The sequence below is a fragment of the Streptomyces sp. NPDC005574 genome, assembly GCF_040605435.1.
Lineage (GTDB): Bacteria > Actinomycetota > Actinomycetes > Streptomycetales > Streptomycetaceae > Streptomyces.
The window spans coordinates 1-54225 of record NZ_JBEXCW010000015.1; the positions used below are offsets into that span (position 1 = coordinate 1).

Here is a 54225-nt window from a genome sequence, read left to right on the forward strand (position 1 = left end):
TCGTCTGGCTGCTGGGCTTCGTCATGCGCTCGGCGGACACCGGCGGCCGCAAGGGCCGCTGGTATCGCTGGTAACCCAGCGACCAGCGCACCTCACACTGCGGGCCCCGGAAGACATCCGGGGCCCGCAGCCATGCCCGCCACCAGAACATCCCCTGCGGCGAAAAAGGGTGTAACCGACACCTTTCCGGGCACCCGGACCCCTGGCCGGGGCCCGGTGAAGCAGCGGAACCCGCACCTCCACCCACCGGCCCCCGGACCCTCCTCGGCCCGCGGCTGAAAGGGTGCGCGCGGGGGTGTCACTCGATACGTGACAGTGGCGGCAACGGCAGGGGCAGACCCGGTAGCCCGTCGATGCTCGTCGCGATGTGTTCCTTCTTCTGGAAGTACGCGTCGAGCGTGTCGTCACTCTCGCGCGCGAAGCGCGACGCGTGCAGCGGCCGGTCCTCGTCGTAGGTCATGAACGGGACGGCGTAGCCGCAGGTGTCGCGGATCTTCTCCGCGCTCACCACGATGATCGCGCGCAGTCCGTGGAGGGCGGGGTCGATGCCCGGGAAGTGCGCCATCAGGTCGCGCCAGCGGGCGTCGTCGCGGAAGACGGGCTCTCCGCGGCCGTGCACCCGCACGATGTTGGGCGGACCGTCGAAGGCGCACCACATCAGGGTGATACGGCCGTTCTCGCGCAGATGGGCGATGGTCTCGGCGTTGCTGCCCGCGAAGTCGAGGTAGGCGACGGTGAGTTCGTCGAGTACGGCGAACGATCCGTTGAGGCCCTTGGGTGAAAGGTTGATGGTGCCGTCGCCGTCCAGCGGCGCCGTGGCGGTGAAGAAGATGTGCTGCGCCTCGATGAAGTCACGCAGTCTGCCGTCTATCCGCTCGTAGCTCTTTCCCATGGTCCGATTATGGCGGGACGGGTGCCTGACCCACGGATTCCTCGGTCTCCGGGTGACGGGGTCGGGTCAGCTCTGCCGTGCGCGGGCGAGGGCGTCGAAGACCCAGTCGTGGAAGACGAGCCGGGGGAAGAGCCGGCCCGTGACGTCGAAGGTGAGCGAGAAGGCAGGGGGCATGCGCAGGTCGCGGTGGACGACGCGGACCATGATGTGTGTGTCGGGAAGGTGCCAGCCCGAGCCGTAGGGGCCGATCCGGTTGATCCTGGCGTGGATACGGTCGCCGAACACCACGGCGGCGCAGCCGTGTTCCCTGGCCAGGGCCGCCGGGACGCCGCTGATCCAGCGGCTGAACTCGTCGAGATACCCGTGCTCGGAGAGCTCCCGCAGAGTGGTCCGCTCCATCCGCGCGTCCCGCGGGCCGTCGAGGTGCACCATGAGCTGCGGTACGCCCGTGCGGCGCCGCCAGTGGGCGGGCAGGTCCCGGACGACGCACTCCAGGACGCGAAGGACGTCCGCGCGCGGGGCGGAATCCAGAGCCTGGAGTTCTCGCAGCACGAATGCGCTGTGCTCGTTCACCCCGCAAGCATCCACGGGAGACTCCGCCGGCTCAACAACGCTGTCGCTCACGCCGTACGCCGACCCGCGCGCAACCGTGTCGCAACGTTCCGTCTGATGCCCTGGTCACGGGCCGGCACACGGCCGGTGACCAGGTTCCGGCGACTGGAGGGGGACGGACGGCATGCAGGCGGAATCCCCGCGCACCGACGGCGACGAGGACGTCCCATGGGTGCAACTCACCCCCGGCGCAGCCCTGCTGGTGCGCCGGCTCAGCGAGACGCACGGCCCCCTGATGTTCCACCAGTCCGGCGGCTGCTGCGACGGCAGCGCCCCCATGTGCTACCCGGAGGGCGAGTTCCGCACCGGCGACTCGGACGTCCTGCTCGCGGAGCTCGACGTCGAGGGGGTGCCGGAGCCGGTGGGGTTCTGGATGTCCAGGAGCCAGTACGAGGTGTGGAGCCACACCCGGCTGATCGTCGACGTCGTCGCGGGCCGGGGCAGCGGCTTCTCCCTCGAAGCACCCGAGGGGGTGCGTTTCCTCACCCGTTCGCGGGTCGTCGACGGCTAGCCACCCCGCCGGACCCCGCCGTCTGGTGCACTTCCCCTGAGTCCTGGAACAGTTGACGAGACATCAGGGGGACATGTGACGCGTCGTCAGAGGCGGGCGAAGCACACCAGATCGGTCCTGACCTTGCTCGCGGCGTTCGGCACGCTGGCCGGTGCGGGCCTCGTGGGCGCGACACCGGCCGCCGCCGCGCGGGGAGCGGTCAGGGTCGCGCCGGGTGTCGACTACCGGCAGTTCGACCTGCGGGCGGCCAAGGGCCCCACGCACGTCCACGTGCTGAGCGTCGACCTGCGCGAGAGGCGCGTGCGCCTCGGTCTGCTGTATCCGGGGGCGGTCGCCGCGCGGGCCGCGGTCTCCCGACTCGCCGACGCGCAGGGCGCGGTGGCCGGGGTCAACGGCGACTTCTTCGACATCACCGAGACCCAGCACCCGGGCGTCGAGGCGACCGGTGCGACCGTGGGACCGGCGATCGCGAACGGACACGTACTCAAGGCGGCGGTGCCGGACGGCCAGCGTTTCGGCCCCGCCCTGCCGCCCGGTACGAACACCAGGAACGTGATCGGCGTGGGCGCCGACGGCCGGGCACGGCTGGACAGCCTGACCCTCGCCGGCACCGTCGGCACCTCCGCCGGGCGGCTGCCGCTCGCCGGAGTGAACCAGTACGCGCTGCCGGTCGGATCGGTCGGCGCCTTCACCTCCCGCTGGGGCGCCGCCTCCCGGGTCCGCGCGACCTGCGGCACGGACACGGACCGGGCCGCGCCCTGCAGTACGGACACCTACGAGGTGACCGTCCGCGGCGGCCGGGTCGTGTCCACCGCCGGCACACCGGGCAGCGGTCCCGTCGCCGCCGGCACGACGGTGCTCGTCGGCCGGGAGGCGGGAGCGCGACGCCTGCGCGGGTTCTCCACCGGCCAGGCCGTCAAGGTCCGCTACCGCCTGGTGCCGTCCGCGTCACGCGTGCCGTACCGCTTCGCGCTCGGCGGCTACCCGGTGCTCAGAGGAGGACGGCCACTGCCCGGTCTGGACGGCGCGGTCTCGGCCGTGCGCACCGCCGTGGGCGTCGCGGACGGCGGACGGCGTCTGCTCCTGCTCGCCGTGGACGGCGCCCCCGCCTACCGGAGCGGCCTGACGATCGCCGAAGTGGCGGCCGTCATGCGGACGTTGGGCTCGGTCGACGCGTTCAGCCTGGACGGCGGCGGATCGACGACGCTGGTCGCCCGCGCGCCCGGCGCGAGCGCCGTGTCGGTGCGCAACCATCCCAGCGGCGGCGCGGAACGCCCCGTCCCGAACGGCATCGGGGTGTTCTCCACGCCGTGAGGCCGCCCGCACTCACGGTCTCAGACCGCTGACGATGTCCGCGGTCGTCGAGACGCCGCTGTGAATGGTGGGGGCGATGCTCGAACTCGCCAGGTAGAAACCGAGCAGCCCGCACACCAGGGCGTGGGAGACCTTCAGTCCGCCGCTGCGCAGGAAGATCACCGCCAGGATCAGGAGCAGCAGCACCACAGAGATGGAAATGGCCATCGTCAACCTCCTCCGCCACGTCCACTTCGCGGCGTTCGGCCGTAAGTGTGGCGTAGCGGAGGGTTCGTCCGGGCGGCTGACCTGTCCTCCGAACGTGTGGTGTCTGTGCGTTACCGGTGCGTGTCCAGGAACGTCTCGAGTCCGGCGAGGTCGTCGGTGTTGAGGTGGTCGACTCCGGCGGCGAGCAGCTCGGCCCAGACCGCGTCCCGGGCCGGGCCCGCGAGGTCGGGGGTGGCCCACAGGCGAACGCGCTGTCCGCGCCGGTGCGCGGCCTGGACGATGCCGCGCAGCTTGTGCCGCTCGGCGTCGGGAAACGCGCCCTCCCCCTGCCAGGTGAAGTTGAGCGTCCAGTTGTCGGAGATGAGCGGGACGAAGGAGGCGGGCGCGGAGCTGCCGAGGTCGGCGAGGCGGCCGTCGAAGAAGGCCCGGCGCACGGTCTGGGCCTCCATGGGGACACGGGCGGCACGGTCGCCGGAGATGACGGCGGTGACCGGTCCGGGGCGGACGCGGCCGTGGGCGTAGGTGGTGAACAGGTGCCGGTGGCGACGGAGGTGGCGGTCGAGTTCGAGGTAGGTCGAGGAGCCCTCGGTCTTGATGTCGATGAGCAGTTGCAGGGGCTCGTGGTAACCCCGGTAGACGCAACCGCCGTTGGCCCGGACGCGGGCGGCAAGGGGGTCGAGGTACAGGGATTCGAGAGTGCGGGACGGGTCGAGGTCGACCGGGTCGTGGGCGACGAGGAGCTGGTCGCCGACGAGGTGGATGTCGGCCTCGACGCTGCCGAAGCGGTGGCCGAGGGCGTCGAGCAGGGGGTGCGGGTGCTCGTAGTCGTTGTGCGCGTGGGCGCGCCACAACGGCTGTGTGCCGCGGGGGTGTTCGTCCGCCGCCGCGCGTGCGGCGGGCAGGGCGACCGTGCCCGCGAGGGCTGCGCCGAGGGTGCTGAGGGCTCTGCGACGGGTGGTGAGTGCCATGCTCTGCCTCCCTGGTGGGGTCGTGGGGAACCTCAGCGAGTATGCGATCCGCGGGGGCCCGGGAAGGGGCGTCTTTCGGGGAGTTGTCCGGTCCGCCGTCACGAGTTCACTTCGTCCGGGCGGGGCACACGAGAAAGCCCGCCCCAGGTGGGGCGGGCTTCTCGCGGGCGTTGCCCAGGTGTACGTCAGGGGGCGGGGAGGTCGATCAGGTCGGCCAGTTCGGCGCGGTGGGCGCCCGCCGTGCCGTAGGCGATCGAGTCGGCCTTGGCCCGCTTCAGGTACAGGTGGGCCGGGTGCTCCCAGGTCATGCCGAGGCCGCCGTGCAACTGGACGGCCTCCTCGGCGGCGTGGACGGCGACGGACGCCGCGTAGGCCTGCGCCACGGCGACCGCCACGTCGGCGTCCTCGTCGCGGGCGAGCGCGTCGGCGGCGTTGCGGGCAGCCGCGCGCAGGTTGACGACCTCCAGCCACAGCTGCGCGAGCCGGTGCTTCAGCGCCTGGAAGCCACCGACCGGCCGGTTGAACTGCTTGCGTTCCTTGAGGTAGCGGACGGTTTCCGTCAACGTCCAGTCGGCGACGCCCAGTTGCTCGGCGGCGAGCAGTCCGGCGCCGGCCCGCAGGGCGCGTCGTACTGCGGGTTCTGCCGCGCCCAGCCGGCGGGCCGGCGCCCCGTCCAGGGTGAGCGTCGCGAGCGGCCGGGTCAGGTCGAGGGAGACCTGCGGGGTGAGCGTCACGGCGTCCGCGCCGACCGCGTACAGCCCACCGTCCTCGGCCGGCACCAGCAGCACGTCGGCGGCGAGAGCGTCGGCGATCCCCGTCAACCGCCCGTGCAGCACGCCGTCTTCGTGGCGTACGGTCCGGTAGGCACCACCCGGGGCGACGTGCAGCGCCACGGCGAGGGCGCCGATCGTCCGGCCGGAGGCCAGCTCGGCGAGGAGGTCGTCGGCCCCGCAGGCGAGCAGGGCCTCGGTGGCCACGACCGCGCTCGTCAGATACGGCACCGGGGCGACGGCGCGGCCCAGCTCCTCCAGAACGACGGCGGCCTCGCGGTGCGTGGCACCCTGCCCGCCGAGCGCCTCGGGCACCAACAGGCCGGCCAGGCCCATGGATTCGGCGAGCGCCTTCCACAGCGACAGGTCGTGCGGGGTGTCGGACTCGGTGCGGGCGATCACGCCGGGGGCGTCGCAGTGGTCGGTGAGCAGGTCGCGGACGGCGGCGCGGAGGGCCTCTTCCTCCTCGGAGTACAGCAGGTCGGGCGGTGTGCTCATCGGGCGAGGTCCTTCCAGGCGACGTCCTTGTCGGTGCGCGGCTCGGCGGGCAGGCCCAGGACGCGTTCGGCGACGATGTTCAGCAGGACCTCGCTGGTCCCGCCCTCGATGCTGTTGCCCTTGGAGCGGAGGTAGCGGTAGCCGGCGTCCCGGCCGGTGAAGTCCACGAGTTCGGGCCGGCGCATGGTCCAGTCGTCGTACAGCAGGCCCTCCTCTCCGCCCAGTTCGACCTCCAGGCCGCTGATCTCCTGGTTGAGGCGGGCGAACGCGAGCTTCATGCCGGAGCCCTCGTAGCCGGGCTGGCCGGCGACGAGCTGCTGACGCAGCCGTTCGCCGGTGAGGCGGGCGACCTCGGCCTCGACCCAGAGGCCGAGCAGCCGCTGGTGCAGGTCGTGGGTGCGCAGGTCGGGGCGCTCGCGCCAGGTCCTGGAGACCGGGCCGATCATGCCGCCCTCGCAGGGCAGGCGCATGCCGCCGATCGAGACGCGTTCGTTCATGAGGGTGGTCTGGGCGACCCGCCAGCCGTCCCCGACCGCGCCGAGCCGGTGCGCGTCCGGGATGCGGACGTCGGTCAGGAAGACCTCGTTGAACTCGGCCTCACCGGTGATCTGCCGCAGGGGCCGCACCTCGACGCCGGGGTCGGTCATGTCGCAGACGAAGTAGGTGATGCCCTGGTGCTTGGGCAGGTCCGGGTCGGTGCGGGCGATGAGGATGGCCCAGCGCGCGACATGGGCGCTGGAGGTCCACACCTTCTGCCCGTTGACCACCCAGTGGTCGCCCTCCTGGACGGCCCGGGTGCCGAGTGCGGCGAGGTCGGACCCGGCGCCCGGCTCGCTGAAGAGCTGGCACCAGACCTCCTCGCCCACCCACAGCGGCCGCAGGAACCGGGCCTTCTGCTCCTCGGTGCCGTAGCCGAGGATGGTCGGGGCGGCCATGCCGAGGCCGATGCCGATCCGCCGGGGGTCGTTGTCGGGGGCGCCGGCTGCCTCCAGTTCGGCGTCCACGACGGCCTGGAGGGAGCGCGGGGCGCCGAGTCCGCCGAGGCCCTCGGGGTAGTGCACCCAGGCCAGGCCGGCGTCGAAGCGGGCGGTGAGGAAGTCCTGCCGGCCGGTCTCAGCGGGCGGGTGCGCGGCCAGCAACTCCCTTGTGCGGCGGCGCAGTTCGTCGGCGTCGGTCATGCGGCGGCTCCGTTCTCGAGGCCGGGCAGCACGGTGACGCGGCCGGTGGTGACCCCGTCGCCGACGCGCTGGACGGCGGCCGCGGCCCCGCTGAGCGGCACGCGCTCGCTCACCAGCGGCCGGATCGCGCCCCGCGCGGCCAGCTCGGTGAGCTGTTCGTGGCAGTGCTGGATCAGCTTCGGGTTCTTGGTGGCGTACAGACCCCAGTGCAGGCCGAGGATCGCGTAGTTCTTGACCAGGGCGTGGTTGAGGGCCGGGCTGGGGATCGTGCCGCTCGCGAAGCCGACGACGACGATGCGGCCCTCGAAGGCGACGGTCTTGGCGGACTGGGTGTAGGCGTCGCCGCCGACCGGGTCGTAGATCACGTCGGCGCCCCTGCCGCCGGTGGCCTCCCGCACGGCGGCGACGACGTCCTCGCCGCGCCGGTCGATCACCGCGTCGCAGCCGAGTTCGCGGGCGACGGCGGCCTTGTCGGCGCCGCCCACCACGCCGATGACCCGTGCGCCGGCCGCCTTGCCGAGCTGGACGGCCGCGCTGCCGACCCCTCCGGCGGCGGCGTGCACGAGCAGGGTCTCGCCGGCCTCCAGACGGGCCCGCCGGTGCAGGCCGAACCAGCCCGTCTGGTAGCCGATGTGCAGGGCGGCGGCCTCGGCGTCGTCCAGCGAGTCGGGCGCGGGCAGCAGGGCGGCGGCGTCCGCGACGGCGTACTCGGCGAAGCCGCCGTGGGGCAGCGCCGGGTTGGCGATGACCCGGCGCCCGTCCGGGGTCTCGCCGCAGATCTCCACGCCGGGCGTGAACGGCAGCGGCGGCCGGACCTGGTACTGGCCCCGGCACATCAGCACGTCCGGGAAGTTGATGTTCGCGGCACGCACCCTGAGCAGGATCTGGCCGTCGCCGGGCACCGGCTGTGCCACGTCGGCGAGGCGCATCACCTCGCTCGGCTCGCCGTTCTCGTGCACTTGCCATGCCTGCATGGGGGGCCTCCACGGGACTGCTTCGTCTGACCGGGCTCGAGCGCATACTAAGCGGTCGCTTGCCGATCAGGGAACAGCCGGGGCCGCCCGGAGTCAGTCGTCTCCGCCACGTTTCCTCGGGCGGGCCCGGACGTGCATCCGCTCCCCCTGCGGCCCGAACAGGCTCAGGAACTCCGCCGGCCCCTCCCCCGTGGACCCGAACCAGTGCGGCACCCGGGTGTCGAACTCGGCCGCCTCCCCCGCCGACAGCACGACATCGTGTTCGCCCAGCACCAGCCGCAGCCGCCCGGACAGCACGTACAGCCACTCGTAACCCTCGTGGGTCCGCGGCTCCGGCTCCTCGTCGCGCTGCGGCTCCAGCACCTTGAACGCCTGCAGACCGCCGGGCTGACGGGTCAGTGGCCAGTGGGTCCGCCCGTGCTTGCAGATCGGGGCGGCCCGCACCCGCGGATCGCGCACCGGTTGCGCGCCCACCAGTTCGTCCAGCGCCACCTCGTGGGCGCGCGCGATCGGCAGCAGCAGCTCCAGACTCGGCCTGCGCAGCCCCGACTCCAGCCGGGAGAGGGTGCTCACCGAGATCCCGGTCGCCTCGGAGAGCCCGGCCAGCGTCGCTCCCCGCTCCTTGCGGATGCGCCGCAGCCGCGGCCCCACCTCCGCGAGCACCTCGTCCGTGTCGTCACCGTTCTCACCACTCATGGACTCCATTGCAGTTTCGGCAAAGTAGTTTGTCAACCCGGCAGAGGTGGGCGACCTTGTCGGTGGAGGTGGTCACCATGACCGGAACACAGCCCACGCGGGCACGGGACAACTACGAGGTGGTCGTCGTCGGAGGCGGCGCGGCCGGCCTGTCCGCCGCCCTGGTCCTCGGCCGGTCCCGGCGCCGCACCCTGGTCGTCGACGCCGGTGAGCCGCGCAACGCGCCCGCCGCCCACCTGCAGGGCTACCTGACCCGGGACGGCATGCCGCCGGCCGGGTTCCTCGCGGCCGGCCGCGAGGAGATCGCACGCTACGGCGTCGAGCTGGTCCGGGACCGGGCGGTGGACGCGGCCCGGGATCCGGCCGGTGAGTTCGACGTGAGGCTCGCGGGCGGGCGCAGCGTGCACGCCCGGCGGCTCGTGATCGCGACCGGCCTCAGGGACGAGCTGCCCCCGGTGGCCGGACTCGCCGAGCGCTTCGGACGCGACGTGCTGCACTGCCCGTACTGCCACGGCTGGGAGGTCCGGGACCGGGCCTTCGGCGTGCTCGCCACCACCCCGATGAGCGTGCACCAGGCACTGATGGTCTCCCAGTGGTCCAAGGACGTGACGCTGTTCCTGCACCGGGTCACCGAGGAGGAGCTGTCCGACCAGGACCTGCGCAGACTCGCCGCTGCCGGGGTCGCCGTGGTACCGGGCGAGGTCACGGAGTTGGTGGTCGAGGACGACCGGCTCACCGGAGTCCGGCTCGCCGATGGCATGGCCCACGACCGCCAGGTGCTGTTCGTGGCGCCCCGCGCCGTCCCGCGGACCGGGCTGCTGGAGAAGCTCGGCGCCGAACTGGAGGAGACCCCGTTCGGCAGCTATCCCGTGATCGACGCGACGGGCCTGACCACCGTGCCCGGCGTGTGGGCCGCGGGCAACGCGAGCGGCTTCGCCGAGCAGGTCGTGAACGCCGCCGGCCTGGGGTACCGGGCCGGCGCCACGATCAACGGCGACCTGCTGATGACCGACCTCGACGCGCTCGTGGAGGCGCGGGAGGGATCTGTCCGGGTGTAGACCCCCCGTCAGCGGTGCACCATGACTGCATGCTGCTGACCCGGCTGGCCCAGGTGTCCCAGGAGGTGGCCGCCACCTCGGCGCGGTCCCGGAAGATCGCGCTGCTCGCCGAGCTCTTCCGGGACGCGGAGGCCGAGGACGCCCCGATCGTCATCCCCTACCTCGCCGGACGGCTGCCCCAGGGGCGGCTCGGCGTCGGCTGGAAGGTGCTCAGCCGCGCCGTGGAGCCGGCCGCCGAACCGTCCCTGACCGTCCGCGAGGTGGACGCCCGGCTGACCGGGCTGGGCGGGCTCTCGGGCGCCGGATCGCAGGCCGAACGGGTGCGCCTGGTCGGGGAGCTGATGGGCGCGGCCACCGCCGACGAGCAGCGGTTCCTGCTCGGGCTGCTCAGCGGCGAGGTCCGGCAGGGCGCGCTGGACGCCGTCGCCGTGGAGGGGCTGGCCGAGGCGACCGGGGCGCCGCCCGGGGACGTACGGCGCGCGGTGATGCTGGCGGGTTCGCTGCAGACCGTCGCGCAGGCACTGCTCGCCGACGGCCCCGCCGCCCTGGACCGCTTCCGGCTCACGGTCGGCCGCCCGGTCCTGCCGATGCTCGCGCACAGCGCCACCTCGGTGGCCGAGGCGGTCGAGAAGCTCGGCACCTGTGTGGTCGAGGAGAAGCTGGACGGCATCCGCGTACAGGTGCACCGCGACGGCGACAGCGTGCGCGTCTACACCCGCACCCTCGACGACATCACCGACCGGCTGCCCGAAGTGACGTCGGCGGCACGGCGGTTGAGCGGCGAGCGGTTCATCCTCGACGGCGAGGTGATCGCGTTCGGCGAGGACGGGCGGCCGCGGTCCTTCCAGGAGACCGCGGGGCGGGTCGGCTCGCGCGTGGACGTGGCCACGGCCGCCGAGGCGGTCCCGGTCTCCCCGGTGTTCTTCGACACGCTGTCCGTGGACGGCCGTGACCTGCTCGACCTGCCCTTCGACCAGCGGCACGCGGAGCTGGCCCGGCTGGTGCCCGAGCCGATGCGGGTGCGCCGCACGCCGGTGTCCGGGCCCGAGGACCTGGCCGCGGCGGAGGAGTTCCTCGCCGAGACCCTCGACCGGGGCCACGAGGGCGTCGTCGTGAAGTCCCTCGACGCCCCCTACAGCGCGGGCCGGCGTGGCGCGTCCTGGCTGAAGGTGAAACCCGTGCACACCCTCGACCTGGTGGTGCTCGCCGCCGAGTGGGGCCACGGCCGGCGCACCGGCAAGCTCTCCAACCTGCACCTGGGCGCCCGCGCGGCGGACGGCTCCTTCGTCATGCTCGGCAAGACCTTCAAGGGCATGACCGACGCGATGCTGACCTGGCAGACCGGCCGGCTGCGGGAACTGGCCGTCGAGGAGAGCGGCTACGTGGTGACCGTACGCCCCGAACTCGTCGTGGAGATCGCCTACGACGGCCTGCAGCGGTCCACCCGCTACCCGGCCGGCGTCACCCTGCGCTTCGCCCGCGTGGTCCGCTACCGCGAGGACAAACGCCCCGAGGACGCCGACACCGTGGAGACGCTGCTGGCCGCCCACCCGCAGGTGCGGCCGTGACGGCGCGGCGGAGCGCGGGCCTGCTTCTGTTCCGCCACACCGAAAGCGGCCTGGAGGTGTTGCTCGGCCATATGGGCGGCCCGTTCTACGCCCGCCGTGACGCCGGAGCCTGGACGGTGCCCAAGGGCGAGTACGAGCCCGACGAGCCGGCCTTCGACGCGGCCCGCCGTGAGTTCCGCGAGGAGCTCGGCCTCGCGCCTCCCGACGGCCCGGCGCTGCCGCTGGGCGAGGTCCGGCAGACGGGCGGCAAGACCGTCACGGCCTGGGCGGTCGAGGCCGACCTCGACCCTGCGACGATCGAGCCGGGCACGTTCCGGATGGAGTGGCCGCCGCGGTCCGGTCGCACGCAGGAGTTCCCCGAGCTCGACCGGGTGGCGTGGTTCGGCCTCGACCGGGCTCGCGAGGTGGTCGTCGGCGCGCAGACGGCGTTTCTCGACCGGCTGGCGGAGCACTCGGGCTGAGACACACGTGTACCCGTTGCAGACGTACCCGCGTTGCGGTCGCCACCGCCGCGCGGGAAGGTCGAAGCACAGTCCGCTCCCAGGAGGTCAGTCATGCCCATCGCGACGGTGAACCCGGCGAACGGCGAGACGCTCAAGACGTACGAGGCCATGGGCGACGAGGAGATCGAACGCCGGCTCCAGCTCGCGGAGGCCACCTTCCGCACGTACCGCACGACCGCGTTCGCCGAACGGGCCCGCCTCCTCACCCGGGCCGCCGATCTCCTCGCGGAGGACGAGCGGGAGGTCGGCCGGCTCCTGACCACCGAGATGGGCAAGCCGGTCAAGCAGGCCCGCGCGGAGGCCGCCAAGTGCGCCAAGGCGATGCGCTGGTACGCCGAGCACGCCGAGGAACTCCTCGCCGACGAGGAGCCGGCCGCGGCCGACGTGAAGGACTCCGGCGCCTCCCGCGCCCTGGTCCGCTACCGGCCGCTCGGCCCGGTGCTCGCGGTGATGCCGTGGAACTTCCCGCTGTGGCAGGTGGTCCGGTTCGCGGCGCCCGCCCTGATGGCGGGCAACGTCGGTCTGCTCAAGCACGCCTCGAACGTGCCGCAGACCGCCCTCTACCTGGAGGACCTCTTCCACCGGGCGGGCTTCACCGCGGGGTGTTTCCAGACGCTGCTGATCGGCTCCGCGGCGGTCGACGAGATCCTGCGCGACGAGCGGGTCAGGGCGGCCACCCTCACCGGCAGCGAACCCGCGGGCCGCGCGGTCGCCTCCACCGCCGGCGAGATGGTCAAGAAGACGGTGCTGGAACTGGGCGGCAGCGACCCGTTCATCGTGATGCCGTCCGCCGACCTGGACCGGGCCGCGCAGGTCGCGGTGACCGCGCGGGTGCAGAACAACGGGCAGTCGTGCATCGCGGCCAAGCGCTTCATCGTCCACACGGACGTCTACGACGCCTTCGCCGAGCGCTTCACGCGGGGCATGGCGGCGCTGAGGGTCGGCGACCCGCTGGACGAGGAGACGGACGTCGGTCCGCTGGCCAGCGAACAGGGCCGGGCCGACCTGGAGGAACTGGTCGACGACGCCAGGCGCAGCGGCGCGGCCGTGCTGTGCGGCGGTGAGCGGCCCGAGGGGCCCGGCTGGTTCTACCCGCCGACCGTCCTCGCCGGCATCACCCGCGAGATGCGCGTCCACCGCGAGGAGGCGTTCGGCCCGGTGGCCACGCTGTACCGCGCGGGCGACCTGGACGAGGCCGTGCTGATCGCCAACGACTCGCCGTTCGGCCTGAGTTCCAACGTCTGGACGCGCGACGACGCCGAGGTCGAGCGCTTCGTACGGGATCTGGAGGCGGGCGGGGTGTTCGTGAACGGCATGACGGCCTCGCATCCGGCCCTGCCGTTCGGCGGGGTGAAGCGGTCCGGGTACGGCCGTGAGCTGTCCGGGCACGGAATCCGCGAGTTCTGCAACATCACCACCGTATGGCACGGAGCGTGAGCCTTCCGCGGCTACGATCCCCTTTGTGAACCGCGAAGTGACACTGCCTCTGATCGTCGACGACCGCGGTACCTTGCAGGTCTCCGCGGCCGACGTGAGCAAATTGCTCCGCACGGTGGGCGGCCGGTGGCTGCATCTCGTGGAGGCCGGGCAGGAGGGGCTCGACGAGGACACGGTCGCCACCCTGACGATCGAACTCGCGAAGCTGGCCGACCGGATCGACGTGGCGTGCATCGCCCACAGCAGCGGGACCACACCCTGAGGGCTGTCCCGTAGCCCCGGCGGGCGCGCGACGACGGCTACGGCACTCCCCCAGCCCCCGGCCGGGGTACCCCCCAGGGGACTAAGGGGCAGCCCTCAGGGCGAGCCCGGCCGGCCCGCCCTGAGGGTGGTGCACCCGGGGCGCGTCAGCGAAGGGGCATGCCCGAGACGGTGCGGGCGATCACCAGGCGCTGGATCTCGCTGGTGCCCTCGAAGATGGTGTAAATGGCGGCGTCCCGGTGCATCCGCTCCACCGGGTACTCCCTGGTGTAGCCGTTGCCGCCGAGGATCTGGATCGCCTGGCCGGTGACCTTCTTCGCGGTCTCACTCGCGAACAGCTTGGACATCGACCCCTCGGCCGCCTTGAACGGCCTGCCGTTGATCGCCATCCACGACGCGCGCCAGACGAGCAGCCGGGCCGCGTCGACGGACGTGGCCATGTCCGCCAGCTGGAACGCCACGCCCTGGTTGTCGATGATCGGGCGGCCGAACTGCTCGCGCGTCCGGGCGTAGTCGAGGGCGACCTCGTAGGCGGCCCGGGCGGTGCCCACCGCCATCGCGCCGACCGCCGGGCGCGAGGCCTCGAAGGTGGCCATCGCCGCGTTCTTCACGCGCTCGCCGCCCGTCCTCGCCCGCTCGCGGGCCCGGGCGAGGCGCTCGTCGAGCTTCTCCTTGCCGCCGAGCAGGCAGGAACCGGGAACGCGCACGTTCTCCAGGACGACCTCGGCGGTGTGCGAGGCACGGATACCGTGCTTCTTGAACTTCTGCCCCTGGGACAGGCCCGGGGTGTTGGGCGGCACGATGAAGGAGGCGTGGCCCTTCGACCCCAGCTCCGCGTCGACCACCGCGACGACGACGTGGACGTTGGCGATGCCGCCGTTGGTCGCCCAGGTCTTCGTGCCGTTGATCACCCACTCGTCCTTGGCCTCGTCGTACACGGCACGCGTGCGCATCGAGGCGACGTCGGAGCCGGCGTCGGGCTCGGAGGAGCAGAAGGCGGCGACCTTCACGTCGTTGGCGTCGCCGTACATCTGCGGGATCCAGGTGCCGACCTGCTCCTCGGTACCGTTGGCGAGGACGCCGACGGCCGCGAGGCCGGTGCCGACGATCGACAGGGCGATGCCCGCGTCGCCCCAGAACAGCTCCTCCATGGCCATCGGGATGCCGAGGCCGGTGGGGTCGAAGTACTGCTGCGCGTAGAAGTCGAGCGAGTAGATGCCGACCTTCGCGGCCTCCTGGATGACCGGCCAGGGAGTCTCCTCACGCTCGTCCCATTCGGCGGCGGCGGGGCGGATGACGTCGGCGGCGAAGCCGTGCAGCCAGTCCCGCACCTCCTTCTGTTCGTCGTTGAGCTCCATGGTGAACTCGGCCATGTCCCCTCCAGCGGTGGCGCACGTGCGTGTTACTTGCGGTAACAGTAGTCTGTTACCGGCCAGTAGGAAATGTCAACTCCAGATGTCCCCTCGGTAGCCCGTTCGATGTCAGGAGGGTGTTGAGTGTTAGTTTGCGCAGGCGTCACCGAATCAGCACGGGTGGGGAGAGCACATGGACACCACGCAGCGGACCGAGCAGCAGAGGTCCGCCGACCGCCGACGGCGCGAACTGCTGGAGGCCGCCGACCGGGTGGTGCTGCGCGACGGCCCGCAGGCCTCCATGAACGCCATCGCCGCCGAGGCCGGCATCACCAAGCCCATCCTGTACCGGCACTTCGGTGACAAGAGCGGACTGTACGCGGCTCTCGCCACCCGGCACACCGACGCGCTGCTCGCCTCGCTGCGGGCCGCCCTCGACGCTCCGGCCGAGCGGCGGGAACGCGTGGAGGCCACCCTCGACACCTACCTCGCGGCGATCGAACTGCGCCCCCAGGTGTACCGCTTCCTGATGCATCCGGCGGACGGCAACCCCGGCGAGCAGGGCTTCGACGTCGGCAAGCACTCCGCGCCCCTGCTGCGGCGGATGGGCGAGGAACTGGCCCAGGTCATCGAGGAGCGGCTCGACCTCGGCCCCGGCACCCAGCAGCTCGCCCGGGTCTGGGGACACGGCATCGTCGGCATGATGCACGCCGCCGGTGACTGGTGGCTCGGTGAACGCCCCTGCACCCGCGCGGAGTTGGTGCGCAGCCTGGCCGACCTGCTGTGGGGGCGGCTGGCCGCGGCGGGCGACAAGGTCGGCGGGCCCGGCTTCTGACGGTCACCGCGCGGCCGGACCGGCCGGTCCCACCCGTGGGCTGACCGCGACCGGCCCCGCGCCTCGCGTGACGGTCGGCTCAGCCGTGCCAGGAGGCCCGCCGCACCTGCCGCATGAGGCGCCGGTGGCGGCGGCCCGACAGACGGTCCGCGTACAGGCGGCCCTCCAGGTGGTCGCACTCGTGCTGGAGGCAGCGCGCGAAGAACCCCGTGCCGTGCACGGTGACCGGCTCCCCGGTCACCGTGAACCCCTCGACCACCGCGTGGTCGTAGCGCTCGGTCCCCGCCTCCAGGCCGGGGAGGGACAGACAGCCCTCCGGCCCGCGCAGCACCAGCCCGTCGGCCACCACCAGGCGCGGGTTCACCACATGCCCCAGATGGCGCACGTCCTCGTCGTCGGGGCAGTCGAACACGAACACCCGCCAGGGCTCGCCGATCTGGTTCGCGGCCAGACCGACTCCCTGCGCGGCGTACATGGTCGCGAACAAGTCCTCGACGAGACGGGCCGGTTCGGGACCGAACTCCGTAACCTCTCGGCAGGGCTCACGCAACGTCGCGTCACCGAGCAGGACGAGGGGCCGGACACGCCCGCGGGCGCCCGGAATAGGGCCGTTTCGCATGACGGCAAGGGTACGGTCCCCCGCTCACCTGGCCCGCCGCGCCGGTTAGGACGGTGCCGGGATTCGGGAGAGCGAATGGATCTCGATAGGCTGACCACCACCACGTTGCCGTCAGGCAGAGGCGCGGCGCGTACGCAAGGAGGATCGAGAACTGATGTCAGGCAACTCGGACCCGCTCACGCCGCGGGCCAAGCTGGCCGTGACCGCGGGCAAAGCGGTCGCGGCGGCTTCACGCGCCGCCGGGCGCGGCAGCGGTTCGGTGATCGGCGGCCGGGTGGCGCTCAAGCTCGACCCCGACCTCCTCGCGCGGCTCGCCCAGAACCTGGACGTCGTGCTCGTGTCGGCGACCAACGGCAAGACCACCACCACCCGGCTGATCGCCGAGGCGCTGCGCGCCGCCGGACCGGTCGTGTCCAACGCGCTCGGCGCCAACATGCCGGCCGGCATCACCTCGGCGCTGGCGGGCAGCTCGGAGGCGCGGTACGGCGTCATCGAGGTCGACGAGAAGTACCTGGCGGGCGTCGCCCGGGACACCGACCCGAAGTGCATCGCGCTGCTGAACCTCTCGCGCGACCAGCTGGACCGCGCCGCCGAGACCCGCATGCTCGCCGAGCACTGGCGTGAGGGGCTGGCCGGCTGCAAGGCCGTCATCGTCGCCAACGCCGACGACCCGCTCGTCGTGTGGGCCGCCTCCTCCTCCCCCAACGTGATCTGGGTCGCTGCCGGGCAGATGTGGAAGGACGACGCCTGGTCGTGCCCTTCCTGCGGCGGTGTGATGCAGCGTCCCGGTGACGACTGGTTCTGCGGCGAGTGCGGTTTCCGCCGCCCGACGCCGAGCTGGGCGCTGTCCGGAGACCACGTCCTGGACCCGCACGGCTCCGCCTGGCCGATCCACCTCCAGCTTCCTGGCCGCGCCAACAAGGCGAACGCCGCCTCCTCGGCCGCCGTCGCCGCCGTCTTCGGCGTGCCGCCCCAGGTGGCCCTGGAGCGCATGTACCAGGTGCAGGCGGTGGCCGGCCGCTACGACGTGGTCCAGTTCATGCAGCGCGACCTGCGGCTGCTGCTCGCCAAGAACCCGGCCGGCTGGCTGGAGACGTTCAGCCTGATCGACCCGCCGCCGACCCCGGTGATCCTCTCGGTGAACGCGCGCGGCGCCGACGGCACCGACACCTCGTGGCTGTGGGACGTCGACTACACGCGCCTGACCGGCCACCCGATCCTCGTCCTGGGCGACCGGAAGCTGGACCTCGCGGTGCGCCTCGAGGTGGCGAACCAGCACTTCCAGGTGTGCGAGAACCTCGAACAGGCGGTCCAGGCGGCTCCGCCGGGCCGGATCGAGGTCATCGCCAACTACACCGCGTTCCAGGACCTGCGCCGCCGCGTCGGCAACTGAGTGACAAGAAGGACGATGACTTCATGAGCGACAACAGCCTGCGGGTCGTCTGGGTCTACCCCGACCTGCTGAGCACCTACGGCGACCAGGGCAACGTCCTGGTCGTCGAGCGCCGGGCCCGGCAGCGCGGCCTCGACGTGGCCCGCCTCGACGTGCGCAGCGACCAGCCGATCCCCACCTCCGCCGACATCTACCTGATCGGCGGCGGTGAGGACCGGCCGCAGCGGCTCGCGGCCGAGCGGCTGCGCCGCGACGGCGGACTCCAGCGGGCCGCGGCGAACGGCGCGATCGTCTTCTCGGTGTGCGCCGGCTACCAGATCCTCGGCCACGAGTTCATCAACGACCTCGGCCAGCGCGAGCCCGGCCTCGGTCTGCTCGACGTGGTGTCGGTGCGCGGCGAGGGCCAGCGGTGCGTCGGTGACGTGCTCGCCGACATCGACCCGCGGCTGGGTCTGCCCCCGCTGACCGGCTTCGAGAACCACCAGGGCGTCACGCACCTCGGCCCCACCGCCCGCCCGCTGGCCAAGGTGCGCTTCGGCAACGGCAACGGCACGTCCGACGGCACGGAGGGCGCGTACAACGACACGGTCTTCGGCACGTACATGCACGGTCCGGTGTTCGCGCGCAACCCGCAGCTCGCGGACCTGCTGCTGAAGCTGGCCCTGGACGTCAACGCGCTGCCGCCGACCGACGACCGCTGGTACGACTCGTTGCGCAGCGAGCGCATCGCGGCGGCGGAGCAGCCCGCCTGAGACGCGCGCGGAGCGTTGTTCACCCGTTCGCCCCGTCGGCGCCACCAGCCCGTCTGACGGCGGGTCCGCACAGGTGAGCGGGGGCGTCCAGCAGGCGGACGGACGCTTCGGCGAGGCACCCCTCAGCCGCTAGGGTGGCGGGAATCCGGCCGGACAGCGTGGTCCGGTCCCCGGCCCACGTTGAGAAGGTTGTTTCGGGCTATGCGCATTGGTGTCCTCACGTCCGGCGGCGACTGCCCCGGCCTGAACGCCGTCATCCGGTCCGTCGTGCACCGTGCCGTCGTCGACCACGGCGATGAGGTCATCGGCTTCCGGGACGGCTGGAAGGGCCTCCTGGAGTGCGACTACCTCAAGCTCGACCTCGACGCGGTGGGCGGCATCCTCGCCCGCGGCGGCACCATCCTCGGTTCCTCCCGGGTCCAGCCCTCGCAGCTGCGGGACGGCGTGGAGCGGGCCCGGGGCCATGTCGAGGAGCTCGGCCTCGACGCGGTCATCCCCATCGGCGGTGAGGGCACGCTCAAGGCGGCCCGGCTGATGGCGGACAGCGGCCTGCCCATCGTCGGCGTGCCGAAGACCATCGACAACGACATCGCGGTCACCGACGTCACCTTCGGCTTCGACACGGCCGTGGGCGTCGCCACGGACGCCCTGGACCGGCTGAAGACCACCGCCGAGTCGCACCAGCGGGTCCTGGTCGTGGAGGTCATGGGCCGCCACACCGGCTGGATCGCGCTGCACTCCGGCATGGCGGCCGGCGCCCACGCCATCGTCGTACCGGAGCGGCCCTTCGACATCGAGGAGCTGGCGGCGCGGGTCGGCGCCCGGTTCGAGGCCGGCAAGCGGTTCGCGATCGTCGTCGCCGCCGAGGGTGCCAAGCCGGTGGCCGGCAGCATGGCCTTCGACGAGGGCGCCAAGGACGTCTACGGCCACGAGCGCTTCGCCGGGATCGCCCGCCAGCTCTCCCTGGAGCTGGAGCACCGGCTCGGCAAGGAGGCCCGGCCGGTCATCCTCGGGCACGTCCAGCGGGGCGGGACGCCCACGGCGTACGACCGGGTGCTGGCGACGCGGTTCGGGTGGCACGCGGTGGAGGCGGTGCACCGCGGTGAGTTCGGCAAGATGACCGCGCTGCGCGGGACGGACATCCGGATGGTGCCGCTGGCGGAGGCCGTGGAGACGCTGAAGACGGTCCCCGACGAGCGGTACGAGGAGGCGGAGTGCGTCCTGTGAGCGCTCGCCCGCCGATCCGGTAGCTGCCCGCGCGTGCGCCGTGGCCCCTGCGGGGCGCGGCCGACCCCGGTCGTGAGTGCGGTCGGGGCCGGTCCTAGTCTGGGTCCGGACAGACAGCACATTGCGCACGAACCAGGAGCCGCGGGATGGATCACAGCGGGCACGGCATGACGATGGATCTGCCGCCGTTCACGCTGGGACGCGGGCTCACGTGGTCCGCGGACCCGTTCTTCCTCGTCGCCTGCCTGCTGGGCCTGGGCCTCTACGGCTGGGGCGTGGTGCGGCTGCGGCGGCGCGGGGACGCGTGGTCGGCGGGCCGTACGATCGCCTTCGTCGTCGGGGTGCTGACCGTCGCGCTCGTGATGTGCACCCGGCTGAACGACTACGGCATGGTCATGTTCAGCGTGCACATGGTGCAGCACATGATCATCAGCATGCTGTCGCCGATCCTGATCCTGCTCGGGGCGCCGGTCACCCTGGCGCTGCGCGCGCTGCCGCCGGCCGGGCGGGGCCGCCGCAAGGGACCGCGCGAGCTGCTGCTGATGTTCCTGCACAGCCGCTACATGCGGATCATCACGCATCCCGCGTTCACCATCCCGCTGTTCATCGCGAGTCTCTACGCCCTCTACTTCACGCCCATCTTCGACTTCCTCATGGGCTCGAAGACCGGGCACATCGCGATGATGGTGCACTTCCTCGCGGTCGGCGTCGTCTTCTTCTGGCCGATCATGGGCGTGGATCCCGGCCCGAACAGGCCCGGCTACCTGATGCGGATGCTGGAGCTGTTCGCGGGCATGCCGTTCCACGCGTTCTTCGGCATCGCCCTGATGATGGCGTCGGAGCCGCTGGTCGCGACGTACAAGAACCCGCCGGCCTCGCTCGGCATCGACGCGCTGGCCGACCAGAACGCGGCGGGCGGCATCGCCTGGGCGTTCAGCGAGATCCCCTCCGTGCTGGTGCTGATCGCGCTGCTGTTCCAGTGGTACGGCTCGGAGCAGCGGCAGGCCAAGCGCCAGGACCGGGCCGCGGACCGCGACGGTGACAAGGAGCTGGAGGCGTACAACGCCTATCTGGCCTCCCTGAACGCCCGCGGCAACTGACCGGCGCCCCTTCCCCCCTGTTCCCCCGGGTCTCGAATCACCCGTTCGGCGGTACCGCTGCCGTACGCCGGGACACCACTCCGGCTCGCCCCGCACCCGCCTGTCCGGGACGGATTTCGGCCGTCCGCGCCGCCCGCGGGCGGAACCGGGGCACCATGGAGGGAACGAGCCATGAGGAGGGTGCCGCGATGCCCGGTTCCACGAACGGTTCCACGAAGGCGATGGGGGTGCTCACCGTCGGCGGACTCGTCGTGGTGACGGCCTACACGGTGGCGCTCGGCAGCAACGGCTGGCTGTGGTTCGGCTGGGTCGTGCTGGGTCTGCTCACCCTCGGGATGGTCGCCACACGCAGTACCTGACCGGTGGGACACCTCACCGGCGGGGTGCCCGACCGGTGGGGTGTCCGGCCCGTGCGACGGCGGGCGGTCCGCGGCTCATCCGCCGGTGAGCCGCGGCGCCGAGTGCACCCCCGGCTGGTACTTCGGCAGCCGGGCGGTGATCTTCATGCCCGCCCCCACAGCCGTCTCGATGACGAGGCCGTGGTCGTCGCCGTAGACCTGCCGGAGCCGGTCGTCGACGTTGGACAGCCCGATGCCGCCCGACGGGCTGACCTCGCCCGCCAGGATGCGGCGCAGCGCCTCGGGGTCCATGCCCGCGCCGTCGTCCTCGATCACCACCAGGGCCTCCGCGCCGCTGTCCCGCGCGGTGATGCTGATGCGGCTCTGCTCGGTCCTGCCCTCCAGGCCGTGCTTGACGGCGTTCTCGACGAGGGGCTGCAGGCACAGGAAGGGCAGGGTCACCGGCAGCACCTCGGGGGCGATCTGCAGGGTGACGGAGAGCCGGTCGCCGAAGCGGGCGCGGACCAGCGCGAGGTACTGGTCGATGGCGTGCAGTTCGTCGGCGAGCGTGGTGAACTCGCCGTGCCTGCGGAACGAGTAGCGGGTGAAGTCGGCGAACTCCAGGAGCAGTTCACGGGCGCGCTCGGGGTCGGTGCGCACGAAGGAGGCGATCACCGCGAGCGAGTTGAAGATGAAGTGCGGGGATATCTGCGCGCGCAGGGCCTTGATCTCGGCCTCGATGAGCCGGGTGCGGGACCGGTCGAGGTCGGCCAGCTCCAGCTGGACGGAGACCCAGCGGGCGACCTCCCCGGCGGCCCGCACCAGGACGGCGGACTCGCGGGGCGCGCAGGCGACGAGGGCTCCGTGGACGCGGTCGTCGACGGTGAGCGGGGCGACCACGGCCCAGCGGACCGGGCAGTCGGGGGTGTCGCAGGTGAGCCGTACGGCCTCACCCCGGCCGGTCTCCAGCGGTCCGGCGAGGCGTTCCATGATCTCGGTGCGGTGGTGGTCGCCGACGCCGTCCCAGACCAGCACGTCCTGCTGGTCGGTCAGGCACAGTGCGTCCGTGCCGAGCAGGGAGCGCAGCCGGCGCGCGGAGCGGCCGGCCGTCTCCTCGGTGAGGCCCGCGCGCAGCGGGGGCGCGGCGAGGGAGGCGGTGTGCAGGGTCTCGAAGGTGGCGTGTTCCACCGGGGTGCCGAGACCGCCGAGGCTCTCGGGGCGCGCGGTGCGCCGGCCCAGCCAGAAGCCGGCGGCCAGCAGCGGGAGCACCGCCACGCACAGGCCGGCGAGGAACCCGCTCACGTCTTGGCCTCCGCCCACAGTTCCTCGGGCAGATGGAACCGGGCCAGGATCGCCGCCGTGCCCGCCGGCACCCGGTTCGAGGTGGCCAGCGACACCAGGATCATGGTGAGGAAGCCGAGGGGCACCGACCAGAGCGCCGGCCAGGCCAGCAGGGCGTGCAGCGGGCTGGTGCCGGGGAAGCCCGCCATGGTGGCGGTCACGGCGACGAACGCGGAGCCGCCGCCCACCAGCATGCCGGCGGCCGCGCCGGGCGGGGTCAGCCGGCGCCACCAGATGCCGAGGACGAGCAGCGGGCAGAAGGAGGAGGCGGAGACGGCGAAGGCCAGCCCGACGGCGTCGGCCACGGGCAGCCCGCCGACCAGTGCGCTCGCGGCGAGCGGTACGGCCATGGCGAGGGCCGTGCCGAGCCGGAAGTGCCGCACACCCCGCGTCGGCAGGACGTCCTGGGTGAGCACGCCCGCCACGGCCATGGTCAGCCCGGAGGCCGTCGACAGGAACGCGGCGAAGGCGCCGCCCGCCACCAGGGCGCCGAGCAGGTCGCCGCCGAGGCCGCCGATCATCCGGCCGGGCAGCAGCAGTACGGCGGCGTCCGCGTCGCCGGTGAGGGCGAGTTCGGGGGCGTAGAGCCGGCCGAGCGCGCCGTAGACGGGCGGCAGCAGGTAGAAGGCGCCGATCAGGCCGAGGACGGCCACCGTGGTGCGGCGGGCGGCAACACCGTGCGGGCTGGTGTAGAAGCGGACGACGACGTGCGGCAGGCCCATGGTGCCGAGGAAGGTGGCGAGGATCAGTCCGTACGTGGCGTACAGCGGGCGTTCCTCCCGCCCCGCGGCCAGGGAGGTCGACATGCCGCCGGTGACGGCGCGGTCGGCGGCCGGGACGGCTGCTCCCGCGTCGAGGGTCAGCCGGGTGCCCCGCTCGATGCGGTGGGTGCCGGCCGGGAGCCTGAGCCGCTCCGCCCGGTACGGCCGCCCGTCGACCCGGCCGCTGACGGTGACCGTCAGAGGGCGGTGGAGCTTCAGGTCGAGGCTGTCGTCGACGCGGACCACGCGCTGCTCGCGGAGGGTGGCCGGTTCCTCGAACGCGCCGCGGGGTCGCCCGTCGCCCTGCCAGGCCAGCACCAGGAACAGCGCGGGGACCAGGAGCGCGGTGAGCTTGAGCCAGTACTGGAAGGCCTGCACGAAGGTGATGCTGCGCATGCCGCCGGCCGCGACGGTGGCCACCACCACGACCGCGACGATCACCCCGCCGAGCCAGTCCGGCGCTCCGGTCAGCACCGTCAACGTCAGTCCGGCGCCCTGGAGTTGGGGCAGCAGATAGAGCCAGCCGACGCCGACGACGAAGGCCCCTGCCAGCCTCCGCACGGCCTGCGAGGCGAGCCGGGCCTCGGCGAAGTCGGGCAGCGTGTAGGCGCCGGAGCGGCGCAGCGGGGCGGCGACGAACAGCAGCAGGACCAGGTAGCCGGCGGTGTAGCCGACCGGGTACCAGAGCATGTCCGGGCCCTGCACCAGGACCAGGCCCGCGATGCCGAGGAAGGAGGCGGCGGAGAGGTACTCGCCGCTGATGGCGGCCGCGTTGAGGCGGGGGCCCACGGTGCGGGAGGCGACGTAGAAGTCGGAGGTGGTGCGGGAGATGCGCAGGCCGAAGGCGCCGACGAGGACGGTCGCGACGACGACCAGGGCGACGGCGGGGACGGCGTAGGTGGGGTTCACGTGGCTCGGCGGTCCTCGGTCTCGGCGGTCCGGGGGCTCATCGGTCCTCGACCAGGCGTACGAAGTCCCGTTCGTTGCGTTCGGCGCGCCGCACATACCAGCGGGCGAGCAGCACCAGCGGCGCGTAGAGGCAGAAGCCGAGGACGGCCCACTGGGTGCGGCGGGCGTCCGGCATCGCCGCGAAGACCAGCGGCAGCGGGCCCACTAGCAGGCCGAGAACCGCGAACACCGTGAGGGCGGCGCGTAGTTGGGAGCGCATCAGGGAGCGGACGTAGGTGTGGCCGAGGGTGGTCTGCTCGTCGATCTCGGTGCGCGGGCGGTAGTAGCCGGAGGCATCGGGGTAGCGCCCGCGCGAGCGGAACCGGGCGTGCGGGACGGCCCGGCGGGGCGGGCCGGTGACGACGACCCGGCGGTCGGTGGGGTCCTGGGGCACCTCACGGCCTCCTCATCAGCAGGTCCCGCAGCTCCCGCGCGTGGCGGCGGCTGACCTGGAGTTCCTCCGCGCCCACCAGGACGCTCACCGTACCGGCGTCCAGGCGGAGTTCCCCTATGTGGCGCAGGGCCACCAGGTGGCGGCGGTGGATGCGGACGAACCCGCGGGAGCGCCAGCGCTCCTCCAGGGCGGACAGCGGGATGCGGACGAGGTGGCTGCCCCGGCCGGTGTGCAGGCGGGCGTAGTCCCCGCGGGCCTCGACGTGGGTGATGTCGTCGACGGCCACGAAGCGGGTGACGCCGCCGAGTTCGACGGGGATGTGGTCGGGGTCGGGCTCGTGCACGGGGATGCGCGGGGCGGCGCCGCCGCGTTCGGCGGCCCGCCGGACGGCCTCGGCGAGCCGTTCCTTGCGCACCGGTTTCAGGACGTAGTCGACGGCCTTGAGGTCGAACGCCTGGACGGCGAAGTCCTCGTGGGCGGTGACGAACACGACGAGCGGCGGCTCGGCGAACCCGGTGAGCAGCCGGGCCAGGTCCAGCCCGTCGAGGCCGGGCATGTGGATGTCGAGGAAGACGACGTCGATCGCCTCCGGGCCGCCCGGACCCGACTCCAGCGCCCGGTTGATCCGGCGCAGCGCCTCGGTGGCGTCCCCGGCGCCCTCCGCGCTGCCCACGCGGGGATCGGCGTTGAGGAGGTACAGCAGTTCCTCCAGCGAGGGGCGTTCGTCGTCGACGGCGAGGGCGCGCAGCATGAACGTGGAGTGTAGGAGCAATCAGCACGTCTGGACATGTGCCGGGGACGGGGCCCGCCGCTGGATACAGTGCCGGCATGAACAGCAGGACCACCCCGTTCGACGAGCTCGACCGGAAGATCATCACGGCGCTGATGGCGAACGCCCGGACCAGTTTCGCCGAGATCGGCGCGGCGATCGGCCTGTCCTCGACGGCGGTCAAACGGCGCGTGGACCGGTTGCGCGACACGAACGTGATCACCGGGTTCACGGCCACGGTGCAGCCCTCGGCGCTGGGCTGGCGGACCGAGGCGTACGTCGAGGTGTACTGCGAGGGCGCGGCCCCGCCGCGGCGGCTCGCCGAGGTGGTCCGCAACCATCCGGAGATCACGGCGGCCATGACGGTGACCGGCGGCGCGGACGCGCTGCTGCACGTGCGGGCCCGCGACGTGGAGCATTTCGAGGAGGTGCTGGAGCGGATCCGGGCGGAGCCGTTCGTCCGTAAGACGATCAGCGTGATGGTGCTGTCCCACCTCATCCCGGAGAGCCCGGAGGCCGGCGCCAGCAACGCGGCGCCCGAAGACGCAGCGGACGTGCGTCAGGGCGGGTGACAACGCAGCGTTCCTGCGCGAACACGCAGCTCCTCTTCCTTGTCGGGCGTCCCCGTCAGTTCCTACCTTGGTGTCAACCCTCAGTCGACACCGCAGGAAGCGGAGGAACCCCTCTGTGACCCACAGCCGTGTGCCGCGCCGACGGCGCTTTCTGGTCTGCGAACCCAGACACTTCGCCGTGCAGTACGCGATCAACCCCTGGATGCATCCCGACACCCGCGTCGACGTCGACCTGGCCCAGGACCAGTGGCAGACGCTGATCCGCGCCTACCGGGCGCACGGCCACGCCGTCGAGACGGTGGAGCCGGTCCCCGGCCTGCCCGACATGGTCTTCGCCGCGAACTCGGCGGTCGTCGTCGGCGGCCGCGTCTTCGGCTCCCTCTTCCACGCGCCCGAGCGCCGTCCCGAGTCCACGCACTACGACACCTGGTTCAGGTCCGCGGGCTACGACGTGCACCGGCCCGAGGCCGTCTGCGAGGGCGAGGGCGACCTGGTCTGGACGGGCCGCTACGTGCTGGCCGGCACCGGATTCCGCACCACCCGCGAGGCGCACCGCGAGGTGCAGGAGTTCTTCGGCCACCCGGTGATCGGCCTGACGCTGGTGGACCCGTACTTCTACCACCTGGACACGGCCCTGTTCGTCCTCGACGACGGGGACGAGAACAACATCGTGTACTACCCGGAGGCGTTCTCCGCGGGCAGCCGGGCGGTGCTCGCGCGGCTGTACCCGGACGCGGTCCTCGCCACCCGTGAGGACGCGATGACGTTCGGCCTGAACTCGGTGTCCGACGGCCGTCACGTCTTCATCGCCCCGCAGGCGGAGGCGCTCGCCGCCCGCCTCGACTCGCACGGCTACGTCCCCGTCCCCGTCGACCTGTCGGAGTTCCGGAAAGCCGGCGGCGGCATCAAGTGCTGCACTCAGGAGATCCGCTCATGACCGCTGCCGTCCGCACGCGTTCGTCCGCCGACCTGATCCGCGCCGAGGAGCCGGTCCTGGCGCACAACTACCACCCGCTGCCGGTGGTCGTCGCCCGCGCCGAGGGCACCTGGGTGGAGGACGTCGAGGGCCGCCGCTACCTCGACATGCTGGCCGGGTACTCGGCCCTCAACTTCGGCCACCGCCACCCCGCGCTGATCGAGGCCGCACACCGGCAGCTCGACCGGCTGACGCTCACCTCACGTGCCTTCCACAACGACCGGCTCGCGGAGTTCGCCGAAGGGCTCGCCGCGCTGACCGGCCAGGACATGGTGCTGCCCATGAACACCGGGGCCGAGGCGGTGGAGAGCGGCATCAAGGTGGCCCGCAAGTGGGCCTACGACGTGAAGGGCGTCCCGGCGGACCGGGCGACGATCGTGGTCGCGGCGGACAACTTCCACGGCCGTACGACGACGATCGTCAGCTTCTCCACGGACGAGACGGCGCGGACCGGCTTCGGCCCCTTCACCCCGGGCTTCCGGATCGTGCCGTACAACGACCTGGCGGCGCTGGAGGCGGCCGTCGACGAGACGACGGCGGCGGTGCTGCTCGAACCCATCCAGGGGGAGGCGGGTGTCGTCATCCCGGACGAGGGCTATCTGGCCGGTGTCCGCGAGCTGACCCGCCGCGCGGGCTGCCTGTTCGTCGCCGACGAGATCCAGTCGGGGCTCGGCCGCACCGGCAGCACGCTGGCCGTCGAGCACGAGTCGGTGGTCCCGGACCTTCTGCTGCTCGGCAAGGCGCTGGGCGGCGGCATCCTGCCGGTGTCCGCGGTGGTGGGCCGGCGCGACGTGCTCGGCGTCCTCGGGCCGGGCGAGCACGGTTCGACGTTCGGCGGCAACCCGCTCGCCGCCGCCGTGGGCACGGCGGTGGTCGACCTGCTGGGGACCGGCGAGTTCCAGCGCCGGGCGGCCGAACTGGGCGTCCTCCTGCGGGACGGGCTCACCGGCCTGGTGGGCAAGGGGGTCGTCGGCTTCCGGGCGCGCGGCCTGTGGGCGGGCGTCGACGTCGACCCGGCCATCGGCACCGGCCGCGAGGTCAGCGCACGGCTGATGCGGGAGGGCGTCCTGGTCAAGGACACCCACGGTTCCACGATCCGCCTCGCACCTCCGCTGACGATCACCGGCGAGGAACTCCAGGGGGCGCTCGGCGCCCTGGAAAGGGTGCTGGCCCAGAGGGGCTGACACCCGCCGCCCACCGGGCGAGGGGGTTGCCGGGCGGCCCGGCGACCCCCTCGCCTCCGCGCTCCCCGCCCGATCAGCGGGCGATCACCGTGCGTGAGGGCGGAACCGCGCGGCCCTGCCGTCTATCACATGATCGACCTATCCCCGCCCTGAACGGGCACTTCGTGGGAAACTGGGGTGATCCCGGTGGTAAGGCGGGGACATGAGAACTTTGGCGATCAACTACGCGGCGGCGTTCCAGGCCCTGCCCGGCATGGTGGCACTGCTCACCCCGGACCTGGTCTACGCGGACGCCAACGAGGAGTTCCTGCGCGTGTCCGGGCGCAGGCGCCTCGACGTGGTCGGCCGCTACCTCTTCGACGTCTTCCCCGACAACCCCGACGACCCCGGGGCGACCGGCATGCGCAACCTGGAGGCCTCGCTGCGCCGGGTGCTGAACACCGGCGAACGCGACACGATGGCCCTGCAGCGGTACGACCTGGAGGACCCGGACCGGCCCGGGGAGTGGGAGACCCGCTACTGGAGCCCGGTCAACGCCCCCGTGCACGGCCCCGGCGGCAAGGTGGTGCTGCTCGTGCACCGGGTCGAGGAGGTCACCGAGCTGATCCGGGCGCGCGGCGGCCCCGGCGGCAACCGGGGCCGGGTGCTGGAGGCCGAGCTGTACACCCGCGCCCGCGAGCTCCAGGAACTCAACGACCGGTTGCGCCGGGCTCACGCCCGTGAGCGTGAGGTCGCTCTCGCCCTCCAGGAGGCGATGCTGCCCGCCCCGCGACAGCTGGGCCATCACCGGGCAGCCGTCCGCTACCGGCCGGCCGTCGGCGCGCTGAACGTCTGCGGGGACTGGTACGACCTGGTCGACCTGGTCGGCGGCCACCGTCTCGGCGTCTCCGTCGGCGACGTCGTCGGGCACGGCCTGTCGGCGGCCGGGGTCATGGGCCAGCTCCGCAGCGCGCTCAGCGCCGCCTCCCGGGTCGCCGAGGGGCCCGCGCAGGCGCTCAACGTCCTGGGGCGGTACGCCAACGTCGTGGACGGCGCGGAGTCGGCCACCGCCGTCACGACCTTCGTCGACTTCGACCGCCACACCGTCACCTACAGCAGCGCCGGGCATCCGCCGCCCGCGCTGGTCCACGCCGACGGCCGGGTGGAGTTCCTCGACCGGGCCACCGACCCGCCGCTCGACGCCCATCCGGACCCCGGGCCCAGACCGCAGGCCGAGACCACGTTCACCAGCGGCGCGACGCTCGTGCTGTACACCGACGGTCTGATCGAGCGGCGGGACGAGGACATCGACACCGGCCTGGCGCGCCTGGCCCGCTCCCTGTCCCGTCACCGAGTGGCGGACCCCGAGACGCTCGCGGACACCGTCCTGCTCGAACTGCTGCCGCCGGGCGGCGCCACGGACGACACCGCGCTGATCGTCGTACGCCTGTGACGCGGTGCCGGGGGATTGAGCCAAGAGGTGTCCGGGCCGGTTCCAAGTGCCCGGACGTGCACCTACACTGACACCCCTGACACGTCGGTTGACCTGCTGGAACACGGCGGTTGAGGCGATCCGCCGGAGTGAGGAGCGACCCGTTGTTCTACTACGTCCTCAAATACGTCTTGTTGGGGCCCCTGTTGAGACTGGTCTTCCGGCCACGCATCGAAGGCCTCGACAACGTACCTCCGGAGGGCGCGGCCATCATCGCTGGCAACCACCTGTCGTTCTCCGACCACTTCCTGATGCCGGCGGTCCTCAAGCGGCGCATCACGTTCCTGGCGAAGGCCGAGTACTTCACGGGGCCCGGCGTCAAGGGCCGGCTGACGGCGGCGTTCTTCCGCAGCGCCGGGCAGATCCCGGTCGACCGCTCCGGCAAGGAGGCGGGCCAGGCGGCGATCCGCGAGGGGCTCGGTGTGCTGGCCAAGGACGAGTTGCTCGGCATCTATCCCGAGGGGACGCGCTCGCACGACGGACGCCTCTACAAGGGCAAGGTCGGTGTCGCGGTCATGGCGCTGCGGGCCGGGGTCCCGGTCGTGCCCTGCGCGATGATCGGCACGTTCGAGGCGCAGCCGCCGGGCAAGGTCGTCCCCACCCTCCATCCCGTCGTGATCCGCTTCGGCAGGGCCCTCGACTTCTCCCGGTACGCCGGCATGGAGAACGAGAAGGCCGTCCTGCGGGCGATCACCGACGAGATCATGTACGAGATCCTGTCGCTGTCCGGGCAGGAGTACGTCGACCAGTACGCGGCGGTCGTGAAGGCCGAGGAGGCGGCGGCCCGCTCGGCCAGGGAACGCCGCTTCCCGCGCATGCCGCTCGGCTGAGGGCTGTCCCGTAGTCCGCGGTGGGTCGGCGCGCGGCGTCAGATGCGGTGCATCGCAAGGCGGAGGGTCGTCCTCGTACTGGGCGTATCAGGGCGATCCGACAACGCGGCGTGCGGGTACCCCCGGCCGAAGGCTGGGGGAGTGCCGTAGCCGGCGTCGTGCGCCCGCCGGGGATTACGGGACAGCCCTGCGGAGCTCTCGCTCGGATCAGGCCGGGCTCGCGGGCCCCGGCCCGACCGCGCACCGGTTCCCGCCTCTGCCGTCGGCAGAAGACCGTGGCACGACCGGCGTCGGGAGCCGTACCGTCCCCGCATGGGACGAGCAGTGGTGATCGGGGCGACGGGACAGATCGGGCGGGTGGCCGTGGGCGCACTGGCCCGCGACGGCTGGGAGGTGACGGCCGTCTCGCGGGGCGGCGGCCGGGACGAGGACTGGCCCGAGGACGTGCGGACCGCGCGGGCCGATCGCTCCGAGGAGGGCGCGCTCGCCGCCGTGGTCGGCGACGGCTGCGACGTCCTGGTGGACATGGTCGCCTACGGGCGCGCCGACGCACGGCAGTTGACCTCGCTCGCCGGCCGCGTCGGTTCGGCCGTGGTGATCTCCAGCGTGTCGGTCTACGAGGACGACAGGGGCCGCACCTTCGACACCCAGGAGGAGCCGGACGGCTTCCCCCAGTACCCGGTGCCGATCACCGAGGAGCAGCGCACCATCGCCCCGGGAGAGGCGTCCTACAGCACCCGTAAGGCGGACCTGGAGCGTGAACTCCTTCTCGTGGGCGACCGGTTGCCCACCACACTGCTGCGCGCGGGCGCGATCCACGGACCGCACTGCCTGACCCCGCGCGAGCTGTACTTCGTCAAACGCAACGTGGACGGACGGCGGCGGCGCGTGCTCGCGTTCGGCGGCCGGAGCCGGTTCCATCCGGCAAGTGTCCACAACATCGCCGAGTTGATCCGGCTGGCCGCGGCGAAGCCGGGCACCCGGGCTCTGAACGCCGTGGACCCGGACGCGCCGACGGTCGCCGGGATCGCCGCCGCGATCGACGAGGTGATGGGCGTCGAGGCGGAGACCGTCCTGGTGGAGGGGCCCCCGCCGGCGCCCACCGTGGGCGACACGCCCTGGTCGGCACCGGCGCCGGTGATCTGCGACATGACGCTGGCGGAACGGGAGTTGGGCTACCGGGCGGTGGCCGGCTACGCCGAGACACTGCCCGGCACCGTCGCCTCGATCGGGGAACGGCTGTCCGGACGGGACTGGCGGGAGGCATACCCGAAGCTGTTCCGGACCTACGGCGACCTGTTCGACTACGCGGCGGAGGACGCCTGGCTCGCGCGCTGAGCGGCCCCGGAGACGGAGAGCGGACAAGGGGAAGGCGAGAAGGGGCGGCCGGTGGCCCGGCCGCCCCTCGTCCGCGCGCGGGGGCCGGTTACGGCTTCGGCGTGGCGTGCGGTGCGCAGGTGACGTCGGCGCGGTCCAGCTTGCCGGTGAGCAGGTAGGTGTCCACCCGCTCGTTGACGCACGGGTTGACCAGGCCGGTCACCCCGTGGGAACCGGCGTTCGCCTCGGTGATCAGACGGGAGCCCTTGAAGCGCTTGTGCAGGCTGACGGCACCGGCGTACGGCGTCGCGGCGTCACGCTGCGACTGCACGATCAGGACCGGCGGCAGGCCCTTGCCGGTCTTCACCTCGACCGGGGTGTGCTGCTTGACGGGCCAGGTGGCGCAGGGGAGGTTCATCCAGGCGTTGGCCCAGGTCATGAACGGGTAGTCCTTGTCGAGCCGGGTGTTGTCCCGGTTCCAGGTGCGCCAGCTGGTGGGCCACTTGGCGTCGGTGCACTCGACGGCCGTGTAGACGGCGTTGCCGTTCTCCGCGGTGATGTTGCCCGCGGTGTCCGACAGGTCGGGGGCCGCCGCGTCGACCATCGCCTGCGTGTCGCCGGCGACGTACTGGCTGAACACCGTGGCGACCGGCACCCAGGACGAGTCGTAGTACGGGGCGCTCTGGAAGAAGGAGATCAGTTCGGCCGGGCCGACGACCCCGCCGAGCGGGTTCTTCTTCGCGGTGGCGCGCAGGTCCAGCCACTTGGCCTGGACGGCGGCGCGGGTGGTGCCGAGGTGGAAGGTGGCGTCGTTGGCGGCGACCCAGTCCTCCCAGTCCTTCCAGCGGCCCTCGAAGGCGATGTCCTGCTCCAGGTTGGCCTGGTACCAGATGTTCTCGCGCGACGGGTCGACGACGCTGTCCACGATCATCCGGCGGATGTGGCCCGGGAACAGCGTGCCGTAGACGGCGCCGAGGTAGGTGCCGTAGGAGACGCCGAGGTAGTTGAGCTTCTTCTCACCGAGCCCGGCCCGGATCACGTCCAGGTCGCGCGCGGTGTTCGGCGTGGTCATCTGCGGCAGCATCGCGCCGCTGCGCTCGTAGCAGCCGTCCGCGTACTCACGGGCGAGCTTGCGCTGGGCGGTCTTGTCGGCCTCGGTGTCGGGCACCGGGTCCGCCTTGGGCGCCTTGACGAACTCCTGCGGGTCGATGCAGGAGATGGGCGCGGAGTGGCCGACGCCACGCGGGTCGAAGCCCACGAAGTCGTACGCCTTGGCGGTGTTGGTCCACAGGGGGTTCTTCGTGGTCACCCGGCGCGGGAAGCGCAGTCCGGAGCCGCCGGGCCCGCCGGGGTTGTAGACGAGCGCGCCCTGGCGCTCCTTCTTCGTCCCGGTGTTGGCTATGTGGTCGACGGCCAGCTTGATCTGCTTGCCGTTCGGCTTGGCGTAGTCGAGCGGCACGGTGACCCAGCCGCACTGGATCGGCTTCTCCAGGCCCCAGTCGGCCGGGCAGTCCTGCCAGTCGATCCCGGCCTTCGCGGCCCGTTCCGCGGCGATCACGGCGCCGCGGGCCTCACGGTCGTGCCCCGGCCGGCTGCCCGCGGCCGCGCTGGCGGAGGGCGCCGCGACGGCGCCGGCTATCAGCGTGGCGGTGACGAACGCTCCGGCCGAACCGAGCGCCAGCACCCGGCTCTTAGGTCTGCTGCCCCTCAAGTGGGACCTCCCCGTACGTAGTTGCGATTGGTACGGGGATCCTCCCGGCTGTGAGGTCCCTGAGAACAGGGTTTGTTGACCTTCTTTGCCAATCCGATAAACGGATAGGTTCGTTCGCTCGGCGAACCGGTCAGAAGGAGTCCGCCGCCCCCTCCAGGAGCCGGCGCAGCAACAGGGCGTCCGGCGCCACCGCGGTCACCAGTGCGGCGGGTCCGGCCAGCGGAACGACCGCGGCCCCCTCCCCCAGGATCCGCGCCGTCACCGGCTCGGCCGCGAACTCGGGCCGCACGACGACAAGTTGTCCCACGGCGCGGTGTCCCGCCAGCACGGCGGGGCCGTCCCAGCCGCCCGGCGCCCCGGGGCCGCAGGCCAGTTCCTGGTCGAGGACGGTCCGCCCCGCGATCCGCAGGCGCAGCCGGGAGGACAGCCGCCCGCTCTCCTCGCCCGCCCGGCCCAGCACCTGCTCCTCGCGCAGCACGAGCCGCGCGGTGGCGGCGAGGTCGACGTGCGTGGTGACGTACAGGTCACTGCCCCGAACGGAGATCAACTGCTCGGGCAGCCAGTGGAGTTCGCCCCCGTCGGCCACGGTGAGCCGCACGTCGTAGTGGGCCTCCCCCTTGGACTGTCCCGGCAGGGCGATGGTGGCGGCGGCCGAGCCGACCCGCAGCCGGGCGCCCTCCTCCACGCCGGCCTCGACCCTGAAGTGGTCCCCGCCGAGCGGCCCGCTCATCGCGCCGACCACCACGACCCTCGCCTCGGCGCCGCTTCCCCGGGTCCGGCGCAGCGCGAGCGGCCCCTCGCCCTCCAGGACCGGCAGGGACGTACCCCCTCTGCCGTCGTCCCGCGCGACGATCCGCGCGGTGGCCCGCACCCCGCTCACGTTCACGCCGTCCACGCGGCGAGCTGCGCCCGCACCCAGTCGGCGACGTCCTTCACCCCGGCCTCGGTCCGCAACGACTGGAAGACCACGGGGAGTTCGGCCCGCTGGGCCTTGGCGTCGGCGGCCATCCGTCCGAGGTCGGAGCCGACGTACGGCGCGAGGTCGGTCTTGTTGACGACGAGCAGGTCGGCCGTGGTGACGCCGGGGCCGCCCTTGCGCGGGATGTCGTCGCCGCCGGCCACGTCGATCACGAAGATCTGCGCGTCGACCAGGCCCCGGGAGAAGGTCGCGGTCAGGTTGTCCCCGCCGGACTCGACGAGGATCAGGTCCAGCGGCCCGGCCTCGTCCTCCAGGTCCTCGACCGCTTCGAGGTTGGCGGAGATGTCGTCGCGGATCGCGGTGTGCGGGCAGGCCCCCGTCTCCACGGCGGTGATCCGCTCGGGCGGCAGCACGGCCTCGCGAAGCAGGAACTCGGCGTCCTCACGGGTGTAGATGTCGTTGGTGACGACCGCGAGCGACAACTCCTCCCGCAGGGCCCGGCACAGCGCGGCGACGGTGGCCGTCTTCCCGGACCCGACGGGCCCCCCGAGCCCGATCCGCAACGCCCGCCGCAAGCCGTCGGGCCGCCGGGCGTCGGCCCCGACCGCGGAAACACCGCCATGAGAGTGGTCAAGATGCATACGAACGACTCCATCTGTCTGTTGAGCCCGTCCGGCGACCGGACCGGGCATTTCAGCCCGTCCGGCGTTTGAGGACGAGGCCGTCCAGGCCGAACGGAGGTCCGGGGGCGGAGCCCCCGGGGGTGGGGAACGGAAACGGGCAGCGGGGGCGACCACCCCCTACGACGCGAACAGCCGTACCGGCCACGCCGCATGCACCTCGGCCGAGATCTCCAGCACCGGCGCCGACCTCGCCGGCAACGCGTCGACACCCCCGTCGACCACCAGCCGCGCCGCCTCCACCGCCTCGTCCGCGACCCGGTCCAGCTCCGGCGCCAGCCGCGCCAGCACCCCCGTCGCGTCGAAGGGATCGAGGCTGAGCAACCGCACCGCCGCACCAGCGGGCCCGCTGACACACTCGTACACCGCGCAGTACGCCGCATCGGACGCACCGAGCCCCGCCGCCCGCGCCGTGACCCCGAGCACCACCGGCTGATGGGCGCCCTTCGGGAACTCCCTGGCCAGAGCGTCGAGTTCGGCCGACGGCCAGGTCGCGCGCGCGGCCCGCATCAGCTGCCGCCCGAGTCGTCGCCCGGCGACCCGCAGCGCGGGCGACGGGGTGCGCGCGTCGGCGGCCGAGTCCAGGGCCGAGGGGTCCACGCCGAGCGCGCCCGCCGCGGCCAGCGAGGCCGCGACCAGCCCGGCCGTGTGCAGACGCCCCCGGCAGAAGGATTCGAGACTCGCGGCCCCGGTCACCCGCCCCGCCCTCACGGCCGCCTCCACTCCGCCGGAGTGCGCGTGTCCTCCGGCGGGGAACCGGCCGTCCGCCAGGACCAGCAGCGCCGCCCTGGACATCAGAAGAGGAAGTAACGCTGGGCCAGGGGCAGTTCGGCGGCCGGCGTCGCCTCGACGAGCTCTCCGTCGATGTGCACGGCGAAGCTGTCGGGATCGACGCGCACCACGGGCCGCGCGTCGTTCTCCCGCATGTCGGCCTTGGTGACCCCGCGCGTCGAGTCGATCGCCACGAACCGCTTGCCGAGCTGGAGCCGTTCCGGCAGCCCGTCCTCGATGGCCAGCGGGGCCACGAAGTTGACCGAGTTGGACGCCGGCGCCCGCCCGATCGCCCCGTACATCGGACGCGGCAGGATCGGCTGCGGGGTGGGGATCGAGGCGTTCGCGTCGCCCATCTGCGCGTACGCGATCTGCCCGCCCTTGATCACGAGGAGCGGCTTGACCCCGAAGAACGCGGGCTCCCACAGCACCAGGTCGGCGAGCTTCCCGGTCTCGACGGACCCGACCTGCCCGGCGACCCCCTGCGCGAGCGCGGGGTTGATCGTGTACTTGGCGACATAGCGGCGTACGCGGTGGTTGTCCGCGCGTCCGTCGCCGGGCAGCGCGCCCCTGCGCCGCTTCATCACGTGGGCCGTCTGCCAGGTCCGCATGATCACCTCGCCGACGCGGCCCATCGCCTGGGCGTCGGAGGAGATGATCGAGATCGCGCCCAGGTCGTGGAGGATGTCCTCCGCGCCGATCGTCGACGGCCTGATCCGGGACTCGGCGAAGGCGAGGTCCTCGGGGACGGCCGGATTGAGGTGGTGGCACACCATCAGCATGTCGAGGTGTTCCTCGGCGGTGTTGACGGTGAAGGGCCGGGTCGGGTTGGTCGAGCTGGGCAGGACGTGCGGCTCGGACACCACGGTCATGATGTCCGGCGCGTGCCCGCCACCCGCGCCCTCGGTGTGGTAGGCGTGGATGCCGCGCCCGGCGATCGCGGCGAGCGTGTCGCCGACGAACCCGGCCTCGTTGAGGGTGTCCGTGTGGATGGCGACCTGGATGCCGGTCCGGTCGGCGACGGTCAGCGAGGCGTCGATGACCGCCGGGGTCGAGCCCCAGTCCTCGTGCAGCTTGAGGCCGAGGGCGCCGCCGCGGATCTGCGAGAGCATCGCGTCCTCGGAGACGGTGTTGCCCTTGCCGAGCAGTCCGAAGTTGAGCGGGTACTGCTCCATCGCCTCCAGCATCCGGGCCAGGTGCCAGGGCCCGGGCGTCACGGTGGTCGCCTTCGAGCCCTCCGCGGGTCCGGTGCCGCCGCCGATCAGGGTGGTGATCCCGGAGGCGAGCGCCTCGTCGGCGATCTGCGGGCAGATGAAGTGGACGTGCGCGTCGATGGCGCCGGCCGTCAGGATCCGCCCGTTGCCGGCGATGATCTCGGTCTCGGGGCCGATCACCAGGTCGGGGTGGACGCCGTCCATGGTGTCGGGGTTGCCGGCCTTGCCGATGCCGGTGATCCGGCCGTCGCGGATGCCGACGTCGGCCTTGACGATCCCCCAGTGGTCGATGATCACCACACCGGTGACGACGGTGTCCGGGGTGCCCTCGGCGCGGGTGGCGCGCGACTGGCCCATGGACTCCCGGATGACCTTGCCGCCCCCGAAGACGGCCTCGTCACCGGCGAGTCCTGGTCCGCCGGAGCGGTCCTCCTCGATCTCGACGAGCAGGTCGGTGTCGGCGAGCCCGATGCGGTCACCGGTCGTCGGGCCGAACAGGTCGGCGTAGGCGGCGCGTGAGATCTCAGGCATCGAGGGGACCTCCGGTCTCCCCGCGCAGGCCGGGCACGATCCGGGCACCGGCGAGCGGGACGAGTTCGACGTCGGCGGGGATGCCCGGCTCGAAGCGCACGGCGGTCCCCGCGGCGATGTTCAGCCGCTTGCCGCGGGCGGCCGCGCGGTCGAAGTCAAGACCGGGGTTGGCCTCGGCGAAGTGGTAGTGGGAGCCGACCTGGACGGGCCGGTCGGCGGCGTTGAGGACGGTCAGCCGGGTGACCTCACGGCCCTCGTTGTAGATGATCGGATCGTCCGAGAACAGGATCTCTCCGGGAATCATGGCGGTCGCTCCCGTCAGACGATCGGGTCGTGGACGGTGACGAGCTTGGTGCCGTCCGGGAAGGTCGCCTCGACCTGCACGTCGTGGATCATCTCGGGGATGCCCTCCATGACGTCGTCCCGGGTGAGCAGCTTGCGCCCGGAGGACATGAGCTCGGCGACCGTACGGCCGTCCCGCGCGCCCTCGAGGATGTGCGACGTGATCAGCGCGACGGCCTCGGGGTGGTTCAGCCTGAGGCCGCGGGCCCGGCGCTTCTCGGCCACGTCGGCCGCCACGTGGATGAGCAGCCTCTCTTGCTCGTGCGGGGTCAGTTGCACGTCCCACCTCACAGTCCTCGCTCCGGACCGTGCGGGGTCCGGCTGCCGCCGCCGCCAGGGCAAAGTGCCTGGTGGTGGATCGGCAGGCTAGTTGGACCGGGTTTCAGGCGCGTTAACCGAACGGGGGCGTGTCCGGCGCCGGGTCGCGGGTCCGCCATGCTCGTGAACGCCCGGGCACCGCCCCGGGGTCGCTGGTGGGCCGAACGTGGACCGGACCGTATACGGCCGACGTGCGGGGCCGCTGGACCCGGGGGATGCGCGCCCGCCCCCCTGTGCCGCCGGCTACGGCGCGCCCGGCCCCCGGTGCTCCGCCGTGATCCCGAAGCGGTGCCGCTCGTGGGGAGCGGGCCTGACCTCGCGGACGCCGGAGACCGCGCTCGCCACCTGCTCCCGCGGGGCGTCCCCGAGCGCTTCGAGCCGCTCCAGGTCGGCGGCCGAGACGAGGGCGACGAGGGGCTTGCCGTGCCGGGTCACGACGACCCGCTCACCGCCGTAGACCACGCGGTTGATCAGGTCGGCGAGCTCAGCCCTGGCTTGCGTCACCGGAATCTCGTAGGCCATGGGCCCATCTTAACGTGACGTACGTCCTGTACATTTTTTACCGAGGCACCACGGAGAGACACCACGCAGACACCGGAGACGACCCCGCCCGCAAGGGCCGGGCCGCGAGGAGGGGTTCGCGATGACCCGACCGTCCGCCCGTCACGTCCCACCCGGGTTCCCCGGACCCGCGGAGCCGGGGAACGGAGCGTGGGAGCGGTCCGCGAGGCTGCTGGAGGAGCGGATCGTCCTCCTCGGGACGCGGCTCGACGACGCCTCGGCGAACGACGTCGCGGCCCGGCTCACCCACCTGGCCCACCGGGACCCGGACCGGGACATCTCGCTGTACATCAACTCCCCGGGCGGCTCGTTCACCGCCATGACGGCCGTCCACGACACGATGCGGTTCGTCGGCTGCGACGTGGAGACGGTGTGCCCGGGTCGGGCCGGTCCGTCCGCCGCGGTGCTGCTCGCCGCGGGGACGCCGGGCAGGCGGCTCGCGCTGCCGGGCGCTCGCGTGGTGCTCCGGCAGCCCGCGCCGCCGGGACCGCTGGAGGGGCGGGCCGACGATGTCGTCGCGCGAGCACGTGAGTTGACCCGCGCCCGGACCCGGACGCGGGAGCTGCCCGTACGGCACACGGGCCGCCGTCCGGAGCAGGTGCGCGGGGACATCGAGCGGGAGACGGTCCTGGACGCGCGCCAGGCTCTGGAGTACGGCCTGGTGGACCGGGTCGTCGCCGGCCACGGGGCCACCTCCACCGAACCCGGCGACCGGTGAGCCGTCGATGCCGCCACCGGAACCTCCGCCGCTGCCCGCCCTGACCCGCGCCGAGGGTGAGTTGATCGACCGTTATCTCGACGTCGTCGACCTGCTGGGCCGGATCAACCCCGCGCACCCCGGGGACACCTACCGCGGGCTGCGCGCCGCCCAGGCCCTGGTCGCCAAGGCGGCCCTGCTGAGGGACGCCCTGGAGCTGATGCACCGGCGCGGCGAGACCGAACTGCACGCCGCCACCCTGGCCCGCGCGCTGCGCGTGCTGGACGGTGAGCGCCGCACGGCACGCGTCACACTGCCCGCCGAGTCCGGCAGTTGACGCACCGTCGCCGCGCCCGGTGTTCCGGCGCGGCGGCGACCGTCCGGGACGACGCCCAAACGCACCAAAAGGGGTACCGCCGATTGGAGTAGACGCGCGTCCTGTTCTGGGCCCACCTGAGTTGCGCAACGCGCGTGGGCTCAGGGCGGAATCGGACATTCCATCGCTGGTCCGGGGGTGCGCGACCCCTTCAACGCCCTTTCGAACAAGGGGGTGTCCACCCGAACGGGTGAGTGGTGAGTAACAACACAAACCCCCGATTCCATTGGGATTTTCGGACATCTGTCAGCCAAGATCCGTGTCTGACGACAAGACCCCGCCGCAGCGGCGGGGCGATCCGGGCGGACGCCGAGTCCTGCCGCCGCCCGGATGACCGGTCGACAGAAGTGGTTCGGCAGGAGTGGAGGACCCAAGCACGACGGGTCGCCGGAACGGTCACGCCATGACCGGGTCGAGCAGCCCTTGGGGTGAAGCCGCAACCGCGGCCGGGCAACTTCGCCAGCCCGAATCCGACAGGTCATCCTTCACAGGCGGCTGACGAAGGGTTGCGCATGACTGCGCTCAATCGTGTCCCGTCGCTCATGGTCCGGGCCGGTACGGCTTCGGCTCTGACCATCGCCGCGGTCGGCGGCTCCGTCGTGATCCCGGGTGTCGCCTCCGACGCCGCGGCCGCCACCCTGGCGACGAAGGCACTGCACGTCGCGGCTTCCAAGAAGGGTGCCCCGTACAAGTACGGCGCCACCGGGCCGGGCAGGTTCGACTGCTCCGGGCTCACGCTGTACTCGTTCAAGAAGGCGGGCAAGAAGCTGCCCCGCACCGCGGCCCAGCAGTACAACAAGACGCACCACATCTCCTCCCGCAGCCGCAAGGCCGGAGACCTGGTGTTCTTCCACTCGGGATCAAGCGTCTACCACGTGGGGATCTACGCCGGCAAGGGCAAGATATGGCACGCCCCGAAGACCGGTGACGTGGTGCGGCTGCAGAAGATCTGGACGAAGAGCGTCTGGTACGGCCGGGTCAGCTGACTCTCCCGGGGAGGCGGCGGTCGCCTGACACGCCGCCGTCTCCCCGGGGTCCCACCCGGGCCCGGCATGGTTGCCCTCGCGCGCGCTGGTTACCCGTACGCCCATGCCCGACACAGTCCCTGCACCGCACGCAACGAGACGCCGCTGGAGCGCGCCGACCGCAACTTCAGCGAGCTGCTCCAGGAGCTGCGCGTCACGCAGACCGGTGTGCAGATCCTGTTCGCGTTCCTGCTGACGCTGGCCTTCACCCCGCGTTTCCCGTCCCTGGACACTTCCAGCGGGCCGCGTACGTCGCCACGCTCCTGCTGTCGGTCCTCGCGGCCGCGCTGTTCACGGCGCCCGCCGCCCTGCACCGCTCCCTCTTCCAGCAGCGCGCGAAGCCGCGCATCGTGCAGGTCTCCTCCCGGCTCGCCGCGGTCGGCATGGGGGTCCTGGTGCTCGCCTTCACCGGTTCCGTGCTGCTGGTGGTCGACGTGACGGCGAACCGGGTCCTCGGCGCGGCCGCCGGCGGGGGGACGATGCTGGTGTGCCTCGGGCTGTGGGGGCTGCTCCCCCGGATGGTGCGGCGGGCGGGCCTCGCCGAGGAGCGGGCCGCGTCCCGGAAGCCGGCCGGCCCCCGCAGGCCGCCCGCACCCCGCGGGCCGAGCGCGCCCGAGCGGCTCGCAGCACCCCGGGCGAGCGTGGTGCGCCGCGAGCCGTCCATGCGGCGCCTGTAGGGACCGCGATGGGCGCTACGGCTCCTGCTGCCCCGCCGCCGTCACCGGCGCGACCGGGACCGTCCACGGCAGCTCGATGTAGACCGTCTTGCCGCCCTCGCGGGTGGGCCGCACTCTCAGCTTGCCGCCGAACTCCGCGGTCAGCCAGCGGATGATCACCATGCCCCGGCCGTTGTCCTGCTGGACGGCGGCGGGCAGTCGTTTGGGGAACCGTGGATGGCTGTCGGTGACACCGATGCGCAGGCGTTCGTCTCGGTCGAGCGCGAGGTCCACCGTGAAGGTGGGTGACTGCCCGAAGGTGTGCTGTACGGCGTTGGTGGCGAGTTCCGAGACGATGAGCCGGATCGTGTCGGCGGCCTCCGCGTCCGCCGGCAGCCCCCACTCCGTCAGGGTGCTCGCCACGTAGGCCCGGGCCGCGGAAACCGAGGCGGGATCGCTCGGCAGAGTGACGGATGCTTCCAGATGGTCTGCCATGGCGACGTCGTCCCTTTCCCACAGGACCGCAGCCGGACACGGAGCGGATGGTTCGAGTACGGTCCCGGACTGGTGCTTCGTTCGTCAGAGTGCCATCACCGTGCCGGTCCCGGATGGCGATCCACCAAGATGTGCATATATCTGTCGCTCGATGCGGTGAACTCTCCGACGGAAGACCGTATGCGGGTTGCCCGGAAGGAGTAAGGAGTTGCGCATGCAGCACGGTCCCGCGGTACGCCGCCGAAAGCTCGGCGCCGAACTGCGTGCGTTACGCACCGGTGCGGCGCTCACCAGTGGTGAGGCGGCCCGTCTGGTGGGCTGGCACCAGTCGAAGGTGAGCCGGATCGAAACCGGCGCCAGCGGGGTGAAACCGGCCGACGTGCGGTTACTTCTGGACGCCTACGGTGTGACCGATTCCCAACTGCGCGAGTTGCTGGTGGTGTTGGCGGGCTCGGACGAAAGCGGTGGGCGTCACCACTGGTGGCACGCGTACCGCGGGATACTGCCGGCGACCTACCGGGACTTCATCAGCCTGGAGTCGCAGGCGAGCGCGATGCGCACCCTGGAGACCTCGGTGATTCCCGGGCTGCTGCAGACCCCCGAGTACGCCCGGGCGGTCACCCGGGCCGCGGTGGACGGACTGGACGAGGAACGGCTGCACGCCCTGGTGGAGGTGCGGCTGGCCAGGCAGGACGTGCTGCGGGCGGACCCGCCGCTGGAGTTGAGCGCCGTCCTGGACGAGGCGGTCCTGCGGCGCGAGGTGGGCGGCCCGGGGGTGATGACACGGCAGCTGGAACGGCTGGTCGAGTCGGCGCGGCTGCCCCAAGTGCACGTGCAGGTGCTGCCGTTCGCGGCCGGGGCGCACATCGGAGTCACCGGGCCTTTCGTTATCTTCTCGTTTTCGCGCACTTCTGATCTGGATGTGGTGGTTCTCGACCACTTGACGAGTAGCCTCTACCTCGAACGGAAAGAAGACCTAGAGGCCTACACCGAGGCCTTCAACGCCCTTCGGATGTACGCGCTTTCACCCGAGGACTCGTTGGACTACATCGCCCGGATAGGTGGCGGCGCGTAAGGAGGCACCATGTCAGCTCTGCCTCGGAACGTACCTTCCAGCACCGCTCTGCACACAGTGCGCTGGCTGCGCAGCAGCTACAGCACGGGAGCGAACAACTGCGTCGAGACGGCGCGACCGACGACCGGCCCAGGCGCCGGACTGCTCGCCGTACGCGACTCCAAGGACCCGGCCGGACCCGCGCTGCTCTTCTCCCCCGAGAGCTGGACGGACTTCACCGCCGGTGTCCGCCTTTTCTGACCGCCCTCATCTCGCGCGGCACGCGGCCGTGTCACGCCGACTCATGGTCGCGTCTCGCCGATCACCCGTACAGCGCTTTCGATCTGCGCCCCGGAGAGGTCCCCGCGGGCGGTGAGCCTGAGCCGTGAGACGCCGTCGGGCACGGAAGGAGGACGGAAGCACCCCACGGCCAGCCCGGCCGCACGGCAGTCGGCCGCCCAGCGCACGGCCCCCTCCGGGGACGGCGCCCGCACGGAGACGACCGCCGCGTCCGGACGTACCGCGTCCAGACCGGCGGCCGTCAGGCGTGCGTGCAGTTCGCCGGCCACCGCCCGCGCCCGCGCCGCCCGTTCGGGCTCGCGGCGCAGCAGTTCCAGGGCGGCCAGGGCGGCGCCCGCCGCCGCGGGCGCGAGGCCAGTGTCGAAGATGAACGTGCGGGCCACGTTGACCAGGTGGTCGATCACCCGGGCGGGGCCGAGCACAGCGCCGCCCTGACTTCCGAGCGACTTCGACAGCGTGACCGTCACGACGACGTCCTCGGCCCCCACGAGCCCGGCCGCGTGCGGCGCGCCCCGGCCGCCGTCGCCGATCACGCCGAGGCCGTGGGCGTCGTCGACCACCAGTCCGGCCCCGTACTCCCGGCACACCGCGGCGAGCGCGGACAGCGGGGCGGCGTCGCCGTCGACCGAGAAGACCGTGTCGGACACGGCGACGGAAGGACCCTCGTGCGTGTGGAGGGCCTTGCCCACGGCCTCCGGGTCGGCGTGCCCGACGACCTGGGTCGTGCCCCGGGCCAGCCGGCAGCCGTCGATCAGGGAGGCGTGGTTGCCCGCGTCGGACACGACCAGCGAACCGTGCGGGGCGAGCGCGGTGACAGCGGCGATGTTGGCCGCGTAGCCGGAGGAGAGGACGAGCGCCGCCTCGAAGCCGCAGAAGTCCGCCAGCTCGCGTTCCAGCCGGGTGTGCAGTTCGGTCGTGCCGGTGACGAGCCGGGAGCCGGTCGCGCCGGCGCCCCACGTCCGCGCGGCCCGGGCCGCGCCCTCGGTGACCTCGGGGTGGCGGGACAGGCCCAGGTAGTCGTTGCTCGCCAGGTCGAGCAGCGGCGAGTCGGCGGGGCGGGGGCGCAGGGTCCGGACGAGCCCGGCGTCGCGGCGCGCTCGCGCCTGCTCGTCGATCCAGCCGAACGCCATGGCTCCTCCGGGGAATTTGTAGGCAGTGAACAGACCCTAGCGGCACGTTTTGCGGCCCACCGTGTGGCAATACCCACACGGCCGTGGGGCGCTGTTTGTCCGAAGCCTCCTTGGCCGCGGGCGGTCTCGTAGGACAGGATCGGCTCTCATGGACCTGCTGAACACGCTGGTGGACAAGGGGCTTCGGCGCGAGGTGCCGACCCGCGAGGAGGCTCTTGCCGTCCTCGCCACTTCCGACGACGATCTGCTCGATGTGGTGGCCGCGGCCGGGAAGGTGCGCCGCCACTGGTTCGGCCGACGGGTGAAGCTCAACTACCTCGTCAACCTGAAGTCCGGGCTGTGTCCCGAGGACTGCTCCTACTGCTCGCAGCGGCTCGGCTCGACGGCGGGCATCCTGAAGTACACCTGGCTGAAGCCCGACGAGGCGTCCAGGGCCGCCGCTGCCGGCCTCGCGGGCGGCGCCAAGCGGGTGTGCCTGGTGGCCAGCGGTCGCGGCCCGACGGACCGGGACGTGGACCGCGTCTCGGACACCATCAAGGCGATCAAGGACGGCAACGAGGGCGTCGAGGTGTGCGCCTGCCTGGGCCTGCTCTCCGACGGACAGGCCGACCGGCTGCGCGAGGCCGGCGCGGACGCCTACAACCACAACCTCAACACGTCCGAGGCGACGTACGGGGACATCACGACCACGCACACCTACGCCGACCGCGTGGACACCGTGCGGAAGGCGCACGCGGCGGGTCTGTCGGCCTGCTCGGGCCTGATCGCCGGCATGGGCGAGAGCGACGAGGACCTGGTCGACGTGGTCTTCTCGCTGCGCGAGCTGGACCCCGACTCGGTGCCGGTCAACTTCCTGATCCCGTTCGAGGGCACCCCGCTGGCCAAGGAGTGGAACCTCACCCCCCAGCGCTGCCTGCGCATCCTGGCGATGGTCCGGTTCGTCTGCCCGGACGTCGAGGTCCGGATCGCGGGCGGCCGCGAGGTGCACCTGCGCACCATGCAGCCGCTCGCGCTGAACCTGGCCAACTCGATCTTCCTCGGCGACTACCTCACCAGTGAGGGCCAGGCCGGGAAGGCCGACCTGGAGATGATCGCGGACGCCGGGTTCGAGGTGGAGGGCACCGACCAGGTGACCCTGCCGCAGCACCGGTCCGAGGCCGGCGCCTCAAGCGGGTGCGGCTCGCACGAGGGCGCCGGATGCGGCTCCCACGGCGACGGCGCCTGCGGGTCCCATGAGGGCCCCACCTGCGGGTCGCAAGCGGGCGGCGGTGTCTGCGGTTCCGGTGCCGCCGCCGAGGCGGGTGCCGGTGTGGCCGCCGAGGCCGGTGCGGTGGCCGCGCAGGCCGGCGAGGCGCGTACCGACCTCGTCGCCGTCCGCCGCAGGGGTGCCGGGACGGACCTCGCGCCCAATGCCTGACCTGAGCCTGCCCGAACTGCTGGACCTCGACCGGCGGCACGTCTGGCACCCGTACGGGCCCATGCCCGGCCGCCAGGAACCGCTGGTCGTGGAGTCGGCGAGCGGGGTACGGCTCACCCTCGCCGACGGCTCCGGCGAACTGGTCGACGGCATGTCGTCCTGGTGGTCGGCGATCCACGGCTACAACCACCCGGTGCTCAACGAGGCGGCGCGGGCACAGCTGGGGCGCATGAGCCACGTGATGTTCGGCGGGCTCACCCACGAGCCCGCCGTACGGCTGGCGAAGCTCCTTGTCGACATGTCGCCCGACGGCCTGGAGCACGTCTTCCTCGCCGACTCCGGATCGGTGTCGGTCGAGGTCGCCGTCAAGATGTGTCTGCAGTACTGGCGCTCGCTGGGCCGCCCCGCCAAGCAGCGGCTGCTGACCTGGCGCGGCGGCTACCACGGCGACACCTGGCAGCCGATGTCAGTGTGCGACCCCGAGGGCGGGATGCACGAGCTGTGGACGGGAGTGCTCCCGCGCCAGGTGTTCGTGGACGCGCCGCACGCCGACTACGACGAGTCGTACGCGGAGCGGCTGCGTGCGGCGGTCGCGGCGCACGCGGACGAACTGGCCGCGGTGATCGTCGAGCCGGTGGTGCAGGGGGCCGGCGGGATGCGGTTCCACTCCCCCGCCTACCTGCGGGTCCTGCGCGAGGCGTGCGACGCGCACGGCGTGCTGCTGGTGTTCGACGAGATCGCCACCGGTTTCGGCCGTACCGGCGCGTTGTTCGCCGCGGACCACGCGGCGGTCACGCCGGACGTGATGTGCGTGGGCAAGGCGATGACCGGCGGCTACCTGACGATGGCGGCGACGCTGTGCACGTCGGAGGTGGCCGACGGGATCTCGCGCGGCGAGGTCCCGGTGCTCGCCCACGGGCCGACCTTCATGGCCAACCCGCTGGCGGCCTCGGTGGCCTGCGCCTCGATCGAGCTGCTGCTCGGGCAGGACTGGCGGCTGGAGGTCAAGCGGATCGAGGCAGGGCTGCGGGACGGACTGGCGCCGGCCGCGGACCTGCCGGGCGTGCGGGACGTACGGGTCCTCGGCGCGATCGGCGTGGTCCAGCTGGACCACGAGGTGGACATGGCCGCCGCCACCCGCGCCGCCGTACGCGAGGGCGTGTGGCTACGGCCGTTCCGCGACCTCGTCTACACCATGCCGCCGTACGTGACGGACGACGCCGACCTGGCCCGGATCGCCCGCGCGGTGTGCGCCGCCGCGCGCGAGGGCTGAGGGCGGCCGGTGAGCGGCAGGCGCGCAGTGAGCGACTCGGAAGGGATGTCATGCCGGTACTGGTGATCACGGGCACGGGCACGGAGGTCGGCAAGACGGTCGCGACCGCCGCCGTCGCCGCGGCGGCCCGCGCGGCCGGCCGGTCGGTGGCCGTGCTGAAGGCCGCGCAGACGGGAGTACGGCCGGACGAGCCCGGGGACGCCGCCGAGGTCGTGCGGCTCGCCGGGGACGTGACGGCGGCCGAGGTGGCCCGCTATCCCGAGCCGTTGGCCCCCGCCACGGCGGCCCGCCGGGCGGGGCGCGAGCCGGTGCGTCCGCACGAGGTCGCCGAGGCCGCGGCGAAGCTCTCCGCCGCGCACGACCTGGTGCTGGTGGAGGGGGCGGGCGGACTGCTCGTCCGGTTCGACGCGGAGGGCGGCACGCTCGCGGACGCGGCCGGACTGCTGGAGGCACCCATGCTGCTCGTGGCGTCCGCGGGCCTGGGCACGCTCAACACCACGGAACTGACGGCACGCGAACTCCGGACGCGCGGGCTGGGCCTGCTCGGGATCGTGATCGGCAGCTGGCCCGACACACCGGACCTGGCCTCCCGCTGCAACCTCGCGGATCTGCCGGACGTGGCCGGGGCACCCCTTCTCGGCGCCCTGCCCGCGGGAGCGGGAACACTCACCCCCGCCGCGTTCCGCGCCGACGCCCCGTGCTGGCTGGCGCCACGGCTGGACGGGACCTGGGACGCTGAGGCGTTCCGGGCGCGGGAAGGCGCGTAGTGGGCGCTTCTCGGACGAGTGGGACGGTGGGCGGGCACGGGAGTGCGGGACCCGGCGCGGAGTCCGGCCACGCGCCACAGGTCGGCTGACCTGCCCTTCTCGGGCCGAGGGTGCTGCGGGCCGATGTCCCGCCGTCCTGCTGCCGGGCTCTCTGGCGGTCCGGGCGACCGCCGGCGGGCCGGCCGGTGAGCCGGTGACGGGGGTGCGCGGGTGCCCGGCGGGGAACACTCGCCGTAAGGCCCGTCCCGCGAGGAGGTCCCCATGGCGCTGAGGTCAGGCGGTTCCGGCAGGGTGGCGCGGGATGCCGTGCACCATCCCCTGTTCGCCCGGTACTACGCCCGGCTCAGCCTCGCCGCGGAGACGCGGCTCGGTATGGCCGGGGTGCGCGAGCGGCTGCTGACCGGGCTGTCGGGGCGGGTGATCGAGATCGGCGCGGGCAACGGTCTGAACTTCGCGCACTATCCGGGCCCGGTCGCGGAGGTGGTGGCGATCGAACCGGAGCGCCGGCTGCGGCGTGCGGCGGTGGAGGCCGCGCTGCGCGCGGAGGTGCCCGTCGACGTCGTGCCGGGCGCGGCGGAGGCGCTGCCGGTCAAGAGCGAGGCCTTCGACGCGGCGGTCGTCTCACTGGTGCTGTGCAGTGTGCGGGACGTGCCGCGCGCCCTCGGCGAGGTACGGCGGGTGCTGCGGCCCGGCGGGGTCGTCCGGTTCTTCGAGCACGGCCAAGGCGGCGGCCCGGTCATGCGTGCCGCCCAGCGCACGCTGGACCGGACCGTGTGGCCTCCCCTGGCCGGCGGCTGCCACCTGGCCCGCGACCCGGTCGCGGCGCTGCGCGACGCCGGGTTCGAACTGGGCCCCTACCGGAGCTTCCTGCTGCCGGACAGGGGCCCGGCGCTGCCCACGTCCTTCTGCGTGCTGGGCAGCGCGTGGCGTCCCGGCCACGGGGAGCGGTGAACTGCACACCGGGCGCCGCAGCTCACAGGCTCCACTGCCGCAGTTCCCGCGCGATGTCGTCGACCGAGGCGTCCCCGCTCCTGACCAGGCGGGCCAGGTCGCGGACCTGCTCGGGCGAGGTGACGACCTTGAGGCCGCTGGCGACCAGGTAGGCGTAGGCGACGGCGGACGCGAACAGCGCGTTGGAGCGCTCCAGCGCGGGCACGTGGATGAGGAGTTGCAGCAGGGCGGCGGCGCGCGCGTGCGGGCTGTCGTAGACGGGGACGTCGAATATCTCGGCCCGGTGGCGTGCGACGGCCGCGACCAGCGCGCCCCAGTCGGTGACCTGGGGGTCTCCGGGTGTCTTGTGTTCGGCGAGCATCAGCAGCCAGGCGAGGTCGATCCTGAGATTGCCCAAGGTCTCAGCGACGGCCTTCCCGGGTGGCCTCGGCGCCCGGAGCCCGGTCGGCGCCGAACTCGTCGGTGAAGACGGACTCGTACTGCTTCATGAAGTCGGCGGCGGCCTCCACGAAGGTGTGGCCGACCTCTCCGGTGTCCTGTCTGACCAGCTCCTCGATGTAGCGGTTGACGCTCATCCCGCGGGCCAGCGCGCGTTCGCGGGCGGCCCGCGCGGTGCCCTCGTCCACGCGCACGTTCAGCTGGGTCTTCGCCATACCCGTGACGCTAGCGCCGAACTGCTAGCGCGGGCAAGTGGTCCACCCAGGGGTGGAGGTTGCCCCTTACACCGGTATCAGGGACCCGACCTGGGGTGGAGAGCCGCCGACACCCAGGGGGGATACCGGGTGTGCGGCCGGTCACACTACCCTCGGCCGGGACCACCGGGTCGGAACGTCCATGAGCGAGGAGGCAGCCTTGTCCACACCTGCTACGGAGCACGCGCCGGGCCTGGCGTCGGCCGACGGGGTCGCGGCCCGCGCCCGCGGCCTGACCAAGGCGTACGGCTCGGGCGAGACCACGGTGCTGGCCCTGGACTCGGTGGACGTGGACATCGCGCGCGGCCGCTTCACCGCCGTCATGGGACCGTCCGGCTCCGGCAAGTCCACGATGATGCACTGTCTCGCGGGCCTCGACTCCGTCTCGGCCGGCCAGGTGTGGCTGGGCGACACCGCGATCACGGGCCTGAAGGACCGCGAGCTGACCCGGCTGCGCCGGGACCGGATCGGGTTCATGTTCCAGTCGTTCAACCTCATCCCGACGCTGAACGCGGCCGAGAACATCACCCTGCCCATGGACATCGCGGGCAAGAAGCCCGACCAGAAGTGGCTGGACCAGGTCATCGACACGCTCGGGCTGCGCGACCGGCTGGGGCACCGGCCCGCCCAGCTCTCCGGAGGCCAGCAGCAGCGCGTGGCCTGCGCCCGCGCGCTCGCCTCCCGCCCCGAGCTGATCTTCGCGGACGAACCGACCGGCAACCTCGACTCGCGCGCCGGCCTCGAGGTGCTCGGCTTCCTGCGCGAGGCCGTCGACCAGCTGGGGCAGACGGTGGTCATGGTCACCCACGACCCGGGCGCCGCCGCCCACTCCGACCTGGTGCTCTTCCTCGCCGACGGCCGGATCGTCGACGAGATGCAACGGCCGACGGCCGAGGCGGTGCTGGAACGCATGCGCCTGTTCACCGGTTCCGGCGGCGCCACCGCCGGCCGGCCCGACGACGCCGACCCCGACGAGGACTGAGCCGTGCTGAAGGCGACCCTGCGCAGCTTCCTCGCCCACAAGGGGCGGCTGCTGCTCTCCGCGCTGGCCGTGGTCCTGTCCGTGGCGTTCGTCGCGGGCAGCCTGATCTTCTCCGACACGGTCTCCCGCACGTTCGACCGGCTCTTCGCCTCCACCTCCGCCGACGTGACGGTGGAGCCGAAGGACGACCTGTCGTCGTCGGTGCCGACCGGCGCCACCCAGACCCTGCCCGCCGCGCTCGCCGACCAGGTGGCGAAGGTCGACGGGGTCGCGTCCGCGCACGCCGACGTCTCCGTCGAGAACATCACGATCGTCGACGGCGACAACGAGTCGATCGGGAACAGCGGCGGCGCCCCGACGATCGCCACCGACTGGTACGTCACCGACCGCAGCCCCGTGAAGCTCACCTCGGGCCACGCCCCGCGCGGCGCGTCCGAGGCCCTCCTCGACGCGGACACCGCCAAGCGCAAGCACGTCGGCGTCGGCGACGGGCTCACCGTGATGGCACAGCCGGGCACCTTCAAGGTCCAGATCGTCGGCATCGCCACCTTCACCACCACCAACCCCGGCGCGGCCCTGGTCTACCTCGACCCCGCGACCGCGGCCGACCAACTGCTGGGCTCGGCCGGGCGGGCCACCAGCATCTCCGTGGACGCGGCGCCGGGGGTGGGCGACGACGCGCTCAAGCGCCGCGTCGTGGCCGAGACCGGCACCCGCGCCTACGACGTGAAGACGGCCGCCGAACAGGCCGAGTCGTCGGCGGCCGACCTCGGCGGATTCCTCGACGTGATCAAGTACGTCATGCTCGGCTTCGCCGGGATCTCCGTCCTCGTCGGCGTCTTCCTGATCGTCAACACCTTCTCGATGCTGATCGCGCAGCGCACCCGCGAACTCGGGCTCCTGCGGGCGCTGGGCGCCGACCGGCGGCAGGTGCGCCGGTCCGTGCTCACCGAGGCCCTGCTGCTCGGGGTGGTCGGCTCGACGCTGGGCCTTGCCGCCGGCATCGGTCTCGCCTTCGGGCTGATCAAGCTCATGGGCGCGTTCGGGATGAACCTGAAGGCCACCGAGATGGTCGTCGGGTGGGGCACGCCGGTCGCCGCGTACGTCGTGGGGGTCGGGGTCACGTTCGTGGCCGCGTACCTCCCGGCCCGGCGGGCAGCGGGCGTCTCGCCGATGGCCGCGCTCGCGGACGCCGACATCGCCGGGGTGGGGCGGCCGTTGCGGGTGCGCGCGGTGGTCGGCTCGGTCGTCGGGGCGCTGGGCGCCGCGGCCCTGGCCGGCTGCGCCACCGCCTCGAAGACGTCCACGTCGGCCTCCCTGCTGGGGCTCGGCGTCGCGCTGACCCTGATCGCCACGGTGATCGCGGGTCCGCTGCTGGTGCGTCCGGTGATCCGGGTCCTCGGCGGCGCGTTTCCCGCGCTGTTCGGCACGGTCGGCCGGATGAGCCAGCGCAACGCCCTGCGCAACCCCCGCCGTACCGGCGCCACCGCCGCCGCCCTCATGGTCGGCCTCGCCCTGGTCGGCGGGATGTCGGTGGCCAGCGCCTCGATGTCCCGCTCCTTCGACCAGCAGATCGACAAGACGCTGGGCGCCGACTTCATCGTCCAGAACGCCAACTTCGTGCCGTTCTCGCAGGAGGTCACCGACAAGGTGCGGGCGACCGGCGGCGTCGGTCTCGTCGTACGGCAGCGGTTCGCACCGGTCGCCGTACGGCTCCCGGACGGCAAGCGCGTCAAGACGACCGCCGCCGGCTACGACGCCCGGGTCGACGACGTCGCCCACGTGACCTACACGGGCGGCGACACGGCGGCCGCCCTGGCGGACGGGCACATCGCCATGGACTCCTCGTTCGCCGAGGACCACGGCGTACGCCTCGGCAGTGTCGTGCCCGTCGAGTTCCCGGCCGGCCGCAGCGCCGAGCTGACCGTGGCAGCCCTCACCGACCAGGACGGCGCCGGCGGCTTCGGCATGCAGGGCGGCCTGGTCTTCGGCATCGCCACCGTCGAGAAGTACGTCCCCGGCGGCCAGGACTCCGCGCTCTACGTCAACGCGGCCGCCGGCACGAGCCCGGAGAAGCTGCGCGCCGCCCTGGAACGCACCCTCGACCCGTATCCGCAGGTCCAGGTGCGTGACCAGGCCGACTACAAGAAGCTGGTCCACGACCAGATCGCCGTGCTGCTCTACCTGGTGTACGCGCTGCTCGGGCTGGCGATCGTCATCGCCGTCCTCGGAGTCGTCAACACCCTCGCCCTGTCCGTGGTGGAACGCACCCGGGAGATCGGCCTGCTGCGGGCCATCGGGCTGGGCCGGCGACAGCTGCGCCGCATGATCCGGCTGGAGTCGGTGGTCATCGCGGTGTTCGGCGCGGTCCTGGGGCTCGCCCTGGGGTTGGTGTGGGGCGTGTGCATGCACCAGGTGCTGGCCCTCCAGGGCATGAAGGCGCTCGCGATCCCCTGGACCACGATCGTCGCGGTCGTGGTCGGTTCCGCGGTGGTCGGCATCGTCGCGGCACTCCTGCCGGCGCTGCGGGCGTCCCGGATGAACGTCCTGGCGGCCATCGCGCACGAGTGAGGACGAAGGGGGCGGGGGCGTCGCGTGGGCGCCTGTCGGTCGATCGGTCGGCGTGGCCGTCACCCGCGCCGGGGCGCGGGCCGGTCGCGCGGATGAGTCCGGCCGCGTCCGGTCGTGCGGCCGCGTCCGCATGCTGGAAACCCGTGTCGCCGTCCGGCACCCGTGGTGGGATCTGTTCATGACAGACCTGCGCGTACGGGCTGCGACGCCCGAGGATCTCGACGCCGTGCTCGCCTTCTGGAAGGTGGCCGCCGAGGGCACCAGCATCAGCGACGACCGGCCCGGAGTGGAACGGCTGGTCGAGCGCGACCCCGAGGCACTGATCCTCGCCGAGCTCGACGGCGAACCCGTCGGCACGGTGATCGCGGGCTTCGACGGCTGGCGCTGTCACCTCTACCGGCTGGCCGTGCACCCCGGCCGTCGCCGCCAGGGCATCGGTTCGGCCCTGCTCACCGCGGCGGAGGAGCGGTTCGTACGGCTCGGCGGGCGGCGCGGGGACGCGATGGTGCTGCGACGCAACGAGACCGCGCACCATGCCTGGCGCTCCGCGGGGTACACGCCCGAGGAGCACTGGCGCCGCTGGGTGAAGCCGCTCGGCGGCGAACCGACGGACCACTGACCGAACCCTTTTGCCCATCCTTTACCATTGGGGGCCACTCGATCCTCTATGAAAGGTGTGAGCGTCCGCCCATGGGCGAGCCTCCCAGTACGCGACATCGCGCGATCCTCCGCACCCTGCCCGATCATGGGACGGAGGTGACCCGATGACCGAAGTGCTCCTCCTGCTGCTGGCGATCCTGCTCTCGCTGGCCTGCGGCGCCTTCGTCGCGGCGGAGTTCTCACTGACCACGGTCGAGCGCGGCGAGCTGGAACGCGCGGTGGAGCGCGGCGAACGGGGTGCCGCCGGCGCCCTCAAGGCCGTACGCAACCTGACCTTCCAGCTGTCCGGCGCGCAGCTCGGCATCACCGTCACCAACCTGGTCGTCGGCATGCTCGCCGAGCCGTCCATCGCGGCCCTGATCGCGGGCCCGCTGGAGTCCCTCGGCATTCCGGACTCCACCGCGAGCACGCTCGCCCTGGTGCTGGGTACCGCCCTGTCGACCGTGTTCCTGATGGTCGTCGGCGAGCTGGTGCCGAAGAACTGGGCGATCTCCTCGCCGCTGGCC

At 72.6% G+C, this 54225-nt stretch carries 58 protein-coding genes, 1 pseudogene and 1 riboswitch (1 of these 60 only partly in view); of the genes and pseudogenes, 33 read left to right on the forward strand and 26 right to left on the reverse strand.

The annotated features are described in order from the left end of the window. Window positions 1-298 precede the first annotated feature (298 nt). Window positions 299-892 carry a pyridoxamine 5'-phosphate oxidase family protein gene (locus tag ABZT03_RS12940; RefSeq protein WP_356037631.1) on the reverse strand — a complete coding sequence of 198 codons (594 nt, stop codon included), beginning with the start codon at window positions 890-892 and terminating at the stop codon, window positions 299-301. A gap of 66 nt (window positions 893-958) precedes the next feature. Beyond that, window positions 959-1465 (reverse strand): hypothetical protein, encoded by a 507-nt coding sequence (locus ABZT03_RS12945; protein ID WP_356037633.1) that lies wholly within the window; start codon window positions 1463-1465, stop codon window positions 959-961. 163 nt (window positions 1466-1628) lie between these two features. Between ABZT03_RS12945 and ABZT03_RS12950 the strand changes: the two genes are divergently transcribed. Both ABZT03_RS12950 and ABZT03_RS12955 read left to right on the forward strand, forming a co-directional pair. Beyond that, window positions 1629-2015: a DUF779 domain-containing protein gene (locus ABZT03_RS12950; RefSeq protein WP_356037635.1), complete on the forward strand. Its 387-nt coding sequence runs from the start codon at window positions 1629-1631 to the stop codon at window positions 2013-2015. A 75-nt stretch (window positions 2016-2090) separates the two neighbouring features. Continuing rightward, window positions 2091-3329 (forward strand): phosphodiester glycosidase family protein, encoded by a 1239-nt coding sequence (locus tag ABZT03_RS12955; protein WP_356037637.1) that lies wholly within the window; start codon window positions 2091-2093, stop codon window positions 3327-3329. A 12-nt stretch (window positions 3330-3341) separates the two neighbouring features. Here ABZT03_RS12955 and ABZT03_RS12960 read toward each other — a convergent pair whose 3' ends face one another. From ABZT03_RS12960 to ABZT03_RS12985, 6 genes are all read right to left on the reverse strand, one after another. Further along, on the reverse strand, window positions 3342-3536 hold the full coding sequence (locus tag ABZT03_RS12960) for a hypothetical protein (RefSeq protein ID WP_356037640.1): 195 nt from the start codon (window positions 3534-3536) through the stop codon (window positions 3342-3344). 110 nt (window positions 3537-3646) lie between these two features. Next, window positions 3647-4504, reverse strand: coding sequence for a phosphatidylinositol-specific phospholipase C/glycerophosphodiester phosphodiesterase family protein (locus ABZT03_RS12965; RefSeq protein ID WP_356037642.1), 858 nt, complete (start codon window positions 4502-4504; stop codon window positions 3647-3649). Window positions 4505-4689: 185 nt separating this feature from the next. Further along, window positions 4690-5772: an acyl-CoA dehydrogenase family protein gene (locus ABZT03_RS12970; RefSeq protein ID WP_356037644.1), complete on the reverse strand. Its 1083-nt coding sequence runs from the start codon at window positions 5770-5772 to the stop codon at window positions 4690-4692. Beyond that, window positions 5769-6950, reverse strand: coding sequence for an acyl-CoA dehydrogenase family protein (locus tag ABZT03_RS12975; RefSeq protein ID WP_356037646.1), 1182 nt, complete (start codon window positions 6948-6950; stop codon window positions 5769-5771). The genes ABZT03_RS12970 and ABZT03_RS12975 overlap by 4 nt, the downstream gene beginning before the upstream one ends. Beyond that, window positions 6947-7924, reverse strand: a complete 978-nt coding sequence (locus ABZT03_RS12980) for an NADPH:quinone oxidoreductase family protein (RefSeq protein ID WP_356037648.1) — start codon at window positions 7922-7924, stop codon at window positions 6947-6949. The genes ABZT03_RS12975 and ABZT03_RS12980 overlap by 4 nt, the downstream gene beginning before the upstream one ends. Before the next feature lie 93 nt (window positions 7925-8017). Beyond that, window positions 8018-8620: an XRE family transcriptional regulator gene (locus tag ABZT03_RS12985; RefSeq protein WP_356037650.1), complete on the reverse strand. Its 603-nt coding sequence runs from the start codon at window positions 8618-8620 to the stop codon at window positions 8018-8020. A 77-nt stretch (window positions 8621-8697) separates the two neighbouring features. Between ABZT03_RS12985 and ABZT03_RS12990 the strand changes: the two genes are divergently transcribed. The 5 genes from ABZT03_RS12990 (at window position 8698) to ABZT03_RS13010 (ending at window position 13448) form a co-directional block, all read left to right on the forward strand. Further along, on the forward strand, window positions 8698-9678 hold the full coding sequence (locus ABZT03_RS12990) for an NAD(P)/FAD-dependent oxidoreductase (RefSeq protein ID WP_356037652.1): 981 nt from the start codon (window positions 8698-8700) through the stop codon (window positions 9676-9678). A gap of 29 nt (window positions 9679-9707) precedes the next feature. Then, complete coding sequence (locus tag ABZT03_RS12995; RefSeq protein ID WP_356037654.1) at window positions 9708-11246, forward strand: ATP-dependent DNA ligase; 1539 nt, start codon at window positions 9708-9710, stop codon at window positions 11244-11246. Beyond that, window positions 11243-11707 (forward strand): NUDIX domain-containing protein, encoded by a 465-nt coding sequence (locus tag ABZT03_RS13000; RefSeq protein ID WP_356037657.1) that lies wholly within the window; start codon window positions 11243-11245, stop codon window positions 11705-11707. Before ABZT03_RS12995 ends, ABZT03_RS13000 begins: the two co-directional genes overlap by 4 nt. Before the next feature lie 93 nt (window positions 11708-11800). Then, a complete protein-coding gene (locus tag ABZT03_RS13005) occupies window positions 11801-13186 on the forward strand; it encodes an NADP-dependent succinic semialdehyde dehydrogenase (RefSeq protein WP_356037660.1) in 1386 nt (461 codons plus the stop codon). 25 nt (window positions 13187-13211) lie between these two features. Beyond that, complete coding sequence (locus ABZT03_RS13010; RefSeq protein WP_356037662.1) at window positions 13212-13448, forward strand: DUF6213 family protein; 237 nt, start codon at window positions 13212-13214, stop codon at window positions 13446-13448. 145 nt (window positions 13449-13593) lie between these two features. Here ABZT03_RS13010 and ABZT03_RS13015 read toward each other — a convergent pair whose 3' ends face one another. Further along, window positions 13594-14820 (reverse strand): acyl-CoA dehydrogenase family protein, encoded by a 1227-nt coding sequence (locus tag ABZT03_RS13015; RefSeq protein WP_356037665.1) that lies wholly within the window; start codon window positions 14818-14820, stop codon window positions 13594-13596. A 172-nt stretch (window positions 14821-14992) separates the two neighbouring features. On the opposite strand from ABZT03_RS13015, the gene ABZT03_RS13020 reads away from it, so the two are divergent. Then, on the forward strand, window positions 14993-15634 hold the full coding sequence (locus ABZT03_RS13020; RefSeq protein ID WP_356037668.1) for a TetR family transcriptional regulator: 642 nt from the start codon (window positions 14993-14995) through the stop codon (window positions 15632-15634). Between the two features lie 79 nt (window positions 15635-15713). Here the strand turns inward: ABZT03_RS13020 and def are convergent, their stop codons facing one another. Beyond that, a complete protein-coding gene (gene def, locus ABZT03_RS13025) occupies window positions 15714-16253 on the reverse strand; it encodes a peptide deformylase (protein WP_356037672.1) in 540 nt (179 codons plus the stop codon). A 154-nt stretch (window positions 16254-16407) separates the two neighbouring features. On the opposite strand from def, the gene ABZT03_RS13030 reads away from it, so the two are divergent. The 5 genes from ABZT03_RS13030 to ABZT03_RS13050 all read left to right on the forward strand — a co-directional run bounded on the left by ABZT03_RS13030 (window position 16408) and on the right by ABZT03_RS13050 (window position 21084). Continuing rightward, a complete protein-coding gene (locus tag ABZT03_RS13030) occupies window positions 16408-17646 on the forward strand; it encodes a MurT ligase domain-containing protein (RefSeq protein ID WP_356037675.1) in 1239 nt (412 codons plus the stop codon). A 23-nt stretch (window positions 17647-17669) separates the two neighbouring features. Then, window positions 17670-18398 carry a glutamine amidotransferase gene (locus ABZT03_RS13035; protein ID WP_356037677.1) on the forward strand — a complete coding sequence of 243 codons (729 nt, stop codon included), beginning with the start codon at window positions 17670-17672 and terminating at the stop codon, window positions 18396-18398. Between the two features lie 201 nt (window positions 18399-18599). Then, window positions 18600-19625 carry a 6-phosphofructokinase gene (locus ABZT03_RS13040; protein ID WP_356037680.1) on the forward strand — a complete coding sequence of 342 codons (1026 nt, stop codon included), beginning with the start codon at window positions 18600-18602 and terminating at the stop codon, window positions 19623-19625. Window positions 19626-19771: 146 nt separating this feature from the next. After that, window positions 19772-20725 carry a cytochrome c oxidase assembly protein gene (locus ABZT03_RS13045; RefSeq protein WP_356037683.1) on the forward strand — a complete coding sequence of 318 codons (954 nt, stop codon included), beginning with the start codon at window positions 19772-19774 and terminating at the stop codon, window positions 20723-20725. Between the two features lie 188 nt (window positions 20726-20913). Continuing rightward, a complete protein-coding gene (locus ABZT03_RS13050) occupies window positions 20914-21084 on the forward strand; it encodes a hypothetical protein (protein WP_356037686.1) in 171 nt (56 codons plus the stop codon). A 75-nt stretch (window positions 21085-21159) separates the two neighbouring features. Here the strand turns inward: ABZT03_RS13050 and ABZT03_RS13055 are convergent, their stop codons facing one another. The 4 genes from ABZT03_RS13055 to ABZT03_RS13070 are packed head-to-tail and all read right to left on the reverse strand — an operon-like array spanning window position 21160 to window position 25258. Further along, window positions 21160-22365, reverse strand: coding sequence for a histidine kinase (locus ABZT03_RS13055; protein WP_356037689.1), 1206 nt, complete (start codon window positions 22363-22365; stop codon window positions 21160-21162). Then, window positions 22362-24074: a cation acetate symporter gene (locus tag ABZT03_RS13060; protein ID WP_356037692.1), complete on the reverse strand. Its 1713-nt coding sequence runs from the start codon at window positions 24072-24074 to the stop codon at window positions 22362-22364. Before ABZT03_RS13060 ends, ABZT03_RS13055 begins: the two co-directional genes overlap by 4 nt. Before the next feature lie 37 nt (window positions 24075-24111). Further along, window positions 24112-24507: a hypothetical protein gene (locus tag ABZT03_RS13065; RefSeq protein WP_356037695.1), complete on the reverse strand. Its 396-nt coding sequence runs from the start codon at window positions 24505-24507 to the stop codon at window positions 24112-24114. Window position 24508: 1 nt separating this feature from the next. Then, window positions 24509-25258 (reverse strand): LytTR family DNA-binding domain-containing protein, encoded by a 750-nt coding sequence (locus tag ABZT03_RS13070; protein ID WP_356037697.1) that lies wholly within the window; start codon window positions 25256-25258, stop codon window positions 24509-24511. A gap of 77 nt (window positions 25259-25335) precedes the next feature. Between ABZT03_RS13070 and ABZT03_RS13075 the strand changes: the two genes are divergently transcribed. The 6 genes from ABZT03_RS13075 to ABZT03_RS13100 all read left to right on the forward strand — a co-directional run bounded on the left by ABZT03_RS13075 (window position 25336) and on the right by ABZT03_RS13100 (window position 31647). Continuing rightward, the gene (locus ABZT03_RS13075) at window positions 25336-25848 is read left to right on the forward strand and encodes an Lrp/AsnC family transcriptional regulator (protein ID WP_356037700.1); all 513 of its coding nucleotides are present in this window, start codon (window positions 25336-25338) and stop codon (window positions 25846-25848) included. Between the two features lie 115 nt (window positions 25849-25963). Further along, window positions 25964-26785, forward strand: a complete 822-nt coding sequence (gene ddaH / locus ABZT03_RS13080; RefSeq protein ID WP_356037703.1) for a dimethylargininase — start codon at window positions 25964-25966, stop codon at window positions 26783-26785. Then, entirely contained in the window at window positions 26782-28008 is a 1227-nt protein-coding gene (gene rocD / locus ABZT03_RS13085; protein ID WP_356037705.1) for an ornithine--oxo-acid transaminase, read from the forward strand. The genes ddaH and rocD overlap by 4 nt, the downstream gene beginning before the upstream one ends. 202 nt (window positions 28009-28210) lie before the next feature. Further along, window positions 28211-29440: a SpoIIE family protein phosphatase gene (locus ABZT03_RS13090; protein ID WP_356037708.1), complete on the forward strand. Its 1230-nt coding sequence runs from the start codon at window positions 28211-28213 to the stop codon at window positions 29438-29440. A 143-nt stretch (window positions 29441-29583) separates the two neighbouring features. Next, entirely contained in the window at window positions 29584-30309 is a 726-nt protein-coding gene (locus ABZT03_RS13095; protein WP_356037710.1) for a lysophospholipid acyltransferase family protein, read from the forward strand. 312 nt (window positions 30310-30621) lie between these two features. After that, window positions 30622-31647 (forward strand): NAD-dependent epimerase/dehydratase family protein, encoded by a 1026-nt coding sequence (locus ABZT03_RS13100; RefSeq protein WP_356037713.1) that lies wholly within the window; start codon window positions 30622-30624, stop codon window positions 31645-31647. A gap of 88 nt (window positions 31648-31735) precedes the next feature. On the opposite strand, the gene ABZT03_RS13105 is transcribed toward ABZT03_RS13100, so the two are convergent. From ABZT03_RS13105 to ABZT03_RS13140, 8 genes are all read right to left on the reverse strand, one after another. Further along, the gene (locus tag ABZT03_RS13105) at window positions 31736-33337 is read right to left on the reverse strand and encodes an alpha/beta hydrolase (RefSeq protein ID WP_356037716.1); all 1602 of its coding nucleotides are present in this window, start codon (window positions 33335-33337) and stop codon (window positions 31736-31738) included. Window positions 33338-33467: 130 nt separating this feature from the next. Further along, window positions 33468-34232: an urease accessory protein UreD gene (locus tag ABZT03_RS13110; RefSeq protein ID WP_356037719.1), complete on the reverse strand. Its 765-nt coding sequence runs from the start codon at window positions 34230-34232 to the stop codon at window positions 33468-33470. Next, on the reverse strand, window positions 34220-34897 hold the full coding sequence (ureG, locus tag ABZT03_RS13115; protein WP_356037722.1) for an urease accessory protein UreG: 678 nt from the start codon (window positions 34895-34897) through the stop codon (window positions 34220-34222). The genes ABZT03_RS13110 and ureG overlap by 13 nt, the downstream gene beginning before the upstream one ends. A gap of 159 nt (window positions 34898-35056) precedes the next feature. Further along, on the reverse strand, window positions 35057-35731 hold the full coding sequence (locus tag ABZT03_RS13120; RefSeq protein ID WP_356037724.1) for an urease accessory UreF family protein: 675 nt from the start codon (window positions 35729-35731) through the stop codon (window positions 35057-35059). Beyond that, the gene (locus tag ABZT03_RS13125; RefSeq protein WP_356037727.1) at window positions 35731-37452 is read right to left on the reverse strand and encodes an urease subunit alpha; all 1722 of its coding nucleotides are present in this window, start codon (window positions 37450-37452) and stop codon (window positions 35731-35733) included. The genes ABZT03_RS13120 and ABZT03_RS13125 overlap by 1 nt, the downstream gene beginning before the upstream one ends. Next, complete coding sequence (locus tag ABZT03_RS13130; RefSeq protein ID WP_356037730.1) at window positions 37445-37756, reverse strand: urease subunit beta; 312 nt, start codon at window positions 37754-37756, stop codon at window positions 37445-37447. The genes ABZT03_RS13125 and ABZT03_RS13130 overlap by 8 nt, the downstream gene beginning before the upstream one ends. Window positions 37757-37770: 14 nt before the next feature. Next, window positions 37771-38073 carry an urease subunit gamma gene (locus ABZT03_RS13135; protein ID WP_028808600.1) on the reverse strand — a complete coding sequence of 101 codons (303 nt, stop codon included), beginning with the start codon at window positions 38071-38073 and terminating at the stop codon, window positions 37771-37773. A 282-nt stretch (window positions 38074-38355) separates the two neighbouring features. Further along, window positions 38356-38634 carry a type II toxin-antitoxin system Phd/YefM family antitoxin gene (locus ABZT03_RS13140; RefSeq protein ID WP_356037734.1) on the reverse strand — a complete coding sequence of 93 codons (279 nt, stop codon included), beginning with the start codon at window positions 38632-38634 and terminating at the stop codon, window positions 38356-38358. A gap of 121 nt (window positions 38635-38755) precedes the next feature. On the opposite strand from ABZT03_RS13140, the gene ABZT03_RS13145 reads away from it, so the two are divergent. From ABZT03_RS13145 to ABZT03_RS13160, 4 genes and pseudogenes are all read left to right on the forward strand, one after another. Further along, on the forward strand, window positions 38756-39391 hold the full coding sequence (locus ABZT03_RS13145) for an ATP-dependent Clp protease proteolytic subunit (protein WP_356037737.1): 636 nt from the start codon (window positions 38756-38758) through the stop codon (window positions 39389-39391). Between the two features lie 7 nt (window positions 39392-39398). Continuing rightward, complete coding sequence (locus tag ABZT03_RS13150) at window positions 39399-39707, forward strand: hypothetical protein (RefSeq protein ID WP_356037740.1); 309 nt, start codon at window positions 39399-39401, stop codon at window positions 39705-39707. A gap of 336 nt (window positions 39708-40043) precedes the next feature. After that, window positions 40044-40255, forward strand: a riboswitch (cyclic di-AMP (ydaO/yuaA leader). A gap of 3 nt (window positions 40256-40258) precedes the next feature. Next, window positions 40259-40732: a C40 family peptidase gene (locus tag ABZT03_RS13155; protein ID WP_356037743.1), complete on the forward strand. Its 474-nt coding sequence runs from the start codon at window positions 40259-40261 to the stop codon at window positions 40730-40732. A 66-nt stretch (window positions 40733-40798) separates the two neighbouring features. Next, window positions 40799-41448, forward strand: a pseudogene (locus ABZT03_RS13160) (DUF6328 family protein). Between the two features lie 15 nt (window positions 41449-41463). Here ABZT03_RS13160 and ABZT03_RS13165 read toward each other — a convergent pair. Further along, a complete protein-coding gene (locus ABZT03_RS13165) occupies window positions 41464-41922 on the reverse strand; it encodes an ATP-binding protein (RefSeq protein WP_356037746.1) in 459 nt (152 codons plus the stop codon). A 214-nt stretch (window positions 41923-42136) separates the two neighbouring features. Between ABZT03_RS13165 and ABZT03_RS13170 the strand changes: the two genes are divergently transcribed. Beyond that, a complete protein-coding gene (locus tag ABZT03_RS13170; protein WP_356037749.1) occupies window positions 42137-42997 on the forward strand; it encodes a helix-turn-helix transcriptional regulator in 861 nt (286 codons plus the stop codon). 9 nt (window positions 42998-43006) lie between these two features. Next, a complete protein-coding gene (locus tag ABZT03_RS13175) occupies window positions 43007-43237 on the forward strand; it encodes a DUF397 domain-containing protein (RefSeq protein WP_356037751.1) in 231 nt (76 codons plus the stop codon). Between the two features lie 41 nt (window positions 43238-43278). Here the strand turns inward: ABZT03_RS13175 and ABZT03_RS13180 are convergent, their stop codons facing one another. Then, on the reverse strand, window positions 43279-44406 hold the full coding sequence (locus ABZT03_RS13180; protein ID WP_356037754.1) for an 8-amino-7-oxononanoate synthase: 1128 nt from the start codon (window positions 44404-44406) through the stop codon (window positions 43279-43281). Window positions 44407-44554: 148 nt separating this feature from the next. Here ABZT03_RS13180 and bioB point away from each other — a divergent pair, with 148 nt between their 5' ends. From bioB to ABZT03_RS13200, 4 genes are all read left to right on the forward strand, one after another. Then, the gene (gene bioB, locus ABZT03_RS13185) at window positions 44555-45823 is read left to right on the forward strand and encodes a biotin synthase BioB (protein ID WP_356037756.1); all 1269 of its coding nucleotides are present in this window, start codon (window positions 44555-44557) and stop codon (window positions 45821-45823) included. Further along, a complete protein-coding gene (locus ABZT03_RS13190; protein ID WP_356037759.1) occupies window positions 45816-47096 on the forward strand; it encodes an adenosylmethionine--8-amino-7-oxononanoate transaminase in 1281 nt (426 codons plus the stop codon). The genes bioB and ABZT03_RS13190 overlap by 8 nt, the downstream gene beginning before the upstream one ends. Window positions 47097-47146: 50 nt before the next feature. Next, window positions 47147-47863 (forward strand): dethiobiotin synthase, encoded by a 717-nt coding sequence (bioD, locus tag ABZT03_RS13195; protein ID WP_356037762.1) that lies wholly within the window; start codon window positions 47147-47149, stop codon window positions 47861-47863. Window positions 47864-48124: 261 nt separating this feature from the next. Then, a complete protein-coding gene (locus tag ABZT03_RS13200; protein WP_356037764.1) occupies window positions 48125-48814 on the forward strand; it encodes a class I SAM-dependent methyltransferase in 690 nt (229 codons plus the stop codon). Window positions 48815-48836: 22 nt separating this feature from the next. Here ABZT03_RS13200 and ABZT03_RS13205 read toward each other — a convergent pair whose 3' ends face one another. Beyond that, entirely contained in the window at window positions 48837-49211 is a 375-nt protein-coding gene (locus ABZT03_RS13205; RefSeq protein ID WP_356037767.1) for a fic family toxin-antitoxin system, toxin component, read from the reverse strand. 4 nt (window positions 49212-49215) lie between these two features. Beyond that, entirely contained in the window at window positions 49216-49467 is a 252-nt protein-coding gene (locus tag ABZT03_RS13210) for a toxin-antitoxin system HicB family antitoxin (protein ID WP_356037770.1), read from the reverse strand. Between the two features lie 199 nt (window positions 49468-49666). Here ABZT03_RS13210 and ABZT03_RS13215 point away from each other — a divergent pair, with 199 nt between their 5' ends. From ABZT03_RS13215 to ABZT03_RS13230, 4 genes are all read left to right on the forward strand, one after another. Further along, on the forward strand, window positions 49667-50488 hold the full coding sequence (locus tag ABZT03_RS13215) for an ABC transporter ATP-binding protein (protein ID WP_356037773.1): 822 nt from the start codon (window positions 49667-49669) through the stop codon (window positions 50486-50488). 3 nt (window positions 50489-50491) lie between these two features. Further along, window positions 50492-53059, forward strand: a complete 2568-nt coding sequence (locus ABZT03_RS13220) for an ABC transporter permease (protein WP_356037776.1) — start codon at window positions 50492-50494, stop codon at window positions 53057-53059. A 178-nt stretch (window positions 53060-53237) separates the two neighbouring features. Next, a complete protein-coding gene (locus tag ABZT03_RS13225) occupies window positions 53238-53678 on the forward strand; it encodes a GNAT family N-acetyltransferase (protein WP_356037779.1) in 441 nt (146 codons plus the stop codon). A gap of 145 nt (window positions 53679-53823) precedes the next feature. Then, window positions 53824-54225: the 5' end (the start) of a hemolysin family protein gene (locus ABZT03_RS13230; protein ID WP_356037781.1), read on the forward strand. 924 nt of this gene lie beyond the right edge of the window; 402 of the gene's 1326 nt are visible here — the first part of the coding sequence; its start codon is at window positions 53824-53826; its stop codon lies off the right edge, out of view.

Coding starts and splice junctions, on each gene's coding strand:
- ABZT03_RS13005 (WP_356037660.1), top strand. CDS start 11,801: ATGCCCATCGCGACGGTGAACCCGGCGAACGGCGAGACGCTCAAGACG.
- ABZT03_RS13035 (WP_356037677.1), top strand. CDS start 17,670: ATGAGCGACAACAGCCTGCGGGTCGTCTGGGTCTACCCCGACCTGCTG.
- ABZT03_RS13140 (WP_356037734.1), bottom strand. CDS start 38,634: ATGGCCTACGAGATTCCGGTGACGCAAGCCAGGGCTGAGCTCGCCGAC.
- ABZT03_RS13050 (WP_356037686.1), top strand. CDS start 20,914: ATGCCCGGTTCCACGAACGGTTCCACGAAGGCGATGGGGGTGCTCACC.
- ABZT03_RS13040 (WP_356037680.1), top strand. CDS start 18,600: ATGCGCATTGGTGTCCTCACGTCCGGCGGCGACTGCCCCGGCCTGAAC.
- ABZT03_RS13070 (WP_356037697.1), bottom strand. CDS start 25,258: ATGCTGCGCGCCCTCGCCGTCGACGACGAACGCCCCTCGCTGGAGGAA.
- ABZT03_RS12995 (WP_356037654.1), top strand. CDS start 9,708: ATGCTGCTGACCCGGCTGGCCCAGGTGTCCCAGGAGGTGGCCGCCACC.
- ABZT03_RS13120 (WP_356037724.1), bottom strand. CDS start 35,731: ATGTCCAGGGCGGCGCTGCTGGTCCTGGCGGACGGCCGGTTCCCCGCC.
- ABZT03_RS13020 (WP_356037668.1), top strand. CDS start 14,993: ATGGACACCACGCAGCGGACCGAGCAGCAGAGGTCCGCCGACCGCCGA.
- ABZT03_RS13170 (WP_356037749.1), top strand. CDS start 42,137: ATGCAGCACGGTCCCGCGGTACGCCGCCGAAAGCTCGGCGCCGAACTG.
- bioD (WP_356037762.1), top strand. CDS start 47,147: ATGCCGGTACTGGTGATCACGGGCACGGGCACGGAGGTCGGCAAGACG.
- ABZT03_RS12990 (WP_356037652.1), top strand. CDS start 8,698: ATGACCGGAACACAGCCCACGCGGGCACGGGACAACTACGAGGTGGTC.
- ABZT03_RS12965 (WP_356037642.1), bottom strand. CDS start 4,504: ATGGCACTCACCACCCGTCGCAGAGCCCTCAGCACCCTCGGCGCAGCC.
- ABZT03_RS12960 (WP_356037640.1), bottom strand. CDS start 3,536: ATGGCCATTTCCATCTCTGTGGTGCTGCTGCTCCTGATCCTGGCGGTG.
- ABZT03_RS13190 (WP_356037759.1), top strand. CDS start 45,816: ATGCCTGACCTGAGCCTGCCCGAACTGCTGGACCTCGACCGGCGGCAC.
- ABZT03_RS12940 (WP_356037631.1), bottom strand. CDS start 892: ATGGGAAAGAGCTACGAGCGGATAGACGGCAGACTGCGTGACTTCATC.
- ABZT03_RS13130 (WP_356037730.1), bottom strand. CDS start 37,756: ATGATTCCCGGAGAGATCCTGTTCTCGGACGATCCGATCATCTACAAC.
- ABZT03_RS13125 (WP_356037727.1), bottom strand. CDS start 37,452: ATGCCTGAGATCTCACGCGCCGCCTACGCCGACCTGTTCGGCCCGACG.
- ureG (WP_356037722.1), bottom strand. CDS start 34,897: ATGCATCTTGACCACTCTCATGGCGGTGTTTCCGCGGTCGGGGCCGAC.
- ABZT03_RS13165 (WP_356037746.1), bottom strand. CDS start 41,922: ATGGCAGACCATCTGGAAGCATCCGTCACTCTGCCGAGCGATCCCGCC.
- ABZT03_RS13180 (WP_356037754.1), bottom strand. CDS start 44,406: ATGGCGTTCGGCTGGATCGACGAGCAGGCGCGAGCGCGCCGCGACGCC.
- def (WP_356037672.1), bottom strand. CDS start 16,253: ATGCGAAACGGCCCTATTCCGGGCGCCCGCGGGCGTGTCCGGCCCCTC.
- rocD (WP_356037705.1), top strand. CDS start 26,782: ATGACCGCTGCCGTCCGCACGCGTTCGTCCGCCGACCTGATCCGCGCC.
- ABZT03_RS13210 (WP_356037770.1), bottom strand. CDS start 49,467: ATGGCGAAGACCCAGCTGAACGTGCGCGTGGACGAGGGCACCGCGCGG.
- ABZT03_RS12970 (WP_356037644.1), bottom strand. CDS start 5,772: ATGAGCACACCGCCCGACCTGCTGTACTCCGAGGAGGAAGAGGCCCTC.
- ABZT03_RS13045 (WP_356037683.1), top strand. CDS start 19,772: ATGGATCACAGCGGGCACGGCATGACGATGGATCTGCCGCCGTTCACG.
- ABZT03_RS13200 (WP_356037764.1), top strand. CDS start 48,125: ATGGCGCTGAGGTCAGGCGGTTCCGGCAGGGTGGCGCGGGATGCCGTG.
- ABZT03_RS13100 (WP_356037713.1), top strand. CDS start 30,622: ATGGGACGAGCAGTGGTGATCGGGGCGACGGGACAGATCGGGCGGGTG.
- ABZT03_RS13030 (WP_356037675.1), top strand. CDS start 16,408: ATGTCAGGCAACTCGGACCCGCTCACGCCGCGGGCCAAGCTGGCCGTG.
- ABZT03_RS13150 (WP_356037740.1), top strand. CDS start 39,399: ATGCCGCCACCGGAACCTCCGCCGCTGCCCGCCCTGACCCGCGCCGAG.
- ABZT03_RS12980 (WP_356037648.1), bottom strand. CDS start 7,924: ATGCAGGCATGGCAAGTGCACGAGAACGGCGAGCCGAGCGAGGTGATG.
- ABZT03_RS13225 (WP_356037779.1), top strand. CDS start 53,238: ATGACAGACCTGCGCGTACGGGCTGCGACGCCCGAGGATCTCGACGCC.
- ABZT03_RS13075 (WP_356037700.1), top strand. CDS start 25,336: ATGAACAGCAGGACCACCCCGTTCGACGAGCTCGACCGGAAGATCATC.
- ABZT03_RS12975 (WP_356037646.1), bottom strand. CDS start 6,950: ATGACCGACGCCGACGAACTGCGCCGCCGCACAAGGGAGTTGCTGGCC.
- ABZT03_RS13090 (WP_356037708.1), top strand. CDS start 28,211: ATGAGAACTTTGGCGATCAACTACGCGGCGGCGTTCCAGGCCCTGCCC.
- ABZT03_RS13015 (WP_356037665.1), bottom strand. CDS start 14,820: ATGGCCGAGTTCACCATGGAGCTCAACGACGAACAGAAGGAGGTGCGG.
- ABZT03_RS12985 (WP_356037650.1), bottom strand. CDS start 8,620: ATGAGTGGTGAGAACGGTGACGACACGGACGAGGTGCTCGCGGAGGTG.
- ABZT03_RS13145 (WP_356037737.1), top strand. CDS start 38,756: ATGACCCGACCGTCCGCCCGTCACGTCCCACCCGGGTTCCCCGGACCC.
- ABZT03_RS12950 (WP_356037635.1), top strand. CDS start 1,629: ATGCAGGCGGAATCCCCGCGCACCGACGGCGACGAGGACGTCCCATGG.
- ABZT03_RS13155 (WP_356037743.1), top strand. CDS start 40,259: ATGACTGCGCTCAATCGTGTCCCGTCGCTCATGGTCCGGGCCGGTACG.
- bioB (WP_356037756.1), top strand. CDS start 44,555: ATGGACCTGCTGAACACGCTGGTGGACAAGGGGCTTCGGCGCGAGGTG.
- ABZT03_RS13175 (WP_356037751.1), top strand. CDS start 43,007: ATGTCAGCTCTGCCTCGGAACGTACCTTCCAGCACCGCTCTGCACACA.